The organism is Streptomyces sp. NPDC054047 (assembly GCF_055585065.1).
In genome coordinates, this window is sequence record NZ_JBVJKV010000001.1 from 166,132 (window position 1) to 222,103 (window position 55,972).

Annotated in this window: 52 protein-coding genes (2 of these 52 running past the window's edge); 20 read left to right on the forward strand and 32 right to left on the reverse strand. The window is 71.1% G+C overall.

Features of this window, described 5'->3' with window-relative positions; translation table 11 throughout:
• From pgi to ACZ6ZP_RS00885, 13 genes are all read right to left on the reverse strand, one after another.
• A protein-coding gene (pgi, locus tag ACZ6ZP_RS00825; RefSeq protein WP_469405115.1) for a glucose-6-phosphate isomerase crosses the window boundary here: on the reverse strand, positions 1-518 show its 5' portion. Its footprint begins 1,135 nt before the window's first position; only the first 518 of its 1,653 coding nucleotides appear in the window; its start codon is at positions 516-518; its stop codon lies off the left edge, out of view.
• A 206-nt stretch (positions 519-724) separates the two neighbouring features.
• On the reverse strand, positions 725-1,060 hold the full coding sequence (locus ACZ6ZP_RS00830) for an RNA polymerase-binding protein RbpA (RefSeq protein ID WP_078077905.1): 336 nt from the start codon (positions 1,058-1,060) through the stop codon (positions 725-727).
• A gap of 193 nt (positions 1,061-1,253) precedes the next feature.
• A complete protein-coding gene (gene secG / locus ACZ6ZP_RS00835; protein ID WP_135329442.1) occupies positions 1,254-1,484 on the reverse strand; it encodes a preprotein translocase subunit SecG in 231 nt (76 codons plus the stop codon).
• A 125-nt stretch (positions 1,485-1,609) separates the two neighbouring features.
• The gene (tpiA, locus tag ACZ6ZP_RS00840; RefSeq protein WP_351162041.1) at positions 1,610-2,386 is read right to left on the reverse strand and encodes a triose-phosphate isomerase; all 777 of its coding nucleotides are present in this window, start codon (positions 2,384-2,386) and stop codon (positions 1,610-1,612) included.
• Positions 2,387-2,392: 6 nt separating this feature from the next.
• Positions 2,393-3,604 (reverse strand): phosphoglycerate kinase, encoded by a 1,212-nt coding sequence (locus tag ACZ6ZP_RS00845; protein ID WP_351162043.1) that lies wholly within the window; start codon positions 3,602-3,604, stop codon positions 2,393-2,395.
• A gap of 114 nt (positions 3,605-3,718) precedes the next feature.
• On the reverse strand, positions 3,719-4,729 hold the full coding sequence (gene gap / locus ACZ6ZP_RS00850; RefSeq protein ID WP_351162045.1) for a type I glyceraldehyde-3-phosphate dehydrogenase: 1,011 nt from the start codon (positions 4,727-4,729) through the stop codon (positions 3,719-3,721).
• 189 nt (positions 4,730-4,918) lie between these two features.
• A complete protein-coding gene (locus tag ACZ6ZP_RS00855) occupies positions 4,919-7,891 on the reverse strand; it encodes a M14 family metallopeptidase (protein ID WP_383819707.1) in 2,973 nt (990 codons plus the stop codon).
• 159 nt (positions 7,892-8,050) lie between these two features.
• Positions 8,051-9,040 carry a DNA-binding protein WhiA gene (gene whiA / locus ACZ6ZP_RS00860; protein ID WP_249590613.1) on the reverse strand — a complete coding sequence of 330 codons (990 nt, stop codon included), beginning with the start codon at positions 9,038-9,040 and terminating at the stop codon, positions 8,051-8,053.
• On the reverse strand, positions 9,031-10,038 hold the full coding sequence (locus ACZ6ZP_RS00865) for a gluconeogenesis factor YvcK family protein (RefSeq protein ID WP_351162050.1): 1,008 nt from the start codon (positions 10,036-10,038) through the stop codon (positions 9,031-9,033). The genes whiA and ACZ6ZP_RS00865 overlap by 10 nt, the downstream gene beginning before the upstream one ends.
• Entirely contained in the window at positions 10,035-10,967 is a 933-nt protein-coding gene (gene rapZ, locus ACZ6ZP_RS00870; protein ID WP_351162052.1) for an RNase adapter RapZ, read from the reverse strand. The genes ACZ6ZP_RS00865 and rapZ overlap by 4 nt, the downstream gene beginning before the upstream one ends.
• Positions 10,964-13,012 carry an excinuclease ABC subunit UvrC gene (gene uvrC, locus ACZ6ZP_RS00875; RefSeq protein WP_469405116.1) on the reverse strand — a complete coding sequence of 683 codons (2,049 nt, stop codon included), beginning with the start codon at positions 13,010-13,012 and terminating at the stop codon, positions 10,964-10,966. Before uvrC ends, rapZ begins: the two co-directional genes overlap by 4 nt.
• A gap of 692 nt (positions 13,013-13,704) precedes the next feature.
• Complete coding sequence (locus tag ACZ6ZP_RS00880; RefSeq protein WP_469405764.1) at positions 13,705-14,559, reverse strand: hypothetical protein; 855 nt, start codon at positions 14,557-14,559, stop codon at positions 13,705-13,707.
• Between the two features lie 5 nt (positions 14,560-14,564).
• The gene (locus ACZ6ZP_RS00885; protein ID WP_351162055.1) at positions 14,565-15,203 is read right to left on the reverse strand and encodes a papain-like cysteine protease family protein; all 639 of its coding nucleotides are present in this window, start codon (positions 15,201-15,203) and stop codon (positions 14,565-14,567) included.
• Between the two features lie 228 nt (positions 15,204-15,431).
• On the opposite strand from ACZ6ZP_RS00885, the gene ACZ6ZP_RS00890 reads away from it, so the two are divergent.
• Positions 15,432-16,379, forward strand: coding sequence for a hypothetical protein (locus ACZ6ZP_RS00890; RefSeq protein WP_351162057.1), 948 nt, complete (start codon positions 15,432-15,434; stop codon positions 16,377-16,379).
• Between the two features lie 44 nt (positions 16,380-16,423).
• Here ACZ6ZP_RS00890 and ACZ6ZP_RS00895 read toward each other — a convergent pair whose 3' ends face one another.
• Complete coding sequence (locus tag ACZ6ZP_RS00895) at positions 16,424-16,855, reverse strand: Rieske (2Fe-2S) protein (RefSeq protein WP_351162059.1); 432 nt, start codon at positions 16,853-16,855, stop codon at positions 16,424-16,426.
• A 212-nt stretch (positions 16,856-17,067) separates the two neighbouring features.
• Between ACZ6ZP_RS00895 and ACZ6ZP_RS00900 the strand changes: the two genes are divergently transcribed.
• Complete coding sequence (locus ACZ6ZP_RS00900; RefSeq protein ID WP_469405117.1) at positions 17,068-17,997, forward strand: carbohydrate kinase family protein; 930 nt, start codon at positions 17,068-17,070, stop codon at positions 17,995-17,997.
• Positions 17,998-18,006: 9 nt separating this feature from the next.
• On the opposite strand, the gene ACZ6ZP_RS00905 is transcribed toward ACZ6ZP_RS00900, so the two are convergent.
• Positions 18,007-18,861, reverse strand: a complete 855-nt coding sequence (locus ACZ6ZP_RS00905) for a helix-turn-helix domain-containing protein (protein WP_469405118.1) — start codon at positions 18,859-18,861, stop codon at positions 18,007-18,009.
• 102 nt (positions 18,862-18,963) lie between these two features.
• Here ACZ6ZP_RS00905 and ACZ6ZP_RS00910 point away from each other — a divergent pair, with 102 nt between their 5' ends.
• Entirely contained in the window at positions 18,964-19,554 is a 591-nt protein-coding gene (locus ACZ6ZP_RS00910; protein WP_351162065.1) for a YceI family protein, read from the forward strand.
• On the opposite strand, the gene ACZ6ZP_RS00915 is transcribed toward ACZ6ZP_RS00910, so the two are convergent.
• Both ACZ6ZP_RS00915 and uvrA read right to left on the reverse strand, forming a co-directional pair.
• A complete protein-coding gene (locus ACZ6ZP_RS00915; RefSeq protein ID WP_351162067.1) occupies positions 19,551-20,342 on the reverse strand; it encodes a crotonase/enoyl-CoA hydratase family protein in 792 nt (263 codons plus the stop codon). The two genes, ACZ6ZP_RS00910 and ACZ6ZP_RS00915, sit on opposite strands and share 4 nt — an antisense overlap.
• A gap of 170 nt (positions 20,343-20,512) precedes the next feature.
• Positions 20,513-23,512 carry an excinuclease ABC subunit UvrA gene (uvrA, locus tag ACZ6ZP_RS00920; protein WP_469405119.1) on the reverse strand — a complete coding sequence of 1,000 codons (3,000 nt, stop codon included), beginning with the start codon at positions 23,510-23,512 and terminating at the stop codon, positions 20,513-20,515.
• Positions 23,513-23,735: 223 nt separating this feature from the next.
• On the opposite strand from uvrA, the gene ACZ6ZP_RS00925 reads away from it, so the two are divergent.
• Both ACZ6ZP_RS00925 and ACZ6ZP_RS00930 read left to right on the forward strand, forming a co-directional pair.
• Positions 23,736-24,419 (forward strand): maleylpyruvate isomerase family mycothiol-dependent enzyme, encoded by a 684-nt coding sequence (locus tag ACZ6ZP_RS00925; RefSeq protein WP_361463584.1) that lies wholly within the window; start codon positions 23,736-23,738, stop codon positions 24,417-24,419.
• A 10-nt stretch (positions 24,420-24,429) separates the two neighbouring features.
• On the forward strand, positions 24,430-25,086 hold the full coding sequence (locus ACZ6ZP_RS00930) for an MBL fold metallo-hydrolase (RefSeq protein ID WP_351162073.1): 657 nt from the start codon (positions 24,430-24,432) through the stop codon (positions 25,084-25,086).
• A gap of 20 nt (positions 25,087-25,106) precedes the next feature.
• Here ACZ6ZP_RS00930 and aroQ read toward each other — a convergent pair whose 3' ends face one another.
• Complete coding sequence (gene aroQ / locus ACZ6ZP_RS00935) at positions 25,107-25,568, reverse strand: type II 3-dehydroquinate dehydratase (RefSeq protein WP_190083240.1); 462 nt, start codon at positions 25,566-25,568, stop codon at positions 25,107-25,109.
• A 151-nt stretch (positions 25,569-25,719) separates the two neighbouring features.
• Here aroQ and ACZ6ZP_RS00940 point away from each other — a divergent pair, with 151 nt between their 5' ends.
• The gene (locus tag ACZ6ZP_RS00940) at positions 25,720-26,982 is read left to right on the forward strand and encodes an MFS transporter (RefSeq protein ID WP_383819952.1); all 1,263 of its coding nucleotides are present in this window, start codon (positions 25,720-25,722) and stop codon (positions 26,980-26,982) included.
• A gap of 27 nt (positions 26,983-27,009) precedes the next feature.
• On the opposite strand, the gene ACZ6ZP_RS00945 is transcribed toward ACZ6ZP_RS00940, so the two are convergent.
• From ACZ6ZP_RS00945 to ACZ6ZP_RS00970, 6 genes are all read right to left on the reverse strand, one after another.
• Complete coding sequence (locus ACZ6ZP_RS00945) at positions 27,010-28,107, reverse strand: calcium:cation antiporter (protein ID WP_351162075.1); 1,098 nt, start codon at positions 28,105-28,107, stop codon at positions 27,010-27,012.
• Positions 28,108-28,242: 135 nt separating this feature from the next.
• On the reverse strand, positions 28,243-29,253 hold the full coding sequence (locus ACZ6ZP_RS00950) for a TerC family protein (protein WP_454429272.1): 1,011 nt from the start codon (positions 29,251-29,253) through the stop codon (positions 28,243-28,245).
• Positions 29,254-29,514: 261 nt separating this feature from the next.
• Complete coding sequence (locus tag ACZ6ZP_RS00955; RefSeq protein WP_468617029.1) at positions 29,515-31,458, reverse strand: TerD family protein; 1,944 nt, start codon at positions 31,456-31,458, stop codon at positions 29,515-29,517.
• A 46-nt stretch (positions 31,459-31,504) separates the two neighbouring features.
• Entirely contained in the window at positions 31,505-32,083 is a 579-nt protein-coding gene (locus ACZ6ZP_RS00960) for a TerD family protein (protein WP_344521847.1), read from the reverse strand.
• A 134-nt stretch (positions 32,084-32,217) separates the two neighbouring features.
• The gene (gene uvrB / locus ACZ6ZP_RS00965) at positions 32,218-34,356 is read right to left on the reverse strand and encodes an excinuclease ABC subunit UvrB (protein WP_351162082.1); all 2,139 of its coding nucleotides are present in this window, start codon (positions 34,354-34,356) and stop codon (positions 32,218-32,220) included.
• Between the two features lie 40 nt (positions 34,357-34,396).
• Positions 34,397-35,263 carry an MHYT domain-containing protein gene (locus tag ACZ6ZP_RS00970; RefSeq protein WP_351162084.1) on the reverse strand — a complete coding sequence of 289 codons (867 nt, stop codon included), beginning with the start codon at positions 35,261-35,263 and terminating at the stop codon, positions 34,397-34,399.
• A gap of 249 nt (positions 35,264-35,512) precedes the next feature.
• Between ACZ6ZP_RS00970 and ACZ6ZP_RS00975 the strand changes: the two genes are divergently transcribed.
• From ACZ6ZP_RS00975 to ACZ6ZP_RS00985, 3 genes are all read left to right on the forward strand, one after another.
• Positions 35,513-36,421 (forward strand): glycerophosphodiester phosphodiesterase, encoded by a 909-nt coding sequence (locus ACZ6ZP_RS00975; RefSeq protein WP_399977931.1) that lies wholly within the window; start codon positions 35,513-35,515, stop codon positions 36,419-36,421.
• 54 nt (positions 36,422-36,475) lie between these two features.
• Complete coding sequence (locus tag ACZ6ZP_RS00980; protein WP_351162088.1) at positions 36,476-37,054, forward strand: methylated-DNA--[protein]-cysteine S-methyltransferase; 579 nt, start codon at positions 36,476-36,478, stop codon at positions 37,052-37,054.
• Between the two features lie 195 nt (positions 37,055-37,249).
• Positions 37,250-38,512, forward strand: coding sequence for an MFS transporter (locus ACZ6ZP_RS00985; protein WP_366462203.1), 1,263 nt, complete (start codon positions 37,250-37,252; stop codon positions 38,510-38,512).
• Positions 38,513-38,640: 128 nt separating this feature from the next.
• Here ACZ6ZP_RS00985 and ACZ6ZP_RS00990 read toward each other — a convergent pair whose 3' ends face one another.
• Positions 38,641-39,009, reverse strand: coding sequence for a cupin domain-containing protein (locus ACZ6ZP_RS00990; RefSeq protein WP_351162092.1), 369 nt, complete (start codon positions 39,007-39,009; stop codon positions 38,641-38,643).
• Between the two features lie 44 nt (positions 39,010-39,053).
• Entirely contained in the window at positions 39,054-39,497 is a 444-nt protein-coding gene (locus ACZ6ZP_RS00995; RefSeq protein ID WP_366462202.1) for a VOC family protein, read from the reverse strand.
• 118 nt (positions 39,498-39,615) lie between these two features.
• Here ACZ6ZP_RS00995 and ACZ6ZP_RS01000 point away from each other — a divergent pair, with 118 nt between their 5' ends.
• Both ACZ6ZP_RS01000 and ACZ6ZP_RS01005 read left to right on the forward strand, forming a co-directional pair.
• Positions 39,616-40,521 (forward strand): pseudouridine-5'-phosphate glycosidase, encoded by a 906-nt coding sequence (locus ACZ6ZP_RS01000; RefSeq protein ID WP_469405121.1) that lies wholly within the window; start codon positions 39,616-39,618, stop codon positions 40,519-40,521.
• A 38-nt stretch (positions 40,522-40,559) separates the two neighbouring features.
• Positions 40,560-41,537, forward strand: coding sequence for a carbohydrate kinase family protein (locus tag ACZ6ZP_RS01005; protein ID WP_469405123.1), 978 nt, complete (start codon positions 40,560-40,562; stop codon positions 41,535-41,537).
• A 583-nt stretch (positions 41,538-42,120) separates the two neighbouring features.
• On the opposite strand, the gene ACZ6ZP_RS01010 is transcribed toward ACZ6ZP_RS01005, so the two are convergent.
• The gene (locus tag ACZ6ZP_RS01010) at positions 42,121-42,927 is read right to left on the reverse strand and encodes a methyltransferase domain-containing protein (RefSeq protein ID WP_399977916.1); all 807 of its coding nucleotides are present in this window, start codon (positions 42,925-42,927) and stop codon (positions 42,121-42,123) included.
• A gap of 147 nt (positions 42,928-43,074) precedes the next feature.
• Here ACZ6ZP_RS01010 and corA point away from each other — a divergent pair, with 147 nt between their 5' ends.
• Positions 43,075-44,211 (forward strand): magnesium/cobalt transporter CorA, encoded by a 1,137-nt coding sequence (gene corA / locus ACZ6ZP_RS01015; RefSeq protein WP_383819676.1) that lies wholly within the window; start codon positions 43,075-43,077, stop codon positions 44,209-44,211.
• A 90-nt stretch (positions 44,212-44,301) separates the two neighbouring features.
• Here corA and ACZ6ZP_RS01020 read toward each other — a convergent pair whose 3' ends face one another.
• From ACZ6ZP_RS01020 to ACZ6ZP_RS01030, 3 genes are all read right to left on the reverse strand, one after another.
• The gene (locus tag ACZ6ZP_RS01020) at positions 44,302-44,721 is read right to left on the reverse strand and encodes a CBS domain-containing protein (protein WP_351162104.1); all 420 of its coding nucleotides are present in this window, start codon (positions 44,719-44,721) and stop codon (positions 44,302-44,304) included.
• Between the two features lie 202 nt (positions 44,722-44,923).
• Positions 44,924-45,328: a PPOX class F420-dependent oxidoreductase gene (locus tag ACZ6ZP_RS01025; RefSeq protein WP_351162106.1), complete on the reverse strand. Its 405-nt coding sequence runs from the start codon at positions 45,326-45,328 to the stop codon at positions 44,924-44,926.
• Between the two features lie 112 nt (positions 45,329-45,440).
• Entirely contained in the window at positions 45,441-46,073 is a 633-nt protein-coding gene (locus ACZ6ZP_RS01030) for a nucleoside/nucleotide kinase family protein (RefSeq protein WP_383819671.1), read from the reverse strand.
• Between the two features lie 188 nt (positions 46,074-46,261).
• Here ACZ6ZP_RS01030 and ACZ6ZP_RS01035 point away from each other — a divergent pair, with 188 nt between their 5' ends.
• The 6 genes from ACZ6ZP_RS01035 (at position 46,262) to ACZ6ZP_RS01060 (ending at position 54,041) form a co-directional block, all read left to right on the forward strand.
• Entirely contained in the window at positions 46,262-46,960 is a 699-nt protein-coding gene (locus ACZ6ZP_RS01035; RefSeq protein WP_469405124.1) for a DUF2293 domain-containing protein, read from the forward strand.
• Between the two features lie 698 nt (positions 46,961-47,658).
• On the forward strand, positions 47,659-48,138 hold the full coding sequence (locus ACZ6ZP_RS01040; protein WP_351162112.1) for an anthrone oxygenase family protein: 480 nt from the start codon (positions 47,659-47,661) through the stop codon (positions 48,136-48,138).
• A gap of 181 nt (positions 48,139-48,319) precedes the next feature.
• A complete protein-coding gene (locus ACZ6ZP_RS01045; RefSeq protein ID WP_351162114.1) occupies positions 48,320-49,810 on the forward strand; it encodes a glutamate synthase subunit beta in 1,491 nt (496 codons plus the stop codon).
• A gap of 258 nt (positions 49,811-50,068) precedes the next feature.
• A complete protein-coding gene (locus tag ACZ6ZP_RS01050; RefSeq protein ID WP_469405126.1) occupies positions 50,069-52,216 on the forward strand; it encodes a PEP/pyruvate-binding domain-containing protein in 2,148 nt (715 codons plus the stop codon).
• A complete protein-coding gene (locus tag ACZ6ZP_RS01055; RefSeq protein ID WP_361463611.1) occupies positions 52,213-53,142 on the forward strand; it encodes a hypothetical protein in 930 nt (309 codons plus the stop codon). Before ACZ6ZP_RS01050 ends, ACZ6ZP_RS01055 begins: the two co-directional genes overlap by 4 nt.
• A 164-nt stretch (positions 53,143-53,306) precedes the next feature.
• Entirely contained in the window at positions 53,307-54,041 is a 735-nt protein-coding gene (locus ACZ6ZP_RS01060) for a fused DSP-PTPase phosphatase/NAD kinase-like protein (protein ID WP_469405129.1), read from the forward strand.
• A 67-nt stretch (positions 54,042-54,108) separates the two neighbouring features.
• Here the strand turns inward: ACZ6ZP_RS01060 and ACZ6ZP_RS01065 are convergent, their stop codons facing one another.
• Positions 54,109-54,324 (reverse strand): DUF397 domain-containing protein, encoded by a 216-nt coding sequence (locus ACZ6ZP_RS01065; protein ID WP_351162510.1) that lies wholly within the window; start codon positions 54,322-54,324, stop codon positions 54,109-54,111.
• Positions 54,325-54,417: 93 nt separating this feature from the next.
• Entirely contained in the window at positions 54,418-55,278 is an 861-nt protein-coding gene (locus ACZ6ZP_RS01070) for a helix-turn-helix domain-containing protein (protein ID WP_351162122.1), read from the reverse strand.
• Positions 55,279-55,541: 263 nt separating this feature from the next.
• On the opposite strand from ACZ6ZP_RS01070, the gene ACZ6ZP_RS01075 reads away from it, so the two are divergent.
• Both ACZ6ZP_RS01075 and ACZ6ZP_RS01080 read left to right on the forward strand, forming a co-directional pair.
• The gene (locus tag ACZ6ZP_RS01075) at positions 55,542-55,910 is read left to right on the forward strand and encodes an ATP-binding protein (protein WP_351162124.1); all 369 of its coding nucleotides are present in this window, start codon (positions 55,542-55,544) and stop codon (positions 55,908-55,910) included.
• A gap of 51 nt (positions 55,911-55,961) precedes the next feature.
• On the forward strand, positions 55,962-55,972 hold the beginning of the coding sequence (locus ACZ6ZP_RS01080) for a hypothetical protein (RefSeq protein WP_351162126.1). It continues 442 nt past the right edge of the window; only the first 11 of its 453 coding nucleotides appear in the window; it begins with the start codon at positions 55,962-55,964; the stop codon falls past the right edge of the window.

Sequence of the window (55,972 nt, forward strand, 5' to 3'; positions counted from 1 at the left end):
GACCGGAGCGTCTCGTACGCCATGGCGGGGCCCAGGTCCGAGCCGCCGATGCCGACGTTCACGATGTTCTTGATGCGCTTGCCGGTGTGCCCGGTCCACTCGCCGGAGCGGACCTTGTCCGCGAAGAGGGCCATCTTGTCGAGCACGGCGTGCACGGCCGGCACCACGTTCTCGCCGTCGACCTGGACGTCCGCGTCACGCGGGGCGCGCAGCGCGGTGTGCAGGACGGCGCGGTCCTCGGTGGTGTTGATCTTCTCGCCGCGGAACATGGCGTCCCGCAGGCCGAAGACGTCGGTGGCCGCGGCAAGATCGCGCAGGAGCGTCAGGGTCTCGTCGGTGACGAGGTGCTTGGAGTAGTCGATGTGCAGGTCACCGACCTGGAGTGTGTATCCGGTGCCGCGCGCCGGATCCTTGGCGAACAGCTCACGCAGCTGCACCTCCCCCAGCTGCTCCCGGTGCTTGCTGAGCGCCGCCCATTCGGGCGTCTGGTTGAGCCTGGCGCGGCTTTCTGCGTTCATCTCGGACTTCAGCCTTCTCTCGTACCTGTGTACGTACCTTGCCCCGCTGCACGTTCCAACCTAATTGATCAGGGCCCGGTATGAGATGTCTGCAGCTGTCTGTCCGGACACGTGCCGGTAAACCTCACGTGAAAGCGTGAAAGACGAACTACTCCATGAAAAGCGCAGCGGCCGGACATCCCTGATGTCCGGCCCCATCGCAAGTCCTAGATCTCGCCCCGCAGTTTGGCGAGCGCCTCCGCGAGAATGGCCTCGCCGTCCGCGTCGCTGCGCCGTTCCCGTACGTACGCCAGGTGCGTCTTGTACGGCTCGGTGCGGGGCGGGTCCGGCGGGTTGTCCCGGTCCTGACCGGCGGGGAAGCCGCAGCGGGGGCAGTCCCAAGTATCGGGGACCTGCGCGTCGCTGGCGAAGCTGGGCACCGTCTCGTGTCCGTTGGAGCACCAGAAGGAGATGCGCAGTCGCGGCGCGGACTCACCGCGCTCGGCCTCGCCCATCGGCCCCGCCCCGACCCGACTTCCACGGATCGCGTTGCCACTTGCCACGGTCGTAACTCCCTGCGTGATGGTGCTGCTGCGGGCGCCTCAGTCTACGTAAGGCCCAACGCGCGTCCAGTGTTCGGAGTTACACCCTCACCCCGACACGCAAGCCCCATGATAATCCGCGCTTGTGAGCGCGCACCGTACATGGGGCTTTTAGCGAAGCTTTCGCAAGGTAGCAATCAAGCCGCTTTCGCGGTCAGTTGTTCACCTTCATCAACAGGCCGAGCACGACAATGCACGCGAACCAGAGAAGACCGACCACGACAGTGATGCGGTCGAGGTTGCGCTCGGCGACCGACGAGCCGCCGACGGAGGACTGCATGCCGCCACCGAACATGTCGGACAGACCGCCGCCCTTGCCCTTGTGCATCAGCACCAGCAGCATCATCAGCAGGCTGAAGACGATCAGGGCGATCGAGAACCCCATAACCACGGCTGGACCAACTTCCTCGGATCTGAATCGACTCTGTATCGACGACGGGGGCCGGATGCCTCATGATGTGAAGCCGCCCGGCCCCCGCAAGGGTACGACGTATCGGCGCTACCGCCTACTCACTGGTCGCGGAAGCGGACGATCTTGACGAACTCGTCCGTGTCCAGCGCCGCGCCGCCCACCAGGGCGCCGTCGACGTCGGGCTGCGCCATGATCGCGGCCACATTGCCGGACTTCACGGAGCCGCCGTACTGGATGCGCACCTTGTCGGCGAGCTCCTGCGAGTACAGCTCGGCGAGGCGGCCGCGGATCGCACCGCAGACCTCCTGGGCGTCCTCGGGGGTCGCGACCTTGCCGGTGCCGATGGCCCAGACGGGCTCGTACGCGATCACGATGGACTCGACCTGCTCGGCCGGCACGTCCTTGAGACCGCCGTCGAGCTGGGCAAGGGTGTACTCGATCTGCTGGCCGGCCTCGCGGATGTCCAGGCCCTCGCCGATGCAGAGGATCGGGGTCAGGCCGTGCTTGTAGGCGGCCTTCACCTTGCCGTTGCAGATCTCGTCGGTCTCGTCGTGGTACTGACGGCGCTCGGAGTGGCCCACGGCCACGTACGTGCACTTCAGCTTGGAGAGCATCGGGCCCGAGATCTCGCCGGTGTAGGCACCGGAGTCGTGCGCCGAGATGTCCTGGGCGCCGTACTTGATCTTGAGCTTGTCGCCGTCGACCAGGGTCTGCACCGAGCGCAGGTCGGTGAAGGGGGGCAGGACGGCGACCTCGACGGCCTCGTAGTCCTTGTCGGCCAGGGCGAAGGCGAGCTTCTGGACGTGGGCGATGGCCTCGAGGTGGTTGAGGTTCATCTTCCAGTTGCCCGCCATCAGCGGGGTACGGGTAGTCATCAGGTCTCAGTTCTCCAGTGCGGCGAGGCCGGGGAGCGTCTTGCCCTCGAGGTATTCGAGGGAGGCGCCGCCGCCGGTGGAAATGTGGCCGAATGCGTTCTCGTCGAAGCCCAGGATCCGGACGGCCGCGGCGGAGTCGCCACCGCCGACGACCGTGAAGGCCGGGGAGTCGAGGAGAGCCTGGGCGATTGCCTTGGTGCCCTCGGCGTAGTCGGGGTGCTCGAAGACGCCCATCGGGCCGTTCCAGAAGACGGTGCCCGCGTCGGCGAGCTTCGAGGCGTAGAGCTTACGGGTCTCGGGTCCGATGTCGAGACCCTCCTGGTCGGCCGGGATGGCGTCCGCGGCGACCGTGGTGGGGTTGGCCGGGGCCTTGGTCTTCAGGTCCGGGAACTCGGTGGAGACCAGCACGTCGACGGGGAGGACCAGCTCGACGCCGCTCTCCTTCGCACGCTTGATGTACTCCTTGACGACCGGGACCTGGTCCTCCTGGAGGAGGGAGATGCCGACCTCGTGGCCCTGGGCCTTGAGGAAGGTGTACGCCATGCCGCCGCCGATCAGGAGACGGTCGGCCTTGCCGAGCAGCTGGTCGATGACGGCCAGCTTGTCGGAGACCTTGGCGCCGCCCAGCGCGACGACGTACGGACGCTTGACGTCGTCGGTGAGCTTCTTCAGGACACCGACCTCGGTGGCGATGAGGTAGCCGGCGTAATGCGGCAGGCGCGCCGGAAGGTCGTACACGGAGGCGTGCTTGCGGTGCACCGCACCGAAACCGTCGCCTACGTAGACGTCCGCGAGGGCCGCGAGCTTGTCGGCGAACTCGCCGCGCTCGGTGTCGTCCTTGGACGTCTCGCCCGCGTTGAAGCGGAGGTTCTCGATGACGGCGACCTGGCCGGGCTCGAGGCCGTCGACCGCGTCGTGCGCGGCGGGGCCGACGGTGTCCTGGGCGAACGCCACGGGCTTGCCGAGGAGTTCACCGAGGCGCTCGGCGGCGGGCAGCAGCGAGAACACCGGGTCCGGGGCGCCCTTGGGGCGGCCGAGGTGCGAGGCGACGATCACCTTGGCGCCCGCCTCGACGAGCTTGGTGACGGTCGGCAGGACGGCGCGGATGCGGCCGTCGTCGGTGATGGTGCCGTCGGCGAGCGGCACGTTGAGGTCGGCGCGGACGAAGACCCGCTTGCCTTCGACCCCTTCGGCGAGAAGTTCACGAATCGTCTTCATGGCTGGACTCCAGGACTCCTTAAGAGGGCTGACGTGCGACAAGGCCCGGACCACGCAGTATCGCGCGGTCCGGACCCTGTGCTCACATCGAGGTGCCTGCTCTGATGCTGATGCTTAGAGCTGACCGCCGACGAAGACCGTGAGGTCGACGAGGCGGTTGGAGTAGCCCCACTCGTTGTCGTACCAGCCGAGGATCTTCACCGAGTTGCCGTCCTGGACCATGGTCAGGGACGAGTCGAAGGTGCAGGACGCCGGGTCGCTGACGATGTCCGAGGACACGATCGGGTCTTCGGTGTAGGCGAGGAAGCCCTTGAGGTCGCCGTCGTCGGCGGCCTTCTTGAACGCGGCGTTGACCTCGTCCTTGGTGACCTCGCGCTGCAGCGTGACGACGAGGTCGGTGGCGGAACCGGTCGGGACCGGGACGCGCATCGCGATGCCGTCGAGCTTGCCCTTGAGCTGCGGAAGGACCAGAGCGGTGGCCTTGGCGGCACCGGTCGTGGTCGGGATGATGTTCTCGGCGGCGGCGCGGGCGCGACGCAGGTCCGAGTGCGGGAAGTCCAGGATGCGCTGGTCGTTGGTGTACGCGTGCACCGTCGTCATCAGGCCCTTGACGATGCCGAAGTTCTCGTCGAGAACCTTCGCCATCGGCGCCACACAGTTGGTGGTGCAGGACGCGTTCGAGATGACGTGGTGGTTGGCCGCGTCGTACTTGTCCTGGTTGACGCCCATCACGATGGTGATGTCCTCGTCCTTGGCCGGAGCCGAGATGAGGACCTTCTTGGCGCCACCTGCGATGTGCTTGGCGGCATCGGCCTTCTTGGTGAAGATGCCGGTCGACTCGATCACGATGTCGACGCCGAGGTCGCCCCACGGAATGTCGGCGGGGTTGCGCTCGGACAGCACCTTGATGGTGTGGCCGTCGACCGTGATGGTGTCCTCGGTGTGCGACACCTCGGCCTTGAGACGGCCCAGGATGGTGTCGTACTTCAGGAGGTGCGCCGTAGTCGCGGTGTCACCCAGGTCGTTGACAGCCACGATCTCGATGTCCGCACCCTGCTCAAGCAGCGCCCGGAAGTAGTTGCGCCCGATGCGGCCGAAGCCGTTGATGCCTACGCGGATCGTCACGAACCGATCTCCTCGTTGGTACGCCGGTTTCAGACGCCGGCGAGTTGTATGGGATGTCCCCGACCGCCTCCGACCCTACCTCTCTGAGGGCCTTTGGGTGACATCGACAGGGGGCCCGAGCGGCACGGTGGCTCGTACCCCCCAGTAGGGAGCACGAGCCACCGGTATTCAGGTCTTGATTACGCAGCGTCAGCGGCGCAGATGTGCAAGGGATGCGCCCATAAGAGCGGCCCGTTCGGCATTTCCGGGTACGTGCTCGAACCCGAAGCCGAGCAGCACACTGTCACGCGCTGTGACGGCCGCATAGGGCTTGTAGAGCTCCCCTGTACGGGCCCAGTCACCCGTGATGTTGGGGCTGCCGGGGGGCGCCGGAGCGACCGCCCAGGTGCCCAGTGAGGACTCGAATCCCTCGGTCTGCGTGGCGTTGCCCCCTATCACGAGCTGAGCGTTGTCGGCAAACAGTCCGCGGCCCCCGCTGGAGGGGTCGGTGATGGAGCTGAGCGACACCTCGACCGTCTTGCCCGCGTAGGCGCTCAGGTCGAAGGTGACGGGCTTCCAGCCGCCGGAGGATCCGGTGAAGCTGTTCCAGGCGCCGCTGGTGCCGCTCGCCGTGCAGCCGGTCGCCGACTGCGTCAGGTAGTGGCGCAGGAACGGGTGGCCGTTGATGAAGAACCCGGCCCCGCACTCGGCGGGCACGGCCTGGGACGAGTTGCCGTTCGTGTCCGGCAGCGTGGTCCAGTCGTCGGCGCCGGTGGTGTGGGCCTCGAGGACGCCGTGGTCGTAGCCGGGCTCGAGGTTCCAGTTGAGCGCGAACCGCAGCTGCGGCTGGTCCGCGGCCGTGACCCCGGTCAGGTCGATGGTGCGGGTCAGCCGCTTCCAGTCCTGGTCGGCGTGGGTCGCCGAGGCCATGCCCTGGCCCTCGAAGGGCGCGTAGGGGTTGCTGAGGCCGGGGTAGCTGCCTGCCGCCGCGCTCCTGAACTGCGGGAACTGGTCGGCGGGCAGGCTGTCGGACGTGACGGTGTAACGGCCCGCCTTGTCCAGGGGGTTGGTGTCGGCCGCGGCCAGCGGCGTGTTCACGCCGTCGAGCGCGCCGCTGCCGGCGAAGCTGGTGGCGCCGGGCGCGGAAAGGCGTTCGTACGCCCCCAGGTAGTACTGCGCGAAGTCGTCGGAGAGCGCGTCCCCGAGGTCCACGTTGGAGCCGGTGCGCTCACCGGACTCGATCAGCTTGCCGCCCTCGTTCAGGTAGGCGCGCAGGGCGAGTTGGGTCGGCGCTCCGGGCACCGGGTCGCCGGTGTAGTGCACGACCGCGGAGAAGTGCGACAGGACGCCGAGCGGGTGCGGGGTGCCCTGCTTGGCGACGTCCCAGACCACGGCGGAACGTCCGTTGGCCTTCAGGGCGTCGACGTACTTCTGGGCCTGCGTCGCCGCGGCGCCCTCCTCGGCCACGACGAGGGTGTTCGCCTTGGCCCGCTCGGTGACGGTGTACGTGAAGTGCGGGCTCTCCGTGCGGCCCTTCTTGTTGCGGCCGGTGAACCACACCTCGACCTTGTCGCCCACGCGCGCGTCCTCGACCTCGGCGCGGTACTGGTCGAAGTGGATGTTGTCCTCGCCGCCGTAGGTCTCGCCGCCCTTCCAGGCCTTGAGGTCCTCGTCCTGCGTACGGCCGCCGTTGATGCGGTAGTTGAGCTCCTTGTCGCGCACCGACTTGCGGGCGGTGACGGCGACTTCCTGGTCACCGCCGCGGGCGTACGAGTCCTTGAAGGTGTCCGGCGTGAAGTCGGGGGCCTCGATGTCGGTGACGGAGACCGGCTGGTCGGGGTGGAGTGCGGTCTCGGCCACGGCGAGCGCGAACGGGACGTTCTTGGCGAACTCCTGCTGGATCAGCTTCTCGTCGTCCGGGAAGGTGAAGATGGAGGCGCAGTCCTCGGGCCTCCAGGGGTCGTTCGGGTCGAGGTTGGAGACCGTCTGGCAGGTGGACATCTCCGGCGTGAACATCGAGAAGCCGTTGACGTTGCCCGCGTGGCCGTCCGCCTCGCCGTTGGTGGTGTAGAGCTCGGAGGCGACCTGCGGGTGGTAGCCGGGGATCGCCGGCTTCTCCGGGGTGCCCGCGAGCGCCTTGTAGAGCACGTCGTCGGGGGTGGGGGTCGCGACCTGCCAGCCCACTCCGTAGAGGATCAGTTCGGCCGCCGAGTGGTAGTTGATCCCGTACTCGAAGCCGATGCGCTTCTGGAAGCGGTCCAGCGCCTTGGTCTCGGGCTCGGAGATGGGGCCCGTGCCGCGGTAGGTCTCCGAGGAGGGCGCCGGGGACGAACCCTCGTTGTCGTAGCCCCACTTGTAGGCGAAGTTGCGGTTGAGGTCGACGCCGTCGCCCGCCGCGATCCTGCCGTCGCCGTCGATGTCGCGGAGGTTCTTGCGCCACTGGCGGTTGCCGTCGGGGGCGTGCGTGAAGTCGTAGCCGTCGGGGTTGGCGGAGAGCACGAACCACAGCTCGGTGGAGTCCACGAGCTTGGTGATGCGCTGGTCCTTGCCATAGTTGTCGAGGTAGTGGTGCATCAGGCGGCGGGTCATCTCAGGGGTGATCCACTCGCGCGCGTGCTGGTTGGACAGGTAGAGCGTGGACGGCTTGGAGCCGTCCTTGGACTTCTTGGCACCCTTGGAGAGCTTGAGCGCGAGGATGTCCTGCCCCTTGAGCGACTTGCCGATGGAGACGACCTTGGTGAGGCCGGGGTGGGCCTGACCGGTCTTGACGATCTCCTCCTTGAGGCCGCCCTTGCCGCTGTACGGCCGGAACACGCCGTCCCCCGCGGCCTTGAGCTTCTGCTGCGTGGCGGCGGAGACCTTCTGCTCGGTGAGCTCGACGCCCTCGCGCTCGACGCCCTTGGCCTGCGCCTCGGTGAGATAGACCTCGACGCGGGCGGTGCCGCGCTCGGGCGCCTGCCCCGCGAGCTCGTGGGCGTCCTGGCCCGCGTCGATGAGGATCGGGATCTGCTTCTTGGTGACCTCGGCCTCGTAGACCTTCACGGCCGCCGGGTCGTCGGTGGCCGGGGCCTTCGGCCCGCTGTCGGCCTGGGCGTGCGGTACGGCGACGAGACCGCCGACGAGCAGCGCGCCCGCGGCGACGACCGATCTGAAACCGGCTCTGGATCTCGCTCTTCGTCTCATGAGCCCCCCTTGCGGTTGTCCGGCACATTTGTGCGCGAACGCCAGGCTCGTGACACTTCATGATCATGTCAATATGGTGTGAGGGCAGACGCGAAAAGGACGCAAAGAAGCCGCCGGGGCCTCGGCGGCCCCGGCGGCTTGCGTGCCCTACGACGGTGGTCAGACCGCCATGTTGTCGGCGAGCTCCTCGCTCAGATTGGACTCCGTACCCGGAATCCCCATGTCCTGCGCCCGCTTGTCCGCCATGGCGAGCAGCCGTCGGATACGGCCCGCGACCGCGTCCTTCGTGAGCACCGGCTCGGCGAGCGCGCCCAGCTCCTCCAGGGAGGCCTGCTTGTGCTCCATGCGCAGCCGTCCGGCCGCCGCGAGGTGCTCGGGGACCTCGTCGCCGAGGATCTCCAGGGCGCGCTGCACGCGGGCGCCGGCGGCGACGGCCGCGCGGGCCGAGCGGCGCAGGTTGGCGTCGTCGAAGTTGGCCAGGCGGTTGGCGGTGGCGCGCACCTCGCGGCGCATCCGCCGCTCCTCCCAGGCGAGCACCGACTCGTGGGCGCCGAGCCGGGTGAGCAGGGCGCCGATCGCGTCGCCGTCCCGGACGACGACGCGGTCCACGCCGCGCACCTCACGGGCCTTGGCCGCGATCTGGAGCCTGCGCGCGGCCCCGACCAGGGCGAGCGCGGCCTCCGGGCCGGGGCAGGTGACCTCCAGGGAGGACGAGCGGCCCGGCTCGGTCAGTGAGCCGTGCGCGAGGAACGCCCCGCGCCAGGCCGCCTCGGCGTCACAGGTGGCCCCCGAGACCACCTGGGGCGGCAGTCCTCTGATGGGGCGGCCGCGGCCGTCGACCAGACCCGTCTGCCGGGCCAGCTGATCGCCGCCCGCCACGACCCGTACGACATAGCGCGAGCCGCGCCGCAGCCCGCCGGGAGCCATCACGATCAGCTCCGAGCTGTGCCCGAAAATCTCAAGAATGTCCCGCTTCAGCCGCCGCGCGGCCATCGCCGTGTCCAGCTCCGCCTCGATCACGATGCGGCCACTCACCAGGTGAAGGCCGCCCGCGAAGCGCAGGATGGCCGAGACCTCTGCCTTTCTGCAGCAGGTCCGGGTGACGGGAAGCCGGGAGATTTCGTCCTTCACCGCTGCCGTCATCGCCATGGGCCGATCCTTCCATGCATCCGAAAAATACGGTCGTACGCGGTGGCCAGGAGCTCCGGATCGTGCCTCGGAGTGCCATCGTGCCTGGCCACCGGCGCCAGCTCGACCGTGGCGCCGAGCCGCTTGGCGGCATCGGTGAGTGACTCACGGTCGGGCACGGCGGCGTCGTCGGCCAGCACCACGTCCAGGGCGAGTTTAGGGGCGTGTCGGGCCAAAACCTCCAAATGACGCTGCGGAGAGAACCCATCGGTTTCTCCGGGTTGTGGCGCGAGGTTGAGCGAGAGCACCCTGCGGGCCTTCGTCTGGATGAGCGCGTCGAGCAGTTCGGGGACCAGCAGATGGGGGATCACGGAGGAGAACCAGGAGCCGGGACCGAGCACCACCCAGTCCGCGTCGAGCACCGCGGCGACCGCTTCGGGGACGGCCGGCGGGTCGTGCGGGACCAGGTGCACGGACTGCACCTCACCGGGGGTGAGTGCCACCGTGGCCTGCCCGCGCACCGTGTCCACGTCGTCCGGGCGCTCCGGGTCGTGCCCCCTGACCAGGGCCTGGAGCTCCAGCGGGACCGCGGACATGGGCAGCACGCGCCCGTGCGCGCCCAGCAGCTTGCCGACCAGGTCAAGGGCCTGGACGTGGTCGCCGAGCTGCTCCCACAGGGCGACGATCAGCAGATTGCCGACCGCGTGCTCGTGCAGGTCGCCCTTGGACTGGAAGCGGTGCTGGATCACGCGGGCCCAGGTCTGGCCCCAGTCGTCGTCCCCGCACAGGGCGGCGAGCGCCTTGCGCAGGTCGCCGGGCGGCAGGACGCCCAGCTCGTCGCGGAGCCGTCCGCTGGAGCCGCCGTCGTCGGCGACGGTGACCACGGCGGTGAGGTCACCGGTGATGCGGCGCAGCCCCGCCAGGGACGCGGACAGGCCCATCCCGCCGCCGAGCGCCACGACCTTGGGCTGTGCGCCCCGCTTGCGGCCCAGGCGGTTCAGCCGCAGGGAGGATTTCACTCTCGCCCCATGTCCCGATGGACGAGGACGGTCTCGACGCCCTCGGACACGAGGCGCGCCGCGAGCTTCTCCGACATGGCGACGGAGCGGTGCTTGCCGCCCGTACAGCCGACCGCGATCGTCACGTAACGCTTGCCCTCGCGGCGGTAGCCCGCGGCGATGAGCTGGAGCAGCTCGGCGTACCGGTCGAGGAACTCCTTGGCGCCGGGCTGGTTGAAGACGTACGCCGCCACCTCTTCGTTGAGCCCGGTGTACTGGCGCAGCTCCGGCACCCAGTGCGGGTTGGGCAGGAAGCGCATGTCCACGACGAGGTCCGCGTCGACCGGCAGGCCGTACTTGAAGCCGAAGGACATGACGGTGGCCCGCAGCTCGGGCTCCTCCTCGCCCGCGAACGAGGCGTCCATCTTGGCGCGCAGCTCGTGCACGTTCAGGCTGGAGGTGTCGATCACCAGGTCCGCGTCGCCGCGCAGCTCGCGCAGGAGCTCGCGCTCGGCCGCGATGCCGTCGACGATGCGGCCGTCGCCCTGCAGCGGGTGCGGGCGGCGGACCGACTCGAAGCGGCGCACCAGGGCGTCGTCCGAGGACTCCAGGAAGACGATCCGCCGTGTGACGTGCTTGGCCTCCAGGTCCGCGAGGGACTGGCGCAGATTGTCGAAGAAGCGGCGGCCGCGGACGTCGACGACGACCGCGATGCGGGCGACGTTCCCCTGCGAGCGGGCGCCGAGCTCCACCATGGTGGGGATCAGCGCGGGCGGCAGGTTGTCGACGACGAACCAGCCGAGGTCCTCCAGACACTTCGCCGCGGTGCTGCGTCCGGCTCCCGACATGCCGGAGATGATCACCAGCTCGGGGACCACTTCCGCGGTCTCGCCCGGCGTGATGGTCGTGCCCGTACTCACTTGCTCGCCGCCTTCGTCGTGCTCGGTCATGTCTCCTGCCCCCGTCGTTCCTCTGAGGCGCCCGCGGACACGGGCTCCTCGCCGTCGCTGGAGGATCCCGCGCGTGCGGGCTCCTCGTCTTCAATGATCTCTCCGGTCGCCGTGTTCACGGCGGGCGCCACGGGTGCCGCGGCGGCCAGGGCCGCGACGATCGCCTCGGCCGTCTTGCGGCCTATGCCCGGAACCTCGCAGATCTGGTCGATTGTCGCGGATCGCAGCTTCTTCACCGAACCGAAGTGCTTGATCAGCGTCTGCTTGCGCGCGTCGCCCAGGCCCGGCACGGCATCCAGCGGTCCGGCCTTGAAGCGCTTGGCCCGCTTGGCCCGCTGATACGTGATCGCGAAGCGGTGCGCCTCGTCGCGCACCCGCTGGAGAAGGTACAGGCCTTCGCTGGTGCGCGGCAGGATCACCGGGTCGTCGTCGCCAGGCACCCAGACCTCTTCGAGGCGCTTGGCCAGGCCGCACACCGCGATGTCGTCGATGCCGAGCTCGTCCAGGGCCCGCTGGGCGGCCGCGACCTGCGGCTGGCCGCCGTCCACGACGACGAGCTGGGGCGGGTAGGCGAAGCGCTTGGGGCGGCCGTCCTCCTCGGTCAGGCTCTCCTGCTCGCCGTCGGGGTCCCACTCCCCCGTCTTCTCCTTGTCGGAGAGATAGCGCCTGAAGCGGCGCGTGAGCACCTCGTGCATGGAGCGGACGTCGTCCTGGCCCTCGAAGCCCTTGATCTGGAAGCGCCTGTACTCGCTCTTGCGTGCGAGGCCGTCCTCGAACACGACCATCGAGGCCACGACGTCGTCACCCTGCAGATGCGAGATGTCGTAGCACTCGATGCGCAGCGGGGCGCTGTCCAGCTCGAGTGCCTCGGCGATCTCCTCCAGGGCGCGGGAGCGGGTGGTCAGGTCCGAGGCGCGCTTGGTCTTGTGCAGCACGAGCGACTGCTGGGCGTTGCGCGCCACGGTCTCCATGAGCGCCTTCTTGTCGCCGCGCTGCGGGATGCGCAGCGAGACGTTCGAACCGCGGCGCTCGGTGAGCCACTCCTGGACGGGCTCTATCGGATCGGGCAGCGCGGGGACGAGGACTTCCTTCGGTACGGAGTCGCCGCTCTCCTCTCCGTAGAGCTGCTGGAGGGCGTGCTCGACGAGGTCGCCGCTGGTGACCGCCTCGACCTTGTCGGTGACCCAGCCGCGCTGACCGCGCACCCGGCCGCCGCGGACGTGGAAGATCTGGACGGCCGCCTCCAGCTCGTCCTCGGCGAGGGCGATGAGGTCGGCGTCCGTGGCGTCGGCGAGGACGACGGCGCTCTTCTCCATGGCCTTCTTCAGGGCCCCGACGTCGTCGCGCAGGCGGGCCGCCTTCTCGTACTCCATGTCCTCGGCGGCCTCCGCCATCTGCCGCTCGATGCGGCGGATGTACGCCCCCGTGCGGCCCGTCATGAACTCGCAGAAGTCCTCGGCGAGTTCGCGGTGCTCCTGGGGCGAGACGCGCTCCACGCAGGGCGCGGCGCACTTGCCGATGTACCCGAGGAGGCAGGGGCGGCCGGTGCGCTCGGCGTTCTTGAAGACCCCGGCCGAGCAGGTGCGGACGGGGAAGACCCGCAGGAGGAGGTCGACGGTGTCGCGGATCGCCCACGCGTGGCCGTACGGACCGAAGTAGCGGACGCCCTTCTTCTTGTGGCCGCGCATCACCTGGACGCGCGGGAACTCCTCGTTCATCGTCACCGCGAGGTACGGATAGCTCTTGTCGTCGCGGTACTTGACGTTGAACCGGGGGTCGTACTCCTTGATCCAGGAGTATTCGAGCTGGAGCGCCTCGACCTCGGTGGAGACCACCGTCCACTCGACGGAGGCGGCCGTCGTCACCATCGTGGCGGTGCGCGGGTGCAGGTTCGTCAGGTCCTGGAAGTAGCTGGCCAGGCGCTGGCGCAGGCTTTTCGCCTTGCCGACGTAGATCACCCGGCGGTGTTCGTCGCGGAACCGATAGACCCCCGGCGAGTCGGGGATCTGTCCCGGCTTGGGGCGGTAGCTGGAGGGGTCTGCCATGCTCCACACCCTACTGGCGGGGGCTGACAGTCAGGGGTCGGAGGGGGCCTGCACCGCCGCCTCGGCGAGGTGCCACCCGGGACCGGCAGAGGCCTGCCCTGTGCCGCACCGGCAACCTGACGCACGCGACCGACAGGAGCCTGCACTGCCACACCGGCGACGTGGCGCCCGGGGGTCGGCAGAAGCCTGCCCTGCCGTCCGGGCGACGTGCCGCAGGGGACCGGCAGAACCGGCAGAGGCCTGCCCTGTGCCGCACCGGCGACCTGACGCAGAGGACCGCGACAGGAGCCTGCACTGCCACACCGGCGACGAGGCGCCCGGGGGTCGGCAGAAGCCTCCCCTGCCGTCCGGGCGACGTGCCGCAGGGGACCGGCAGAACCGGCAGAGGCCCGCCCTGTGCCGCACCGGCAACCTGACGCACGCGACCGACAGGAGCCTGCCCTGCCACACCGGCGACGTACCGCCCGGGACCGGCAGAAGCCTGCCCCGTGCCGCACCGGCAACCTGACGCACGCGACCGACAGGAGCCTGCCCTGCCGCACCGGCAAGCTGGCGCCTGGGACCGGCAGGAACCCGCCCTGCCGTCCGGGCGACGTGCCGCAGGGAGCCGGCGCCGCATCGCCCGCCCTTGAGCCCACCCGCCCTGAAGGGCGGGCGGGTGGGGGAAGCTCCCGGCCGCAGGCCGGGGCTGGTCAGCCGTGCCGCCGGGCGCGACGGCGCAGGACCGCGGCCCCGGAGAGGCCGAGGGCCAGCACGGCGCCCGCTCCGGCCACGGAGGAGGCGACCGTGACGGGGCCGTCAGCCGAAGCCGGGGCCGAGCCCGAGGCTGCGGCTTCGGCTGCGGGCGAATCAGCCGCCGGGGGCTCCCCGGTCCGCTCCTTCGGGGCGAAGCCCCCCGCCTTGCCGGACTTCGCGTACTCGGAGCCGGGCAGCTTGTCGGCGTACGCATCGTGCACACGCTTCTGATAGGCGGCGACCGAGGCCCCGCCCGAGCCCACGGCCCGCACCGCGTCCGCGTCCAGCGGAAGCACCCGGCCCCGCCCCTGGACGTACCAGGCGTTGATCTGCGGCTCGTGGAACACGGTGCCCCCGGGGAGCTTGTCGGCGCCCACGCGCGCGTAGTGCGTCTCGTCGTCCCCGGTGGCGATGTTCACCACCTGCCAGGAGCCGCCCTGCTTCACCGTCCACAAGGAGGCCTCCTGCCCGTCGGACGAGACCGCCTTGCTGGCGAGGAACTCCACGCGGGCGATCGGCGCGCCCTTCTCGCCCGCGACGAACTCCGGGGAGAGGTAGCGCACGGGCACGGCGTCGTCGCCCCGCACACGCGGGCCCGCCGCGGCCTTGCTGACGGCGCCCTCCCGTGCGAAGAAGCGGGAGAGCGTGTCGAGGGTCTCGGGCGCGCTCGCGGCGTCGTGGGCCGCCTCGCGGGAGGCCTCGGAGGGCCCGGAGTCCGCGGAGGCGTGCGGCGCCGCGACGCCGAGCAGCAGGGCGGCGGCCGAGCCGGCGAGCGCCGCCCTGAGGAAGTGGCGGGGAAGGTGACCGGTCATCGCGCTCACGCCCCTATCCGGTACAGCGAGTGGGTCCAGGAGAAGGTGTTGTTGTTGACGTACCAGCTGTGCGAGGCCCAGTTGTAGCGGTCGCTGGAGGGCCACGGGTCGCCCCAGTAGACCCAGCTGCTCGCGTCGTCGTACCCGTAGAGGACATGCATGTGACCGCCGCCGTTCGACCACTGGATGCGGGTCTCGACCGGGCGGCCCGCGTTGATCTCGGCCTGCACGGTCGGATAGCGCAGCCAGCCGTTGACGTACGAACCGGCGTTGATGCCCGCCCAGTCCAGGCCGTTCTGCACGTCGCCGAGCGTGGCCTGGGAGTTGGGGCACTCGGTGTTCTGGCTGCGCCCGAAGGCCGCGTTGCAGAACTGGTTCTGGCTGTACTTCTTGCCGTAGAAGGTGGCGATCGTGTTCCCGGCCGCCGCCCAGCACCAGTTGGTCTTCTGCTGAGCCTGCATCGTGATGTTCAGGCGCTTCGCGGCGAGGACGGAAGGGGTGTCGGCGCCGGGTACGGACGCGGACGGAGGGCTGTCGGGGGCGGCCGTGGCCGTGGCCGCCGGGGCGGCGACCAGGGCCGCCGCCACGAGGGCGAGCGCGGACAACCGTCTGCGTCCGCTGAACCTGCTGCTTCTATGGCGCATCGCGTTCCTCCCAAGCGGGGGGTGGGGTGGTGGAGGAGCGCGTCCGGACGCTGCGATTGAGCATCGAGTGTTGTCGGGTGCAGGTCAACAAGGTTCAATGCGGGATTACTTGGGCCGTGAACGGCGGCGTACGTATGTGAACACCCCTCGTACGTCCACCTGGTGGCCCGCCCCGACCGGCGCGTACGCCCGGGCGGCCGATGTGAATGTTCACAGAAGGGTCTTGCGATGCGGCACGGCACACAGCTCGCGGACGGCGCGCCTGCGGATCTGGAGGCCGCGCTGCGCACCGGCCCCTTCCACGTGGCGCTGCGGGCCGCGATCGCCGCACGGCGCCTTCCCCTGCAACGCGTACGGCATCATCTCGCGCGCCAGGGCGTCAACGTCGGGGTGACGAGCCTGAGTTACTGGCAGCAGGGCGCGAGGCGCCCCCAGCGCACCGAGTCGCTGCGCGCCGTGCGCGCCCTGGAGGAGATCCTCGGGCTCCCCGAGGAGTCACTGATCCGGCTCCTGGCCAAGCCCTCCGACCGCCCCGCCTGCGAACGCCCCGCCGCCCGCTCCTACCGCTCGCTCCTGGCGGCGTCCGACGTCCTCCAGGAGCTGATCACCGACCTCGGTTCGCCGCTGGACGGCGGCCTGCACACCGTGGGCCACCACGAGCGGGTGCGGATCGGCGGGCGCCGCGAGCTGCTCGGCCGCGACTCGCAGCACGTGGTGCGCGCCCACCGGGACGGCGTGGACCGCTACCTCGCGATCTACCGCGGCGACCCCGGCTGCGTGCCGGAGCGCATCGGCGTCCACGCCCTGGAGAACTGCCGCACGGGGCGCGTGCGTCTGCACCACGAGACGGGAGTGCTCGTCGCCGAGCTGCTGTTCGACGCGCGCCTGCGCGCGGGCGACACGCATCTGTTCCGCTACGGCTTCGAGGACGGCACGGCGGGTGCGGCCACCGAGTACTTCCGGGGCTTCAGCTTCGCGGGCGGGCAGTACGCGCTCCAGGTGCGGTTCGACGAGGAGGCGCTGCCCGTACGCTGCCACCGCTTCGCCCAGCATTCGGAGGCCGCGCCGCGCGGCGGGCGCCAGGAACTCACGCTGAGCGGCAGCCACCGGTCGGTGCACCTCGTGGAGCCGCAGGTGCGGGCGGGGATTCTGGGGATCGCGTGGGACTGGGAGTGAGTCGTGCACTCCCGAGTGAGTCGTGCACTCCCGGCTAGTGGGCCTTAGGCTCCGGGACCCGCGATGATCTTGCCGTCCTCCACCTTCACCGGCAGCTCCTTGAGCGGCGTGACGGCGGGGTCGTGCAGCACCTTGCCGTTCGTGGCGTCGAACTGGCTGCCGTGGCAGGGGCAGGTCAGCTTGTGCCCCTCGAGCTTGTTGATGGGGCACTTGGCGTGCGTGCAGATGGTGCTGAACGCCTTGTACTCGTCGTCCGAGATGCGGCTCACGACCACGTTCTCGTCGGTGTAGAGCTTGGAGGCCCCCACTTTCACCTCGTCGGACGCACCGAGGTCCGTCGGCGCGGTCGGCGCCGAACGGTTGGAGCCGCCGTCGCCGCCCCCGGACGAGCAGGCCGTGATCCCCAGACCGGCGGCCGGGACGAGAGCGGCGGCGCGCAGCACCGTGCGGCGGGCGGGGGGCGGCGTGCCGGGCATGGAATCTCCACAGGTCAGGCGCTTCGGTGACGGATCAGACCATACCGGTGGGGCGCCGCCTGCCCGCGTTGGGCACGGCCGTGCCCGAGTGGCGCCCGTGCCGGGCCCGGCCCGCCGGGAAGCTCTAGCCTGTGGCGGAAGCCGGGGGCACGAGCGCTGACCACGACAGCAGAGCCGCCGCGGAGCCACCGCAGAGCCGAGAGGAACCACCCGTGATCGTCGTCGCCGGAGAGGCCCTGATCGACCTCGTCCCGCAGGATTCCGCCGGCGCTTTCGGCGGTGGTGACGCCGGGCTGCCCGCGCTCGCCCCGCGGCTCGGCGGCGGTCCGTACAACACCGCGGTGGCCCTCGGCCGTCTCGGCTCCCCCGTCGCCTTCTGCTCGCGGATCTCGGCGGACGCGTTCGGCGACGCCCTGGTCGACGGGTTGCGGACCGCGGGTGTCGACGTCTCGTACGTCCAGCGGGGCGCCGAGCCGACGACGCTCGCGGTGGCCTCGATCGGCGCGGACGGCTCCGCCGGTTACTCCTTCTACGTCGAGAGCACGGCGGACCGGCTCTTCACGGCCCCGGAGCGGCTGCCCGACGCCGTGCGCGCACTCTCGTTCGGCACGTGCTCGCTCGTCCTGGAACCGGGGGCGAGCGCGTACGAGGAGCTGATGCGCCGGGAGGCGGCGCGGGGCGTCTTCACGGCCCTCGACCCCAATGTCCGGGCGGGTCTGATCCCGGACGCGGACGCCTACCGGGCCCGGTTCAAGAGTTGGCTGCCGTCGGTCTCGCTGCTCAAGCTGTCGGAGGACGACGCGAGTTGGCTGGGCGGCACGCCGCGGGAGTGGCTCGCGTCCGGGCCCGGCGCGGTGGTGGTGACGCGGGGCGGCGACGGGCTCACGGTCTTCACGCGGGACGGCGGGGAGTGGTCCGTGCCGGGTGAGCGGGTCGACGTGGTGGACACCATCGGCGCGGGCGACACGGTCAACGCGGCGCTGCTGCACGGGCTTTGCGCACGGGACGCGCTGTCGGCGGAGTCCCTCTCGGGGCTCGGCGCGGACAGCTGGGGCGAGGTCCTGCGCTTCGCGGCACGCGCGGCGGCCGTGACCGTGTCCCGCGCGGGGGCGGAGCCGCCGTACGCGCGGGAGTTGGGGTGATGCCGACGGTCAGCCCGTCACCGCGCGCAGGCCGCCCGGCTGACGGCCGTTGAGGCGGTCGAGCGCGGCCGACGAGGCCTCGTCGGCCGGCAGGTGGACGACCAGGCGCTGGCCGTCCGCGTCGGGCAGCGTCAGCGTCTCGTACGAAAGGCGCACCGCACCGACCTCCGGATGCGCCACACGTTCGATGCCACTGTGCCGGGGCAGCCGCGGCACGGCCGCCATGCGGTCCGCGAACGGGGCACCGGCGATGACGGTCAGCTCGTCGGCGAATCCCTCGGCGTGGGGGTCGCTCAGCATGGAACCGGCCCGCAACGATGCGACCTGTTCGTCGGCGACGCGGTCCCATTCGGGATAGGCGGCGCGGGCGCGCTCGTCGGTGAACAGGAACCGGACGAGGTTGGGCCGCTCGTCGTCGAGGAGACCGATGGGCCCCACGATCCGCTCATAGCCCGAGGTGTACGCGAGGACGTCGCCGAGCCGGTTGAACAGGACGGCGGGGGTGGGCTCCAGGCGGTCGATGAGCGCCCGCACGGTGGGGCGCACCGACTGGGAGGGCACGCTCGCCGTCGGGCAGCAGGGGTCGCCGCTCGTCTCCTTCTCCAGGCGGCGCAGGTGGAAGCGCTCCTCCACGGAGAGCCGCAGGGCATCCGCGAGCGCGCCCATCACCTGCGGTGACGGATGGCGGTCCCGGCCCTGTTCGAGGCGGGCGAGGTACTCGACGCTGACGCCGGCGAGCGTGGCGACCTCGGAGCGGCGCAGGCCCGGCGTGCGGCGCCGGGGGCCGGTCGGGAGGCCGACCTGGGCCGGCGTGACCGCTTCACGGCAGGTGCGCAGGAAGTTGCCCAGCTCGTTGTCGCTCACCGGCCGAACGTACCAGCCGGGAAGGGACCGGATCGTGGCCCTGTCACTACCAGTCTCGGCCCGGCCTTCCTCGGGTGCGGGCGGCCTCGCATCGTGGACGCCATGACTACTTCGGACACGCGTACTACCGCCACTGCTGCCGCCGCGACGACCGCGCTTCCCCTCCCCGCCGGGAGCTGGGAGATCGACCCCTTGCACTCCGCCGTGAACTTCACCATCCGCCACCTCGGGATCTCGAAGGTGCGGGGCCGGTTCGCGGAGGTGACCGCTGGTCTCGTCGTGGGCGAGAGCGCGGAGACCTCGTCGGTGACGGCGACCATCGAGCTGGCGTCGATCGACACCGGCAACAAGGACCGTGACGCGCACGTCCGCGCGCCGGACCTGCTGGACGTGGAGCGCCGCCCCACCATGACGTTCCGCTCGACGCGGGTCGTCGGCCAGGAGGACGAGTGGACCCTGGAGGGCGAACTGACCATCGGTGACGTGACGAAGCCGGTCGCCCTCGCCGTGGAGTTCGGCGGGCTCCAGGCCTTCCCGGGCGACGCCCGACGCCATGCGGGGTTCGAGGCGACCGGGGAGATCAGCCGCAAGGCCTACGGTCTCGACTTCGGCGCGGGGATGCTCGGTGACGTGGTGAAGATCCAGCTGGACATGCAGTTCCTGGAGCCGGCGGCCGCGCCCGCCGAAGGCTAGTCGACGGGCTGCCGGGCCTCTCCCGGGCCGTCGGTGAAGGCTCCGTGCCGCCCCGCACCCGCGGCGAACCTGGCCGCGCCGTCCGCGGCCTCGGCGAGGGACCGCAGGCCGTGGCGCAGTTCGCCCGCCATCGCGTCCTCCTCGGTCAGGCCACCCTGTTCCTGTACGGAGAGCCGGTCGTTGCGGAGGCAGGTCTGGGGGAACGCGGCGATCTCCGCGGCGAGGCGCTCGGCCGCTGCGCGGGACGTGCCCGGCGGTACGGTCCGGTTGACCAGGCCCATCGCCAGCGCCTCGGCGGCGGGGACGGGGCGGCCGGTGAGCACGAGGTCCATGGCCCGGCTCTCGCCGATGAGGCGGGGCAGCCGCACGGTCCCGCCGTCGATGAGCGGCACGCCCCAGCGACGGCAGAAGACCCCGAGCACCGCGTCCTCGTCGGCGACGCGCAGGTCGCACCAGAGCGCGAGCTCCAGACCGCCGGCGACCGCGTGCCCGGAGATGGCCGCGACGACGGGCTTGGAAAGGCGCATGCGGGTCGGCCCCATGGGCCCGTCGCCCTTCTCGGTGACCTCGTTCCCGGCCGGGGTCCCGATGGCCTTGAGGTCCGCACCGGCGCAGAAGGTGCCGCCCTCGCCCCAGAGCACGGCGACGGACGCGTCGGGGTCCGCGTCGAAGGCACGGAACGCGTCGGCGAGGGCCTGGGCGGTGGGCCCGTCGACGGCGTTGCGCACGCCGGGCCGGGACAACACGATGGTGGTGACGGGGCCTGCACGTTCGGTACGTACGGTCATGCGCCCCAGGCGACCACGAGGACGGGCCGCCGGACAAGGGGGAAACCCATTGTCCGACGGCCCGTTCACACCACCGCGGGGGCGCCCCCGAAGGGGCGCGGGGCTGTGACATGAGCGGCTCCGCCGCGGGGCGCGACCAGCCACAACAGACGCGCGGACGCGCAGCTGCATCAGGCCTTACGAGCCTTGGCCGCCTTCTTAGGGGCAGCCTTCTTGGCAGTGGCCTTCTTGGCGGTGGCCTTCTTGGCGGTGGAGGTCTTGGCGGTGGCCTTGGCCGCCGCCGGCTTCTTCACCGCGGCAGCAATCCGCTTGCGTCCCTGCGAAGGGCTCTCCGCAACAAGGATGTTCTGCAGGAACTTGCCCGTATGGCTCGTCGGAACCCCGGCGACCTCCTCGGGCGTGCCCTCGGCGACGACCAGACCGCCGCCGTTGCCGCCCTCGGGGCCCATGTCGACGACCCAGTCCGCGGTCTTGATGACGTCGAGGTTGTGCTCGATGACGATGACCGTGTTGCCCTTGTCGACCAGGCCGGACAGGACCGTGATCAGCTTGCTGATGTCCTCGAAGTGCAGACCGGTGGTCGGCTCGTCCAGGACGTAGACGGTCCGTCCCGTCGAGCGCTTCTGGAGCTCGGAGGCCAGCTTCACGCGCTGGGCCTCGCCTCCGGAGAGCGTCGGCGCGGACTGGCCGAGCCGTACGTACCCGAGACCCACGTCGTTGAGCGTGCGCAGGTGGCGGGAGATGGCCGGCACCGCCTCGAAGAAGTCGAGCGCCTCCTCGATCGGCATGTCCAGGACCTCGGCGATGGACTTGCCCTTGTAGTGGACGTCCAGCGTCTCGCGGTTGTAGCGCGCCCCGTGGCAGACCTCGCAGGGGACGTACACATCCGGCAGGAAGTTCATCTCGATCTTGATCGTGCCGTCACCGGAGCAGTTCTCGCAGCGACCGCCCTTGACGTTGAAGGAGAAGCGGCCGGGCAGATAGCCGCGGACCTTCGCCTCCATCGTCTCCGCGAACAGCCTGCGGACGTGGTCGAAGACTCCGGTGTACGTCGCCGGGTTGGACCGCGGGGTGCGGCCGATGGGCGACTGGTCGACGTGCACGACCTTGTCGACGAGGTCGTCGCCGTCCACGCGCGTGTGCCGCCCGGGGACGGAGCGTGCGCCGTTCAGCTCGCGCGCCAGGTGCGTGTAGAGGATGTCGTTCACGAGCGTCGACTTGCCGGAGCCCGAGACACCCGTGACGGCGGTGAGGACGCCGAGCGGGAAGGAGACGTCGATGTCCTGGAGGTTGTTCTCCCGGGCGCCGTGCACCGTCAGCTGACGGGAGGGGTCCGCGGGGCGGCGGATGTCCGGCACCGGGATGGACTTCTTGCCCGACAGATACTGCCCGGTCACCGAGTCCGGGTTGTCGAGCAGCTCCTTCATGGAGCCGCTGTGCACGACCTTGCCGCCGTGCTCGCCCGCGCCGGGGCCGATGTCGACGACCCAGTCGGCGACCTTGATGGTGTCCTCGTCGTGCTCGACGACGATGAGCGTGTTGCCCATGTCGCGCAGGCGCACGAGGGTCTCGATCAGGCGGTGGTTGTCGCGCTGGTGCAGGCCGATGGACGGCTCGTCCAGTACGTACAGCACGCCGACGAGGCCGGAGCCGATCTGCGTGGCCAGGCGGATGCGCTGGGCCTCGCCGCCGGAGAGGGTGCCCGCCGCGCGGTTCAGCGAGAGGTAGTCCAGGCCGACGTCGACCAGGAAGCGCAGTCGTTCGTTGACCTCCTTCAGGACGCGCTCGGCGATCTTCTTGTCGCGGGCGCCCAGCTTCAGCTCGGCGAGGAAGTCCGCGCAGTCGCTGATGGACATCGCGGCGACCTCGGCGATGGACCGGCCCTTGACCGTGACGGCAAGGACGATCGGCTTGAGCCGCGTGCCCTCACAGGTGGGGCAGGGCACCTCGCGCATGTAGCCCTCGAAGCGCTCACGGCTCGTGTCGCTCTCGGCCTCGCTGTGGCGGCGCTTGACGAAGGGGACGGCGCCTTCGAAGGCGGTGGTGTAGACCCGCTCGCGGCCGTACCGGTTCCTGTAGCGCACCTCGATCTGCGTCTTGTGGCCGTTCAGGAGGGCCTTCTTGGCGCGCTGCGGGAGTCCGGCCCACGGCATGTCCGTGGCGAAGCCGAGCGCGTCGGCGAGCGCGCCGACGAGCCGCCCGAAGTAGTCCTTGGTGTGGCCGTGCGACCAGGGGTGGATGGCGCCCTCGTCGAGCGACTTGTCCTCGTCCGGGACGATCAGCTCGGGGTCGACCTCCATGCGCGTGCCGATGCCCGAGCAGTCCGGGCAGGCGCCGAAGGGCGAGTTGAAGGAGAAGGAGCGGGGCTCAAGCTCCTCGAAGGACAGGTCGTCGTACGCGCAGTACAGGTGCTCCGAGTACATGCGCTCGCGCTCGGGGTCGTCCTCGGGAAGGTCGACGAAGTCGAGGACGACCATGCCGCCGGCGAGACCGAGCGCGGTCTCCACGGAGTCGGTCAGGCGGCGCTTGGCGGAGTCCTTCACCGTGAGGCGGTCGATGACCACCTCGATGGTGTGCTTCTCCTGCTTCTTCAGCGTGGGCGGCTCGGAGAGCTGGATCGTCGTGCCGTCGACCCGCGCGCGGCTGTACCCCTTGGTCTGGAGGTCGGCGAAGAGGTCGACGAACTCGCCCTTGCGCTCGCGGACCAGCGGCGAGAGGACCTGGAAGCGGCTGCCTTCCGGCAGCTCGAGGACCTTGTCGACGATGGCCTGCGGCGACTGCCGGGCGATGGGGCGACCGCACTCGGGGCAGTGCGGCTTGCCGATGCGCGCGAAGAGCAGGCGGAGGTAGTCGTAGACCTCCGTGATGGTGCCGACCGTGGAGCGCGGGTTGCGCGAGGTCGACTTCTGGTCGATGGAGACCGCGGGCGAGAGGCCCTCGATGAAGTCGACGTCCGGCTTGTCCATCTGACCGAGGAACTGCCGGGCGTACGAGGAGAGCGACTCCACGTACCGCCGCTGACCCTCGGCGAAGATCGTGTCGAACGCGAGCGAGGACTTGCCCGACCCGGAGAGCCCGGTGAAGACGATGAGGGAGTCGCGCGGGAGGTCGAGCGAGACGTTCTTGAGATTGTGCTCGCGCGCGCCACGGACGATGAGACGGTCGGCCACGCCGGTCCGCACCTTTCTAGAGAGAAGTGACAGGGGCGGGACCCCCGTCATTCACAGACTAGGGCGAGCCACTGACAACGCCGGGGCGGATGCCCTGGTTGATAACAAACCCGGACCACCAAGAATGCCCGATGCCGCACCCGACCATATAGCACGTGCATTCGATTTGCGGCGCTGCTCAGACACCTTCACCCGAACGTGTGGCGCGACTATCGTCGGGCGCATGATTGATCATGTGCGCGACCTGGCGTCTGTACGTGACGCGACCGACCGGCTGCTCACAGCAGCCGCGAAACTGAACAACGATTCGACCGCGGAGCCGTCACGGCTGCCGGGCTGGACCCGCGGCCATGTGCTCGCCCACATCGCCCGGAACGCGGACGCGCTCGTGAACGTCCTGGCCGGGCGGCCCATGTACGTCAGCGGCGACGCCCGGGACGCGGACATCGAGCGGGACGCGCCCAGGCCGCTGGCCGAGCAGCTGGTGGACGTACGCGAGTCCGCGGAGCGCTTCGAGGCCCAGGCCGCGGTCCCTGCCGACTGGTCCCGCACCATCGAGATGCGCAACGGAGTAACCGACTCCGCGTCGCGGGTGCCGTTCAGGCGGTGGGTCGAGGCCGAGCTGCACCATGTCGATCTGGGCATCGGGTACGAGCTGGAGGACCTGCCGGAGGAGTTCGTGCAGCGGGAGATCGCGTTCCTCGCGGCACGTTTCTCGGGGAACCCCGACGTGCCGCCGACGCGGGTGACGGACGGCACGCACGCGTGGAGAACCGGCCGGGACGGCGAGCCCGAGATCACCGTTTCCGGGCCCGCGCCCGACGTGGTCGGCTGGCTCTCCGGCCGTCGCGACGGCTCGGCGCTGACGGCCGAAGGCGGCCTCCTGCCCTCGCTGCCCCCGCTATAGGCTGAGGAACATGACGTACAGCGGAGCAGTGAAGGTCGGCGGCGGCGCGGACGTGCACGAGCTGCAGGACCTGATGATCTCGAAGGTCGCGGTCGGCCCGATGGACAACAACGCCTATCTGCTCCGCTGCCGGGCCACGGACGAGCAGCTCCTGATCGACGCGGCGAACGACGCCGAGACGCTGCTCACGCTGATCGGTGACGACGGCATCGCGTCCGTCGTCACCACCCATCAGCACGGCGACCACTGGCAGGCACTCGCCGCGGTCGTCGAGGCCACCGGCGCCCGGACCTACGCGGGCCGCGAGGACACCGTCGGCATCCCCGTGCCCACGGACGTCCCGCTCTCGGACGGCGACACCGTGAGCGTCGGGCACGTCTCCCTCACCGCGCGTCACCTGGTGGGCCACACGCCGGGCTCGATCGCCCTCGTGTACGACGACCCGCACGGCCACCCGCACGTCTTCACCGGCGACTGCCTCTTCCCGGGCGGCATCGGCAACACGCACCAGGACCCGCAGGCCTTCGCGAGCCTCCTGAACGACGTCGAGACGAAGATCTTCGGCACGCTGCCCGACGAGACCTGGGTCTACCCCGGCCACGGGAACGACACGACGCTGGGCACGGAGCGCCCGCATCTGCCGGAGTGGCGTCAGCGGGGCTGGTGACCCGCGTACGTCGGCAGGGCTCAGGCCCCGCCGACCAGCGCCGCCACCCGCTCCACCGCGAACGCGTACCCCTGCACACCGCACCCCGCGATGACACCGTCCGCGCGCTGGGAGACGTACGAATGGTGCCGGAACGCCTCGCGCTGGTGGATGTTGGAGATGTGGACCTCCAACACCGGCATTCCGTCGCAGGTGTTGAGCGCGTCCAGAATCGCGACTGACGTGTGCGAGTAGGCCGCCGGGTTGATGACGATGCCCGCGTGGTGCTCGCGTGCCTCGTGGATCCAGTCCACCAACTGACCCTCGTGGTTGCTCTGCCTCAGGTCCACGGTGCCGCCGTGCGCGGCCGCCGCCTTGGCACACAGCGCCTCGACGTCGGCGAGGGTGTCGGAGCCGTAGATCTCGGGCTGGCGCTGACCGAGCAGGTTCAGATTGGGGCCGTTCAGGATCATGATCGGGGCGTTGGCAAGAGTGCGCGTCATGCCGTCAGCGTACTGAGGACGCTCCCCACGCCTCCGCACGCCCCCGTAACCGGCCGTCACGGTGGGTAGTTGACGCGGCATGCGCAAGAGCCACTCCCCCGCCGGTACCGCTGGTGCCTCCGGCACAGCTGGTGCCTCCGGCACTCCTTCTCTGCCGCGGCTCGCGGCCGCCTCGCTCGCCGGGACCGCCATCGAGTTCTACGACTTCTTCATCTACGGGACGGCCGCGGCCCTCGTGCTCGGCCCCCTGTTCTTCCCGACGTTCTCGCCGCTCGCGGGAACTCTCGCCGCGTTCGCGACATTCGGAGTGGGCTTCGTGGCGCGGCCCCTGGGGTCCGTCCTCTTCGGGCACATCGGTGATCGGCGCGGGCGGCGTCCCGTGCTCATCGGCTCGCTGCTCCTGACGGGAGTCGCCACGGTCGCCGTCGGCTGTGTGCCCACGTACGACTCGATCGGTACGGCCGCTCCGGTGCTGCTCCTCGTGCTGCGCTTCCTTCAGGGGCTCGGGCTCGGCGGCGAGTGGGGCGGGGCGGTGCTGCTGACCGCCGAGCACGCGCCGGCCGAGCGGCGCGGGCTGTGGTCGAGCTTCCCGCAGATGGGGCCGTCGATCGGGTTCCTGCTTGCCAACGGGATCATGCTGGTGCTCTCCGCGACCCTCACCGACGCGCAGTTCACCTCCTGGGGTTGGCGGGTGCCGTTCTGGGCTGCGGGCCTGCTCGCGGTGGCCGGGCTGGCCCTGCGTACGTCCCTCCCCGAGAGCCCGAGCTTTCTGGAACTGCGGGAGCACGCGCGCGTGCCGCTCGCCGAAGTGGTGCGCGACCACTGGCGGCTCGTGCTGCTCACGGCGGGCGGCCTCGCCGTCGGGTACGCGGTCTTCTACGCCGTGACGACGTGGTCCCTGGCCTACGCGGTGGAGCGGCTCGACGTCAGCCGTACGGTGATGCTCGCCTGCATCATGGCGGCGGTCGTGGTGAAGGGCGCCATGACACCGGTGGCCGCGGTGCTCGGCGACCGGTACGGGCGGCGGCCCCTGTGCCTGCTGGGGTGTGCGCTCTCGGCGCTGTGGATGTTCCCGATGATCGCGCTGCTCGCGACCGGCGAGCCGCTGCTGATGTTCCTGGGCTTTTTGGTGGCGATGCTCGCGTTCATCACGATGTTCGCCGTGATCGCCGCGTATCTGCCCGAGCTGTACGAGCCGCGGGTGCGCTGCACGGGCGCCGCCGTGGGCTACAACCTGGGCGGGGTCCTGGGCGGCGCGCTCACACCGATCGTGGCGACGGCGGTGGCGCGGGGCGAGGGGACTCCGTGGGGTGTGGCGGCGTATCTGACGGCCGTGGCGCTGCTGAGCCTGGGCTGCTTCGCGCTGCTGCCCGAGACGCGGCCGGCCCGCGAACCGGCCCCTGTCACGGCGTGAGCGTCGGCTGACGAACGTACGCGGGGCTCACGGCGTGACCGCGAGCTCCAAGTACGCCGCGAACAGCACCAGATGGACCCCGCCCTGCAGCAGCGTGGCGCGCCCGGGCACGACCGTGAGCGTGCCGACGATCACGGTGAGCGCGAGCAGCACCATGTGGGTCGGGCCGAGCCCGAGCACCAGCGGCCCGGAGAGCCAGACCGAGGCGACCGCGACGGCCGGGATCGTCAGGCCGATGCTGGCCATCGCGGAGCCGAGGGCGAGGTTGAGGCTGGTCTGCACGCGGTCGCGGCGGGTGGCGCGCACGGCCGCGATGGTCTCCGGGAGCAGCACGAGCAGCGCGATGATGACGCCGACCACGGAGTGCGGCATGCCCGCGCTCTCCACGCCGGACTCGATGGTCGGCGAGACCCCCTTGGCGAGGCCGACCACGCCGATCAGGGCGAGGGCGAGCAGCCCCAAGCTGATCAGGGCGGTGCGGGTGGAGGGCCCCGCCGCCTCCTCGGAGTCGATCACCTCGCCCTTGCGGGTGATCGGCAGGAAGTACTCGCGGTGGCGCACGGTCTGGGTCGTCACGAAGAGGCCGTACAGGATGAGCGAGGCGACGGCGGCGAAGGTGAGCTGCGCCGTGGAGAACTCCGGGCCCGGCTTGGTCGTGGTGAAGGTCGGCAGGACCAGGCTGAGGGTGGCGAGCGTGGCGACGGTCGCGAGTGCGGCGCCGGTGCCCTCGGACTGGAAGTTGACGACGCGGTGGCGCAGGGCGCCCACCAGCAGGCAGAGGCCGATGATGCCGTTGCAGGTGATCATCACGGCGGCGAACACCGTGTCGCGGGCCAGCGTGGAACTCTTGTCGCCGCCATCGGCCATGAGCGTGACGATCAGCGCGACCTCGATGATCGTCACGGCGACCGCGAGGACGAGCGACCCGAAGGGCTCGCCGACGCGGTGCGCGATCACCTCGGCGTGGTGCACGGCGGCGAGCACGGCCCCGGCGAGCACGAGCGTCACCACGGCCACGACCGCGCCGGGCACGTCGCGTCCCCAGGTGAAGGCGAGCAGCACGACGGCGAGGACCGGCACGACCGCGGTCCACTGCGTGGCGGGCGTCCGGAGCCGAGTGATCATGCCTTCGATGCTGCACCGCCCTCAACGGGCACGCGACCGGGATGAGTACGGCGCGACGCGTACGACACAGGGAGTGGCCCGCGACGATTCGTCGCGGGCCACTCCCTGTGGTGGTGACTCCTGCATCCGCGGCCGTCAGGCCTCGATGCTGTCCTTGCTGTCCTTCGGGCTCTCGTCGGCCGCCTTCTCCGCGGCTTCCTTCTCCGCCTGCTTCTTGGAGGCGAAGAGGCTGGTGATCGTCGTGATCACCAGGACACCGCAGATGACGCCGAGCGAGACCGGGATGGAGATCTCGGGGACGTGCACCCCGTTCTCGTGCAGGGCGTGCAGCACCAGCTTCACGCCGATGAAGCCCAGGATGACCGAGAGGCCGTAGCTGAGGTGGACCAGCTTCTTGAGCAGTCCGCCGATGAGGAAGTACAGCTGGCGCAGACCCATCAGCGCGAAGGCGTTCGCCGTGAAGACGATGTACGGGTCCTGGGTGAGGCCGAAGATCGCGGGGATCGAGTCCATCGCGAACAGCACGTCGGTCGTACCGATGGCGAGCATGACGATCATGAGCGGCGTCATGATCTTCTTGCCGTTCTTCTGGATGAACAGCTTGGTGCCGTGGTACTGGTCGGCGACGCCGAACTTCTTCTCGGCGGCCTTCAGGAGGCGGTTCTCCTCCCACTCCTCTTCCTCGTCACTGGAGCGCGCCTCCTGGATGAGCTTCCAGGCGGTGTAGATGAGGAACGCGCCGAAGATGTAGAAGACCCAGGAGAAGTTGGCGATGACCGCGGCGCCGGCGGCGATGAAGATCGCTCGCAGGACGAGCGCTATCAGCACACCGAACAGCAGCACCCGCTGCTGGAGATGGCTGGGCACCGAGAACTTCGCCATGATCAGGATGAAGACGAAGAGGTTGTCCACGCTGAGCGACTTCTCGGTGATGAAGCCCGCGAAGAACTCGCCGGAGGCCTGACTGTCGCCCCAGATCAGCAGGCCCACTCCGAAGAGCGCCGCCAGCACGATCCAGACGCCCGTCCAGATTCCGGCTTCCTTGATCGACACGTCATGCGGCTTGCGGCCGATGAAGAAGTCGGCCGCGATCAGGGCACTGAGACCAAGAATGGTCAGCACCCAAAGGGTCATTGAAACGTCCACTGCGCCTCCGGCGTCGTACGGCTACTGATCAGCGTCGTCGCTGCCGGAGGTCTCTTCCACCCGAGGCGGCTCACCGCCCCGCGGGCCGACGCCCCGGGACCGATGGCGGTCCGTATTGACGGGTACGTCGCGTTCGGGAGTACTCCCCTCCGCTGGTAGAAGAGTACGCGAAACACCAAGACTTAGTAAAGGAGATGGCAAGCAATAGGCAAAAGGCCAGGTCGGAGTGGGTCGGGCTGGACCGAAAGTCGCTTTACCGTCTCAGCGTCCGCCCGTGCGCCGGGCGTGCGCGACCTGGTTCAGGACCTGCTGGAGGACCCGGCTGCCGGGCGGCGTCATCGGCGGTTCGTACGTCCACGCATGCCCCACCCAGGGGTCGGAGAGGTGGTCGTCGGCCACCGGCGTCAGGCGCAGCAGCGCGCGCCAGAGCGGGTCGAGCAGCGGACCGTACTCGGCGGCGTCCTCCCGGTCGGCGACCATCATCAGGTGCACGCCGACCGCGGGGCCCTCGTCCGCGAGGTAGCGCAGTTGGGTCACGGCGCGGTCGTCGAAGCCGTGCGGGAAGTCGTTGACGATCAGGAGCTGCTCGGCGGTGTCCAGGTCCGGCGGCAGCGCGTCGGCGGCGCCCGCGCGAATCGCCATCTGTACGAGGTCCACGCGCTGGGTGAGCTTGGCGAGCACCGCGGAGACGCCTGCCGCGCCGGAGGCCGGCGGCTCGGGGAGCACGCCCGCCGTCACCAGCGGCGAGAGCGCCCCGGCCGCGGAGCCCGCCGCGTCGATGACGTGCACCGTGAACTCGCCCGCCGGATAGACCGCGAGCAACCGCGCGGCGTGCGCGACCGCGCTGTCCATGGCGAGGCGGCGCAGCTGGTCCACGTCGGCCAGGGAGTCCGTGCCGGAGGAGCGGCCGCTGTCGATCCACAGGCCGCGCTCCAGGGGCAGCCTGACCAGCAGCGGGATGTGCAGGTCCGGACGCTCGGGCAGGTGGAGGTCGCCCAGGCGCAGCGCCATGGGGATCTCCATGGGGGTGCGGTAGGCGTGCCAGACAGGGCTGTCCCAGCCGGCGAACGCCATGGGCAGGGCGGGCTCGACGACCTCGGACTCGGCGGCGAGCTGGCCCAGGTCGCGGTCGAGGGCGGCCCGCGCCCGGTCGACGAGAAGGCCGTGCTTGGCGCGGGCGGCCTCGCGCGCGAGGTCTCCGGTGTTGCCGATGCGGCTGCGCGGGTCGGAGAGGACCTTGTCCAGCTCCTGGTCCATGCGCGACTCGGCGAAGTCGACGGCGCTTCGGTACGCGGCCGTGGTGCGGGCCAGGTCCTCGAACATGCCCCACACCTGGTTGTAGAGCCGCTCCTCCATGGACCAGCCGGTCGCGTCGCCCGCCACGGGCTGGGCGGACCTGCCCGGCTCGGCCGGGGCCGCGGTCGGCGGGGGCGGCGGCGGTGCGCTGGTCTGGCGGCCGGGGTGGCTGTAGTTGACGGGGCCGCCGGACGTGCTGCCCGCGTCGCCCGGCTGGGGCGTGGCCGGGGTGGGCTGGGGTGCGGTGGCGGTGCTGTCCGGGCCCTGCGCTCCCGGGCCCGGGGGCGTGCTCTGTCCGGTGGTGCGCACGCGGGCCTCGTCCGAGGGGCGGGGCGGCGGCGCGGCCACCGAGCGGGCGAGGCCCTGGGCCACCGCTTCGTTGATCGTGCCCGCCAGTTCGCGGGCCTGCGGCAGGCCCTGGTCGGTGAGCATGTCGGCGAGGCCGCCCGCGTACCCCTGGCCGACGGCGCGCACCTTCCACGCGTCGTGCCTGCGGTAGAGCTCCAGGGCGACGACGGCGGACTCGGCGTCCAGGTCGGTGATGGTGTAGCTGGCGACCTCGGAGCCGTCGAGTGCGGTGACGGCGACGAAGGGCGCGGCGAGGGAGCCGAAGCTGACCGGTCCCCCGACGCCCACGGGCAGCGCGAGCAGGACGTTGACCCGGTGCACCGCTTCGGGCACGGCGCCGAGGTCCACCGCGAGGCGGTGGTCGGCGGCGGCTTGCCTGGGCACCTCGAGCCCGGGCAGCGTGGGCGAGCCGGGATGGGCCACCCAGTCCGTGCCGCGCACCTTGCCCTGGTCGTCGCTGAGCGTGACCCCCGCCACGATCGGCTTGCCGACCGAGATCCGGATCTCCAGTCGGGTCTCGGGAAGCGGATGGTTCTGCCCCCGGACCAGCTCGGCCGTCATCGCCTTCGTCCCCCTCGTACCCTCTGTACTTGTCGGTGCCGCGTGCCTACAGGTGCGGCAGGATCGACGGCATCAGGTCCTGGAACGTGCGGCCGTTGGCGGGATTGCCGATGGCCGTCATCTGCCAGCCCGCGCCCGCGCGGTGGACCTTCGCCATGATCTGCGCGGTGTACTGACCGCCGCCGTCGAGTGTGTAGCGGGCCAGCTCCTGGCCGTTGGTCTCGTCCACCAGGCGGCAGAACGCGTTCTGCACCTCCTGGAACGTCTGGCCCGTGAAGGAGTTCACCGTGAAGACGATCTGGTCGATGTGGACCGGGATCCGCGCCAGGTCGACGAGGATCGCCTCGTCGTCCCCGCCCTGGCCGACACCGCCGACGAGATTGTCACCGGTGTGCCGCACGGAACCGTCGTCACTGACGAGGTGACGGAAGAACACGACGTCCACCGGCTGCTTGTCGGCGAACAGGACCGCCGACGCGTCCAGGTCGACCTCGCGCGTGCGTGTGCCGAACAGACCGCGCCTCGGGGCCGCTTGCCAGCCGAGCCCCATGCGCACCGCGGTCAGGGCACCCCCGTCGTCCTTCTGCAGGCTGATGGCCTGACCCTTGGTCATGTTGACCGTCACGCGCTGTCCCCTCTCGAACTGCCCTAGGCAACCGCCGGTCTGTGCGGTTGCCCAGCACCCTATGCAGAGGCACTGACAGTGCCGCAGTGCGGGCAGCACTTTGTGTCGGTCTTGCAACACACCAGGCAGTACGCCTACGCCTGTCCTGCCTCCCTCATCTGCCTGAGCTCCTTCTTCATCTCCGACACCTCGTCACGCAGCCGTGCGGCGATCTCGAACTGCAGGTCGGCGGCGGCCGCGCGCATCCGCGCGGTCATCTCCTCGATCTGTTCGGCCAGTTCGGCCGCGGGCCGGTCGGTGGGCACCTTCTCGGCGGCCTTGCCCTTGGCCGCCTTGCCCGCCTTGCCGCCGAGCGCGGGCACGGGCGCCTTGGCTGCCGCCTTCGCGTCGGCGCCCTTCGCCTTGCGGTAGTCCGTGCCGAGCAGCTGCTCCGTGTCGACCTCCTCGCGCGCGATCGCCGACACGATGTCGTTGATCTTCTTGCGCAGCGGCTGGGGGTCGATCCCCTTCTCCTTGTTGTACGCGATCTGCTTCTCGCGCCTGCGGTTGGTCTCGTCGATGGCCTGCTCCATCGCCGGGGTGACCTTGTCCGCGTACATATGGACCTGACCGGAGACGTTGCGCGCCGCGCGGCCGATGGTCTGGATCAGCGAGGTGCCGGAGCGCAGGAAGCCCTGCTTGTCGGCGTCGAGGATCGACACCAGGGAGACCTCGGGCAGGTCGAGGCCCTCACGCAGGAGGTTGATGCCGACCAGGACGTCGTACTCACCGGCGCGCAGTTCGCGCAGGAGCTCGACGCGGCGCAGGGTGTCGACGTCGCTGTGCAGATAGCGGACCTGGATGCCCAGCTCGAGGAAGTAGTCGGTGAGGTCCTCGGCCATCTTCTTGGTGAGCGTGGTGACCAGGACGCGCTCGTCCTTCTCGGTGCGCGTGCGGATCTCGTGCACCAGGTCGTCGATCTGCCCCTCGGTGGGCTTGACCACGACCTCCGGGTCGATGAGGCCGGTGGGGCGGATGATCTGCTCGACGAAGCCGTCGCCGCGCGAGAGTTCGTACTTGCCCGGGGTCGCCGAGAGGTAGACCGTCTGGCCGATGCGGCCGAGGAATTCCTCCCACTTCAGCGGGCGGTTGTCCAGCGCGGACGGCAGCCGGAAGCCGTGGTCCACCAGGGTGCGCTTGCGGGAGGCGTCGCCTTCGTACATCGCGCCGATCTGCGGGACCGTGACGTGCGACTCGTCGATGACGAGGAGGAAGTCCTCGGGGAAGTAGTCGATGAGGGTGTTCGGCGCGGAGCCGGGATCGCGGTCGTCGAAGTGCATCGAGTAGTTCTCGATGCCGGAGCAGGAGCCGATCTGGCGGAGCATCTCCAGGTCGTACGTCGTGCGCATGCGAAGGCGCTGGGCCTCCAGCATCTTGCCCTGCTTCTCCAGCTCGGCGAGGCGCTCGGCGAGCTCCTTCTCGATGCCGGTGACCGCCTTCTCCATGCGCTCCGGTCCCGCCACGTAGTGCGAGGCCGGGAAGACGTACAGGTGGTCGTCGTCGCTGATGACCTCGCCGGTGAGGGGGTGCAGCGTGGAGAGCGCCTCGATCTCGTCGCCGAACATCTCGATGCGGACGGCCAGCTCTTCGTAGACCGGGAAGATCTCGATGGTGTCGCCGCGGACCCTGAAGGTGCCGCGGGCGAAGGCCACGTCGTTGCGCGTGTACTGGATGTCGACGAAGCGGCGCAGGAGCTGGTCGCGGTCGATCTCCTCGCCGACCTTGAGCGAGACCATCCTGTCGACGTACTCCTGCGGGGTGCCGAGGCCGTAGATGCAGGAGACGGATGCGACCACGATCACGTCACGCCGGGTCAGCAGCGAGTTCGTGGCGGAGTGGCGCAGGCGCTCGACCTCCTCGTTGATCGAGGAGTCCTTCTCGATGTACGTGTCCGACTGCGGGACGTACGCCTCGGGCTGGTAGTAGTCGTAGTACGAGACGAAGTACTCCACCGCGTTGTTCGGCAGGAGCTCTCGGAACTCGTTGGCCAGCTGGGCGGCCAGCGTCTTGTTCGGCGCCATCACGAGGGTGGGGCGCTGGAGCTTCTCGATCATCCACGCGGTGGTGGCCGACTTGCCGGTGCCGGTCGCGCCGAGCAGGACGACGTCCTTCTCACCTGCGCGAATGCGCCGCTCCAGGTCGGCGATGGCCGCCGGCTGGTCGCCGCTTGGCGTGTAGTTGCTGACGACCTCGAAAGGCGCCACCGTGCGTTCGATCTTGGATACGGGCCGCATGGAACCCACCGTACGACCCCGCACTGACAACGGGGTCGGATCACCAGCTCTGCGGGGTCCTGGGGCCGGGGCGCTGCGGGGGCCTGCGGCCCGCCCGCGGGTCGTGCCGGTCGCCCGAGCGCGGCACGGGGTAGGGGGCGCGCTGCCCCTGTGCGGCGTTCTGGAGGTCGGCCTTGCCCATGACCATCAGCGGGTCGAACATGACGATCACGCCCGCGAGGAGCAGGAAGGCGAGCGGGCCGATCATCATCGGCGCGAGCAGCTCGGCGGGCGAGTCACCGGCCACCGGGGCCGCGGACGAGCCGTGCAGATGGACCCGGAGTGCGGCCATTCCGGTGTAGTGCATGCCACTGACGGCCAGGCCCATGACGAGGCTCGCGCCCAGGCTCCAGAGGAAACCCCTGACCTGCGCGGCCGCCCACAGGGCGGCGCTGGCGGCGACGACGGCGATCACGACGGAGGCGGAAACGGTGAAGGTGTTGTACTCCAGCGTCCCGCGCAGACGCATACCGGCCATTCCCAGATAGTGCATCGAGGCGACGCCCAGACCGGTGATCGTTCCGCCGGTGAACAGGGCCGTCCCGGTCGCGCCGCGGTAGCCCACGATGAAGATCCCGATGCCGACCATGACGATGGCGACGGCGAGACTCGCGAAGGTCAGCGCCTTGTCGTAGTGGATCGGGGCTTCCTCGACGGTGAAGCCCATCATCGCGATGAAGTGCATCGTCCAGATGCCGGAACCGATCGCCGCCGACCCGAGTGCGAGCCAACCGGGCCTCCAGGAGTGGGCCACGAGGAGCGATCTGGTGGTGCACCGCAGGCCGAGCGCTCCACCGAGACACGCCATGAGGTACGCCGCCACCGGTGTGACAAGTCCATAACTGAAACCGTCGACCGTGCCCTGCATGCGCGGTAGCCCTTCCGCCTGTTGTGTCCAAATGCCCGGGAATGCCCCCAAGTGGCCCCAGCCGACCGTCCACTGACAGGCCATGGGCTGACGCAGAGAGTAAAGCTCACTCCGGAACTTGCGAACGATTTTCCGGGAAAGAATCCCGGTTGTCTCCGTTCAACCTGTGGCCATCCTGCACCTGTCTCGCGTTGGCCGTGGACTGTCACTCTCATCCGGTCCGTGCCCAAACATCGCGAGGAGTCACCGTTGTACGCACGCGCTGCCGCTGCCACCACCGCCGCTCTGCTCGGAGCCGGTGCACTCGCCCTCCCCTCCACCACCGTTCACGCCGCCGACCGGCCGTCGGCGCAGACGTCCGCGCAGACGTCCGTCTCGCACGACAAGCCGCTGGTCGTCGCGCACCGGGGCGCTTCCGCCTATGCCCCGGAGAACACTTTCTCAGCCATCGACAAGGCGGCTGACATGGGGTTCCGCTGGGTCGAGAACGACGTCCAGCGCACCAAGGACGGCGAGCTGGTGATCATGCACGACGACACCCTGAAGCGGACGACGAACGTCGAGGAGCTCTACCCCGACCGCGCGCCGTGGAAGGTCGCGGACTTCACGGCGAAGGAGATCTCCCGGCTGGACGCGGGCAGCTGGTTCAGCCCGAAGTACGCCGGACAGCGCGTGCCGACGCTGAAGCAGTACATGAACCGGGTCTCGCGCAACCACCAGAGCCTCGTCTTCGAGTTCAAGAAGCCCGAGCTCTACCCGGGCATCGAGAAGCAGGGCCTCGCCGTCCTGCGCAAGACCGGCTGGCTCGACCGCCACCACGTCAAGAACAAGCTCGTCATCCAGAGCTTCAGCGCCGACAGCGTCAAGACGGTGCACAAGCTGCGGCCCGACATCAAGACCGGCTTCCTCGGTACGCCCGCGGTCGCCGATCTGCCCGCGTACGCCAAGTTCTCCGACCAGATCAACTCGACGCACACCTCCATCTCCAAGGAGTACGTCGCCGCGATCCACGCGCTCAAGGGGCCGCACCGCAAGCGCCTGGAGATCTTCACCTGGACCGTGAACAACGCGGCCGCGGCGAAGCGGGTGGCGGACTTCGGGGTGGACGGCATCATCACGAACACACCCGACGTCGTGCGCGAGGCCATCTCCGAGTAGCGCCGGCGGGCTCGCGGGACGGCGTTGTCAGTGCCCGGTCGTACGGTGGTCCACATGAACGCCAAGGGGCAGCACGGGCAGGGCCGTCCGGAGCAGGACGACTCACGGCAGGTGGTGTGGGCCGTCGTCGCGAGCGACATCGGCCCACTGCTGCTGGCCGCGACCGACGACGGTCTGGTCAGCGTCGTCTTCCACGCCTCGGACGCGGTGCGCGACAAGGCACTGGAGCGGCTCGGCTCCCGACTGGGGGCCGAGCCGGTCGAAGCACCGGACTCTCCGCTCCTCACCGAGTCCATACGCCAGCTCGCGGACTACTTCGCGGGCGAGCGCCACGACTTCGAGCTGCCGCTCGACTGGTCGCTGATCTCCGGGTTCAACCGCCAGGTCCTGCGCGAACTGACCACCGTCCCGTACGGCGCCGTGGTGGGGTACGGAGACCTGGCACGCCGCGTCGGCCAGCCCGGCGCGGCCCAGGCGGTCGGCATGGCGATGGGCGCCAATCCGCTGCCGGTCGTCGTGCCGTGCCACCGCGTGGTCGAGAGCGACGGCGGCATCGGCGGCTTCGGCGGCGGCGTCGAGACCAAGCGACAGCTGCTCGCCCTGGAAGGGGTCCTGCCGCAGCCGTTGTTCTGACACTCCGGTGCGCTGGTGGGTGGGTCTGGCATGCGGTGGATCTCACGCTCCGGCGCGCGGTGGGCAGGTCCGGCCTGCGGTGGATCTCACGCTCCGGCGCGCGGTGGGCAGGTCCGGCCTGCGGTGGATCTCACGCTCCGGCGCGCGGTGGACGAGTCTGTTTCGCGCGCACGGGCGTCCTGGCACACTGCGTCAGTGACTTCGACCCTCGACGCTCCTGACATACCCGCGCCAGAGGCACTGCCCGCCCTGCGCCGCCGCACCACCGCGGTGCTGGTCGCCAGCCAGATACTGGGCGGGCTCGGAGTACCGATCGGCATCGCCCTGGCCCCGATGCTCGCCACCGAGGTGAGCGGGACGGAGGCGCTGTCCGGCCTCGCGCCCACCGCGTCCGTGGCCGGCACGGCCCTGCTCTCGCTGCCGCTCGCCGCGCTGATGACCTCGCGCGGACGGCGGCCGGGACTCGTCCTCGCCTATCTGATCGGCGCGCTGGGGGCCGGGCTCGTGGTGCTCGCCGCCGTCGTCGAGAGCTTCCCCCTGCTGCTCCTCGGCATGGCGGGCTTCGGGGCGGGCTCGTCGGCGAATCTGCAGGCCCGCTTCGCGGCGGCCGACCTCGCCGAACCCGACCGGCGCGGACGTGCCATCTCCCTCGTCATCTGGGCCACCACCATCGGCTCGGTCCTCGGTCCGAACATCGCCGCACCCACGAGCCGTGCCTTCTCCGGCACCTCCATACCCGAGGCGGCAGGCCCCTTCCTCTTCGCCGCCGGGATCTTCGCCGTAGCCGGTCTCGTGGTGGCGGTCCTGCTGCGCCCGGACCCGCTGCTCACCGCCCGGGCGCTGGCCCCGCAGGAGAACCAGTCCGCGCGGAGCCGTTCGCTGCGGGCCGGTGTCGCCGCGGTGGCCGCGTCGCCGATGGCCCGGCTCGCGCTGGTGACGGTGGCCGCTTCGCACACGGTGATGGTCTCGATCATGGTCATGACCCCGGTCGACCTGGGGCACCACGGGGCGAGCCTGCAACTGGTCGGTCTGGTCATCAGCGGCCACATCGCGGGCATGTACGCGCTCTCGCCGGTGATGGGCTGGCTCTCCGACCGGTTCGGGCGGCTCGCCGTGATCGGCCTCGCGGTCGGGCTGCTGTGCTGCGCCGCGCTCCTCGCCGGCACGGCGGGGCCGAGCCACGGCCAGACCGCCGCCGGTCTATTCGTGCTCGGCCTCGGCTGGTCCGCGGGGCTGGTCTCCGGTTCCGCGCTGCTCACCGACTCGGTGCCGCAGCCCGCCCGGGCCGCCGTGCAGGGCCTCTCGGACCTGACCATGAACACGGCGGCGGGCATCGGCGGCGCGGCGGCCGGGCTGATCGTCGCGCGGGCGAGCTACGGCTGGCTCAACCTCATCGGCGTCTGCGTGCTGCTGCCGATGGCGGCGCTGGCGCTGCGTCGGGCGGTCAAGAAGGCCTGAGGTGCCTGGCCTCAGGTGCCTGAGGTGCTGAGGCGCCTGAGGTGGTGCTGAGGCGCCTGAGGTGCTGAGGTGCCTGAGGTCAGAAGGCCGAGGTCAAGATGGCCTGACCTCGGATCCTGACCCCGCGGTCAGGCGAGCGTGATGTGGTACGCCTTGCGCAGCGTCTCGTGCACGGTCCACGTCGTACGGTCGCCCTCGCGCAGGACCGCCGCGTCGCCCGGGCCGACCTCGATCACGTCGCCGCCCTCGACCTCGATCGTGGCGCGGCCACTGACGACCACGAAGAGTTCGTTGGCCTCCGTGTCGGTGACCACGCCGGGCGTGATCTGCCAGATGCCGCGCAGCTGCTTGCCGTCGGCCGACTCCCACAGGACCTTGCCGGTGACCTCCGGGGTGCCGGAGACGATCTGCCCGGGGTCGAGCGGCTCGGCCTCCAGGTCGACATCCGGGATGTGCACGGCAAAGGACGGCGTGACGGCTTGATCATTCGTGGTCATGGCCGGTCACCCTAGCCGGGAGCCGCGCGGCCCTCCGTCACGGGTCAGCTTGCCCCGTCTTCTCCGTAGTGCCGCGCTTCGATGACGTTGCCGTCCGGGTCGCGGAAGTAGAAGCTGCGGCGGGCCCTGCCGCGGGCGCCGAACGCGTTCTGCGAGATGTCCGACACCGGCGTACCGCGCTCCTCCAGACGGGCGCGCAGCGCATCGAAGTCGGGCTCCGACAGGGCGAGGCAGACGTGGTTGACCGGGTGGCCCGCGCTCTTGGCCGCGTCCGGCACGACGTCCATGCGCTCGGCGAGTGTGAGCGGGGCGAGGTCGAAGATGGTCTCCTCGTTGAGCCGCACGGACGGGAAGGATGCCTTGCCCGCCGTGAACTCGGCGACGTGCAGGGGTTCGAGGCCCAGCACCTTCTCGTAGAAGTCGGCTGCCGCCGCGGGGTCGCGCACCCACAGGACGACGTGGTCGAGACGTGTCGTGTTGTCCGTCATGCCCCTCAGGCTGCAGCCCCCTCCCCCGCGCCGCAAGGGTTTGGCGGGGCGCGCCGCCCGCCAGGGATGACAGGGATGACAGGGATGAGGAGAGACCCGACAGGCAGGAGGCAGGCCCGTGTTGGTGGTGTCCGACGAGGTACAGGCGGCTGTGGCGGACCGGCGGCCCGTCGTCGCCCTGGAGTCCACGATCATCGCGCACGGGCTGCCGCGCCCGCGCAATCTCCAGGTGGCGCGTGAGCTCGAAGAGGTCGTACGCGAGGAGGGCGCCGTCCCCGCGACGATCGCCGTACTGGACGGGCGCCCCCATGTCGGCCTGGACAAGCAGCAGTTGGAGCGGGTCGCGAACGAGGACGGCATCCGCAAGCTGGGCCACCGCGATCTGGCGCTCGCGGTCGCGGCGGGGGCGAGCGGGGCGACGACCGTGTCCGCGACGGCGCTGCTCGCCGCGCGGGCGGGCGTGCGGGTGTTCGCCACGGGCGGGCTCGGCGGGGTGCACCGGGAGTGGACGGTGACGCAGGACGAGTCCGCCGACCTGGGGCTGCTCGCCCGGACGCGCGTCACGGTCGTCTGCGCGGGCGTGAAGTCGATCCTGGACGTGCCGGCGACGCTGCAGCGCCTGGAGACGCTGGGCGTCGCGGTGGCGGGGTACGGGACGGACCGCTTCCCCGGCTTCTACCTCACCGACTCCGGGCATCCGGTGGACTGGACGCTGCGTACGCCCGGGGAGGTCGCGGCGGTGATGCGGGCCCAGGACGCGGTCGGCGGTCCGGAGTCCGCGCTGCTCGTGGCGAACCCCGTCCCGGAGGCCGAGCAGCTCGATCCCGCGCTGCACGCGCGCGTGCTCGCCGAGGCGTTGGAGGCGTGCGCCGAGCGGGGCATCACCAGGCAGGCGGTCACGCCGTTCCTCCTGGACCAGCTGGTGCGACGCACCGACGGTGCGTCGCTGAGCGCCAATCTCGCGGCGGTGCGGGGCAATGTGCGGCTCGCGGGGCGGATCGCGGCGGCCTGGGCGGGGCGGTGAGCTCTGGGGGTGGGGCGGTTGGCTCGCGGGGCGAGGCGGTGAGCTCACGGGGTCGGGCGGTGAGCTCGCGGGGCGGGGCCCTGTTGGTGGTCGGCGACGTCGTCACGGACATCGTCGCGCGGCACCGTACGCCGCCGGTTCCCGGCACGGACACGGCGGCGGCGATCCGTACGGTGCCGGGTGGTGCGGGCGCCAACGTGGCCTGCTGGGCGGCTTCTTGGGGGTGCCGCGACGTACGGCTCCTGGGGCGGGTCGGTGCGGATTCGGCGACGTGGCACGAGGAGGCGCTCACGCGCGCGGGGGTGCGTTCGCGTTTGATCGTCGACTCCGAGGCGCCTACGGGCACCGTGATCTGTCTGGTCGACGGGGGTGTCGGGGGCGGGGCCGAGCGGACGTTCCTGACGGACAGCGGCGCGTCGCTGCGCCTGTCGGGCGCGGACTGGTCGTCCGCGCCCGACCTTCTGGACGGGGTGGGATGGCTGCACCTGTCGGGCTACTTGTTCTTCGCGGAGCCGAGCCGGGAGGCGGCCGAGGCGGCGTTGGCCACGGCACGCGCGCGTGGCGTGCCGGTGAGTGTGGACCCGGCGTCGGCGGGGTTCCTGGCGGAGCTGGGGGCGGAGCGGTTCCTGGCGGCGACGGAGGGGGTGGATGTGCTGCTGCCGAGTGAGGGTGAGGCGCGGTTGCTGGCGGGGGCGCCTGGGGCGGGGCCTGGGGCGGGGGCGGGACGCGAGGTGGGGCTGGGGGTTACGGATGCGGCGGCCGGCCTGAGCCGGCGGTACCCGGTGGTGGTGGTCAAGCAGGGTGCCGCGGGTGCGCTGGTCGCCAGGGGCGGCGAGGTGCGGGCGAAGATCCCCGCGCTGCCCGCGACCGCACGCGACTCGACGGGGGCGGGCGACGCGTTCACGGGCGCGTTCCTTGCGGCGCGCTTGGACGGGGCGGGGCTTTACGAGGCTTCGGCGGAGGGCTGCAGGGCGGGGGCCCGCGCCGTCGAACTGGTGGGCGGGAGGCCGGGGTAGGGGCGGGTTTCCCGTGCGGGGGGGGGCCGTTTCGGGTGTGGGCCGCACTGCCGACTGCGGGTGCGTTGGGGTGAGCGCCGCTGTCCGTCTTGGGGGCGGGGCCGCGCCGGTACGTCCCTCCTCGCTAACACGGCCCGAGCGCCCGCACGCTTCGGCTGGCGAGTCCAGCACACCGTGCTCCGGGCAGACATACCGGCACACCCCCTGACGTGCCTAGCGCGCTGCGGGTGCACAGGGGCTAGCGTCACTGTCCGCCTCAGGGGCGGCGCCGCGCCGGTATGTCCCTCCTCGCTAACACGGCCCGAGCGCCTGCATGCTTCGGCCGACGAGTCCAGCGCACCGTGCTCCGGACGGACATACCGGCACGCCCCCTGGCCTGCGTAGCGCGCTGCGGGTGCGTTGGGGACCGATCTGCGCATCCGGCCGCGCTGCATCTCGCCACGTCGCGGATGGCCCACCCGCCCCTACCGCAGGGCAATCGGGCGGGTGGGCGGGAAAGGCTTGTTCGGGCAGGGGGCGTGCGGGGTGATCTGGTGGGGGGGGTGGGAGAGGTTCGTTCCGTAAGGGGGTGTTGCGGGGGAGGTTAGGGCTTGCGGCCCCAGGCTGAGATCAAGGGGGGTGTCGCCAGGTCCATCGGCTCTGCGGCGATGTTCGCGAGGTGGTCGGTGATGTCGTCCTCCGTGGCCAGGCCCGCGGATGTCAGGGCCGTGCGGGACTGCTGGATCGTGGCCGTCTCCAGGGCCGTGCAGGCGGGGGAGGTCAGGGGGAAGTACGCGTCGGCCTCCACCTGGCGCAGGCCCGCCGCCCGAAGCAGCCGGGGCAGGGCACGCCCGTACGCGAGGTCGGCGCCGCGCTCGGTGAGCAGCGCGTGCCGCAGCCGGTTCGCCAGCTGCTGCGCAGGCCCGTACTCGTCCGGGCACGGCAGGGGCTGCAGGGCCGGGTCGGGCTCCTCGATCAGCAGGCGCCCTCCGGGCCGCAGAGCCCGGATCATCGCCCGCAGGGCCAGCTCCCGGTCCGGCACCCGGGCGAGGACGAGCCGCGCGTGGACGAGATCGAAGCCCTCGGCGGGCGGCGCGTCCACCCCCACGTCATGCATGCGCACCTCCACCGGCGGCCGGGCGGCCGACGTCTGCCAGGAGATGTCCGCGTCGGTCGCCAGGACCCGCCCGGTGGGGCCGACCCGCTTGGCGAGCCAGGAGACGACGGAGGTGCCGCCCGCGCCGACCTCCCAGCAGCGCCACCCCGGCCCGATGCCGAGCCGCTCGATGTGCCGGAAGGTCGTGGGGTCGAAGAGCGCGGAGAAGGCTTCGGAGCGCTGCCCCGCACCCGCGCCCGCCCCCTCGGCGTGCCGATTCCGATTGCCGGTCAGATAGCCGTCGATGAGCGTCATGCCGTAATTATCCCAATTACCCGGCTTGCTCCGGGGAGGCGGCTCCGCACGCCCGGAGCGGAGTCTTCCGTTCCCCCAGGCTCCGGCCGCGCCGTCAGGACGTACTGGCAGACTGGCACGTCACGTCACCAGAACGAGGAGCCACGCATGTCGATGGCAGGCAACCTGCGAAAGGTAGGGAACCTCCGCAAGGTAGGCGGCCTACGGAAAGTCGCGCGGGTCGCCCAGTTCGTGCGCAAGCACAGCCGTGTGGACCTGAGCCACCCCGCCCGCTCCCCCCTGGGCTCGGCGGTGGTCAAGTGCGTGACGTACCGGAAAGGCGTGCGCCAGGAAGGCGGCCGCGATCTCGTCGAGGAGGTCGAGCGCGTCCGCAAGAGCGGTGACGGATTCGTCTGGCTCGGGCTGCACGAGCCGACGGAGGAGGAGTTCGCGGGCATCGCCGAGCTCTTCGACCTGCATCCGCTCGCCGTGGAGGACGCGGTCCACGCCCACCAGCGGCCGAAGGTGGAGCGGTACGACGAGACGCTGTTCTCCGTGTTCAAGACCGTCTGTTACGTGGAGCATGCCGAACTCACCGCGACCAGCGAGGTGGTGGACACCGGCGAGATCATGGTCTTCGTCGGCAAGGAGTTCGTGATCACCGTGCGGCACGGCCGCCACGGTTCGCTCGGCCCGCTGCGCGAGGAGCTCGAGTCTGCGCCCGAGCAGCTGGCCAAGGGCCCGGCAGCGGTCCTGCACGCGCTGGCCGACCACGTCGTGGACGACTACCTGGTCGTGACGGACGCGGTACAGGCCGACATCGACCAGGTGGAGATGGACGTCTTCTCCAAGGACGGCGAGCGCACCGACCCGGGCCGCATCTACCAGCTCAAGCGCGAACTCCTCGAACTGAAGCGGGCCGTGGTGCCGCTCGGCCGCCCCCTGCAGACCCTCTCCACCCAGCCGATGCAGGCGATCGCCCCGGAGATACAGGCCTACTTCCGGGACGTGGACGACCACCTCAAGCGCGTCACGGAGCAGATCGCCTCCTTCGACGAACTCCTGAACTCCATCCTCCAGGCCCACCTCGCCCAGGTGACGGTCGCGCAGAACGAGGACATGCGGAAGATCACCGCCTGGGCCGCCGTGATCGCCGTACCGACGATGGTCTGCGGTGTGTACGGAATGAACTTCGACCACATGCCCGAACTGCACTGGAAGTACGGCTACGGCCTGGTGATCGGCGTGATCGTCACCACCTGTTGCGCGCTCTACCGCGGCTTCCGGCGCAACGGCTGGCTCTAGGAGACATCGCGCATCGCGCATCGCGCGTACCGCGGATCTCCGGCGAGCCGTCCGTTGCCCGGCGGGGCGAGGCGACTTGTGGTGCGGTGGTCAGCTCTTCGCGTAGACGCTCTCGACCCAGCCCGCGAGTTGCTCCTCGGTGAGATGGGTGGCGAGGTCGGCCTCGCTGATCATGCCGACCAGGCGTTTGTTCTCGATGACCGGGAGCCTGCGGATCTGGTTGCCCTGCATCTCCTGGAGGACCTCGTCGACGTCCGCGCCCGAGTCGATCCAGCGTGGCGTGCCCTTGGCCATGTCGCCCGCGGTCACCCTGGACGGGTCGTGCCCCATCGCCACGCAGCCGACCACGATGTCGCGGTCGGTGAGGATGCCGCAGAGCCGCTCGTTCTCGTCGCTGATGGGCAGTGCGCCCACGTCCAGCTGACGCATCAGCTGGGCGGCGCGGTCCAGGGTCTCGTGTGCGGGGATCCACTGGGCACCGCGGTGCATGATGTCTCCGGCGGTGGTCATGAGGTACCTCCCGGGGCCGGACGGCCGGCGCGGCGCGGAGGCACCGCTAGTCCCGGCGCCCCTCATTCTCGCCGGGCCCCCGGAGGTCCGCACGCCGAGACTCCGGCCGCCGGGCCATGGACGGCCGCCGGACCGCGGACAACCGCCGGGCCACGGACGACCGCCGGGCCACGAGCGGGAACGGCCTCAGACGGGCACGGCCTCAGGCGGAGAAGCCGACGACCTTCTCCGGGGTCACCCTGATGATCACCCGGGCCTCCTCGTCCTTCTCGCCGGGCGGGTCGATGCCCAGGTACTTGTGCGCGAGCTCGTACGGAAGCCGCTTCTCCGGATCGGGGAGGATCTCGGCGACGCCGCGGATCTCGGTCGACGTGTACGGGTTGGCCAGGTCGAAGACCGAGATGCTGATGCGCGGGTCGCGTTCGAGGTTGCGGACCTTCTGACGCCGCGCCGTGGAGGAGAACAGCACGGTGTCGCCCTCCCGTTTGATCCACACCACCGAGTTCTGGGGTGCGCCACCGGGGCCGAGGGTGGCGACACTGGCGAAGTTCTTGCCGTCGAGGAGGGTGCGGACCGATTCGCTGAAGTGGAGCGCTGTCGTTGCCATGCCCAGACTCTAACTACATGCACGTGCATATAAAAGGGGTTCGCTCAATCTCCTTCGTCGCGCCGCCGGCCGCCTGCGCCGGGTGGCATCAGCCGCTCCACTCCGGATGCCGTCAGCCGCTCCACGCCGGGTGCCGTGGATCGTCCGCGCGTACGACCACGTCGGCCGTCGAACCGGGGTCCGTCTCCGCCTCGTACCGCTCGAAGGCGGGCAGCGTCCAGCGCTCGCTCTCCGCCGTACGTCGCCGCAGGGCGCCCGGCGAGAGGCTCGTATGGACGGTCAGGTCGAAGGGGAACCAGTGGCCCAGGAGCAACGGGCCGTGCAGCAACAGCAGCGCGCCGGGCTGGAGTTGAACGTACGGGCTGCGCGTCGCGCGGTCCGCGGCCGGGTCCCACAGGTCGGGCAGCACCCGTCCGGTGCCACCCGGATCGAGCGGGCCGAAGACCTCGCGCCAGAGCGCGCCGGTGTCGAACCAGCCGCTGTAGTACGCCTCCACGTCCTCGTGCCCGTATTCGAGGCGCAGCGAGGCGGGGCGGAGGAAGTCTTCCGTGCCGACGACGAGCGCGGACCGCCCACGCACCCGCAGCGCGTCGGCCACGCTCCGGGCCAGCTCGCCGGGCTCACCCGCCGGGGCTCCGTCGAAGGCGACGCGGGGCCAGGGGCCCGCGTCGGCCGTCTTCAGGTCGAGCAGGCGGTCGGCGAGGGCGTCCGTGAGCCGGTCCCAGGTGATCGCTTCGAGTCGCACGTGTCCCATGATGCAGGGCGCTCCCGCTGCGGGTTCGGGGAGTCGCACCATGGGAGTCGAACCATGGGAGTCGCATCACGGCCCCGGGGCTCCTGCCCACTCCCCCGCTTCGGGCGCACCATGACCCGGGGGCTCCTGCCCCCTCCCCCGCGGCGGTACGCGTCCTCCGGCCGGGGAATGAACCCCTTATGGCAGCACCAACTCCCCTCGCCCGAGGCCGACTTCTCGCCATCCAGCCCCTGAAGCGCCGCCATTGCGTGGAGTGCCGCGGTGGGCCGCTCGCCCTCCTGGTCGTCGAGGACGCCGGGCCGCACTGCCTGGACTGCGCCGACCTGGGCCATCTCGTCTTCCTGCCACGCGGCGACACCGCGCTGACGCGTCGGGCCCGCGAGGGGAGCGGGCTCTCTGCGGTGGTCGTCCGCTTCAACCGGCGCCAGGGCCGGTACGAACGCGAGGGCGTACTCGTCGAGGAGGCGGCGCTCGCACGGGCCGAGGAGCGCTGCCTCGCGGACGCGGAGGCGCGGGCGCGCCGCCGGGCGCGGGACGCCGTGCGGCGGGCCGCGCAGGACGTCCGCTTCACCGCGGCCTTCGCGGACGAGATACGCCGTCTCTTTCCCGGGTGCCCCGAGGAGCGGTCCCGCGCGATCGCCGCGCACGCGTCCGTGCGGGGCAGCGGGCGGGTGGGGCGCAGCGCGGCGGGGCGCGCCTTGTCCGCCACCGCGGTGACGGCGGCGGTGGTGGCCGCCGTCCGGCACACGGATACGCCGTACGACCGGCTCCTCATGAGCGGAGTCCCGCGCGGCGAGGCGCGCCGCCGGATCGCCCCGGCGGTGGAGTCGGTGCTGCGGGGCTGGCGGGGGCCTGGGCGGGAGGGGGTTGCGGGCTGAGGGTTCTGGCCGGGGCCTGCGGGGCGACTGGGGCGGCTGGTGCGGTTGGTGCGGCTGGTGCGCCCACCTCACCGGGGTCTTGCCTCGCCCCCGCCTCTCCTTGCTCCGTGGTCTGCGCCTGGGTCGCGGCTTCACCTTGCGTCGACGGCAACCTGTCCCGGCGCTTCGCGCCGGATACTTCCCGCCCACCCACTCGATTACCCCGCAGCCCAAACGGGTGGGCGGGCGGAGACAACCCGCTGCGAAGCACCGGGCCAGAGGCAACCGCCCCGACCAGCCGCGCGAAGCGGCGGGAAGCGGCGGGAAGCGGCGGGAAGCGGCGGGACAGAGCCAACAGGCAACACCGCCAGCGAACACCCCTGCCAGGCAGGGGCGCCCCGCCCGCTCGCGCACGCCTCGACACAGGGCAATCGGGCGGGTGGGCGGGGAGCGCATCCGTCGCGAAGCGGCGGGACGGGTGCGGCGCCCGACGGCGGAAAGCGGAGGAACCCGCCCACGCAGAGCCAGGCCACCGGCCGCGGAAAGCGGAAGGGTTCGCCCCGGGCAGAGGCGGGACAGACTCCCGCGTATGCGCCCGCGCGCCCCACGCATGGCCCCCCACCCGGTAAGGGCAATTCACTTGTGGTGCAGGGCCGCGCCATGGAGGATCACTGCGGCTCACTCACCTGACGGCTGCCTTACCCAACGCGGGAGTTGCCATGATCGAGGGACCATACTTCGTGCTCGTCGTACTCGGCGCGCTCGCCACCGGCATGGTCGCCGGAGCGTTCGTCGCGTTCTCGACGTTCGTGATGCCCGCCTTGGCCGCGCTGCCCCCCGCGCAAGGCATCGCAGCCATGCAGTCGATCAACGTCAAGGCGCTCACCGCCGGGTTCATGGCCGTGTTCATGGGCGCCGCCGGCCTCAGTGCCGTCGTCGCCGTCGTCACCTTCGTGCTCTGGCCCGAGGACGGCACCGTCGAGCTGCTGCTGGGCTGCGCGCTGTATCTGTTCGGCTCGTTCGGGGTGACCATCGTCGCGAACGTCCCGCGCAACGACGCCCTCGCCAAGCTCGACGCGCAGGCGCCGGAGAACGCGGACCGCTGGCGTACGTACGTCGGCGAATGGACCATGTGGAACCACGTCCGGGTCGGAGCCTCACTGGCCGCCTCGGCCTCCTTCATCCTCGCCCTGACCTGACCTGACCTGACCTGACCTGGCCTGACCTGGCCGAACCCCGCCCCCGACGTAATCCCCCCTCCCGGCACCCCCGCGCCCCCGCGCCGCCCCACCCCAAGCCCACGTGCCGCCCCCGCCCACCCGTCGTACAGTGGGCCGAAAGCCCGCGAAGCACGCGAGAAGGCACGCGAGGGAGACGGCCATGGCCGACCCCAGAGGCTTCCTCACCACCAGCCGCCAGGAATGGCCGCGCCGGTCCGTCGGCGACCGGATCAAGGACTGGGACGAGGTGTACGTCCCCGGCGCGCTGCTGCCCATCGTCGAGCGGCAGGCCGACCGCTGCATGGACTGCGGCATCCCCTTCTGCCACGACGCCTGCCCGCTCGGCAATCTGATCCCCGAGTGGAACGAACTCGTCTCGCGCGCCGACTGGCGCGCCGCGGCCGAACGGCTGCACGCCACGAACAACTTCCCCGAGTTCACCGGCCGCCTCTGCCCCGCCCCCTGCGAGGCAGGCTGCGTCCTCGCGATCAACCAGCCCGCGGTGACCATCAAGAACGTCGAGGTGGCCATCGCCGACCGTTCCTGGGCGGACGGCCTCAACCCGCCCCGCGCCCCGGACCGGCACTCCGGGAAGACCGTCGCCGTCGTCGGCTCCGGACCGGCCGGACTCGCCGCCGCGCAGCAGCTGACGCGCGCCGGGCACACCGTCGTCGTGTACGAGCGCGACGACCGCGCGGGCGGGCTCCTGCGCTACGGAATCCCCGCGTTCAAGATGGAGAAGCACCACCTGGAGCGGCGGCTCGCGCAGATGCGGGACGAGGGCACGGTCTTCCGGACGTCCGTGGCGATCGGCAGTGACATCGGCGCCCTGGAGCTGCGGGCCCGGCACGACGCGGTGGTGCTCGCCGTCGGCGCCACCGCCTGGCGCGAACTCGACGTACCAGGGCGGGAGTTGAGCGGCATCCAGCAGGCCATGGAGTATCTCCCGCTGGCCAACCGCGTGTGCGAGGGCGACCTCGGCACCTCCCCCCTGTCCGCCGCGGGCAAGCACGTCGTGATCGTCGGCGGCGGGGACACCGGAGCGGACTGCCTGGGCACGGCGGTGCGCGAAGGGGCCACATCCGTCACGCAGTTGGACATATACGAGCGGCCGGGCGACGTACGCGACGAGCTGGCCGAGCCCTGGCCGACGTATCCGAAGGTCTACCGCCTCTCCGTCGCGCACGAGGAGGCCGGCGAGCTGCGCACCGCTCCCGCCGCGGACGCCGACGCGCGTCTGTTCGCCGCGTCCACCCTCCGCTTCACCGGCGATTCGGCGGGCCGGGTGCGCGCCCTGCAGCTGACCGAGGTCGACGCCGACCGCCGACCGCGCCCCGGCACCGCACGCGAGCTCCCCGCCGACCTCGTCCTCCTCGCGCTCGGCTTCTCCGGTCCGGACCGTACGCCGGGCGGCCTGATCGACCAGCTCGGCCTGGACGTCGAGGACCGCGGCACCCTCGCCCGCGACGCGGACTTCGCGACGAACGTGCCGGGCGTGTTCGCCGCGGGCGACGCGGCGCGCGGCCAGTCACTGATCGTGTGGGCCATCGCCGAGGGCCGCGCGGCCGCCGCCGCGGTGGACCGCCGGCTGACGGGCGCGACCCAGCTGGCGGCGCCGATCGGCCCGTACGACCGGCCGATGACGGTGTGAGGCGACCGTGTGACTTGACCGTGTGAGCCCGCCCGACCGGCACGACGCGTCCGGCCATGGTCAGCATCTGTCGCCAACGCCGTTACGGGCTCGGGGAATTGGCCCCTCAATGGGTACGTTGGACCACAAAGGCACGGCGTTGCCGGGGCACTGATCCGGCCCCGTACGCCGCCCTGGCTCGATCCTTCGTTCCGCCGTCAGGCGCAGGGCCACCTCCGCGCGTCCCCCCTGTTGGCGGCCGGTCCTGGAGGGTGCTTGATGACGACACTCAATGAACGCCCCGCATTCGACGACTTCGACGGCTTCGACGGTTGCGACGGTTTCGGCACCACGAACGGCGGCAGGCACGGCGGCACGGGCCTCCCGCTCGTTCCCCTGGACGACCCGCGTGCCGCGCTCCCCCGCCTCACCGGCTCCAAGGCCGCGCATCTCGCGCGCGCCGCCCGCGCCGGGCTTCCCGTACTGCCCGGCTTCGTCGTCCCGCACGACACGGACGGCTCCTACGGCTCCCCCGACGATCCCGGTTCCGTCGACGCCCTGCGCCGCGCCTGGCGCGATCTCTCGGCGGACGGCTCGGCACCTCTCGTCGTCCGCTCCTCATCGCCCCAGGAGGACACCGAAGAGTCCTCCCTGGCCGGGCAGTTCACCTCCGTTCTCGATGTGCGCGGGTGGGACGAATTCCGTACGGCGGTCTCCGCCGTCCTGCGGTCGGCACACCGGCCCTCCGACGGGACCACCGCCGCCATGGCCGTCCTCGTCCAGCCGATGCTCGCCGCGCGCGTCGGCGGTGTGCTGTTCGGCGCCGACCCCGTCGAGGGGCGGCTCGACCGGATGCTCGTGAGCGCGGTGCGGGGCGGGCCCGACACCCTCGTCAGCGGCACGCAGCCGGGCACGAACTACGTCCTGAACCGGCGCGGACGTCTCTTGCACACCGAGCCCTCGCCTGAAGAGCGGCTGTTGGGGCCCGGCGAACTGCGCCGCCTCGCCCACCTCGCCCGACGCGCCCGGAAGGTGTTCGGCGGGCCGCAGGACATCGAGTTCGGCTTCGACGGCGACGGTCGCCTCTGGCTCTTCCAGAGCCGGCCGATCACGGCGATGGCCGCCCGGCCACGACGCGGCGCCCGGCTGCTCGGGCCGGGGCCGGTCGCGGAGACACTGCCAGGTCAACTCCTGCCGCTGGAAGAGGACTTGTGGGTCGCCCCGATGGCGCGCGGGCTCGCCGCCGCTCTGGACATCGGCGCGGGAGCGGCACGCCGTACGCTGCGCACGACCCCCGTCGTCACGGTGGTCGGCGGGCGCGCGGCGGCGGACCTGCGTCTCCTCGGCGCCGTCCCGCCCCGGCACCCCTGGCTGGCGCTGCTCAACCCGGCACCCGGCGCACGCCGCCTCGCCGCGGCCTGGCGGCTCGGCCGGCTGACCACGGCACTCCCCGGCCTCGCCCTGGACCTCACCGCGGACATCGACCGCCGCCTGGCCGGTACGGCGCCGCCCGCCGAGCTCCCGCCCGCCGCCCTCACCGCCACGCTCCGCTGGACCCGCGCCGCCCTCGTCTCCCTGCACGCCCAGGAGGCCCTGTGCGGCGCCCTGCTCCCCGAGCCGCGTACGGCCACGGCGGCGGGCGCCGCGCTGACCGAGCTCGCCGATGGGCGGGCCCGCGGGCTTACGGACGACCGCGTGGTGACGGCGCACCCGGCGGTGCTCGCGCTGGTCCCGCCGCGCCTGGAGGGGCGGATCCAACTGCCCGCCCGCACATCGGCACCGGACCCGGCCTCGGCGACCACCCGCTCCGGCGCATCCGGCCTCCCGCCACGGGAAGCCCTGCGGCTGCGCATCCGCTGGGTGCAGGAGTTGCAGGTGCGCCTGGTGCGGGACGCGGCGCGGCGGCTCCGGGTGCGGGGCGAGCTCGGCGCGGCCGGGCGGGTCGGGCTGCTGCGGTGGCCGGAGCTGATGGACGCGCTCGCGGGCGGACGGCTGCCCGGAGACGTCGGGGAGCGGCTGCCACGAGCGGTGTCCGCCCAGCTGCCCGACGCGTTCCGGCTCGCGGAGGGCGGTGTGGTCGTCGCGGAACGGCACGCCCGGCGCGCCGCGGACGGTGGCCACGGGGTGTCCGGCGGGCGGGCCGCCGGAACGGTGTGGGACGGCACGGGGGCACGGCCGCCCGAAGCGGTGCTCGTGGTGCGCACCCTCGACCCCACGCTCGCGCCCCTGCTGCCCGGACTCACGGGGCTAATCGCCCAGACCGGCAGCCCGCTCTCCCATCTGGCCGTGCTGGCACGGGAGTTCGGCCTGCCCACGGTCGTCGGCGCCGCGGACGCGGTACGGCGCTTCCCGACTGGGTCCCGCCTCATGCTCGACGGCACGACCGGCGACGTACATCCAGAAGCCCCGTCCGAGGTGCCGCGATGAAGCGTCTGGCGTACGTGTTCGGCGGAGCCGCCGCCGCGGGCGCCGCCGTCTATCTGGTCGTCTACCTCTACCGGTGGCAGTGGCAACGGGCCATCCTCTGCGGGGTGCTGCTCCTGGTCGTCGAGATCCTGCTGCTCGGCGGCGCGCTCCTCGGCCGCATCGCCCGCGTCGAGGAACGGCTGCGGGACGCCGACCGGCGCCAGGAGGACGTCCTGGCGCGGCTGCGCCAGGACGCGTACGCGACGCCCGAGAAACCCGGACGGCCGGCACCCATCACGGGAGCAGCCCGTTTCCGCTGGCTGGACGACGACCCCGCCGGACACACGTACGTCTTCGTGCCCGTCCTCATGGTGACCGGCGTGCTCCTCTCCGGCCTCGCCTGGCTGGTCCAGCGCGTCGCGTCCGCCACCGCGCGCCCCGCCGCCGAACAGCGGCTCGCCGGGCGCCTCGCCGTTCTCGCGGCGCCGCCGCCGGACACCGACCTGGAGGACCTGCCCCCGGTGGCCGCCCGGCGCGACCTGCGCGGGACGGGGCGGGCCGTGGCCGCGGGGGCCGTCGGCGCCGCCCTGCTCGCCGCTGTGGTCGTCGGTCTGGCCGAGCTCACCCAGACCCGCGAGGACCACGAGAACGACGCGGCTGCCACCTCCGTGCTCCTGCGCATCGACATGCGCGGCCAGGACGCCACACCGGAGCGCCGCTCCCTGGCGGCCCGTCAACTCTGGGAAGGCTGCCGCGACTCCACCTCCGTCCCGCTGCGTCACGCCGCGCTCGGGCCGCTGGGCGACGACATGTACGCGGGGGTCGTCCGCCCCGCCCTCACCGACCACGACCGCATGCGGCTGCGCGGCTGCCTGGAGGACACGGGTCTGGACAAGGCCCATCTGACGGTGATGGGCATCGGCGACACGGACCCGGACGACGACTGAGTGGTACGGGCGCGCCGCGCCGGGTACACCCGAGTAGACGGGTATCGAGCAACGAGCAGACCCGTAGCGACTAGACCCGAGTAAGCCCGGATGGATCTCAACTCGCCTTTACCCACGGCGCGTTACTCTTCCGGATACGCCATGTCCCCGACCCTTGGTCCCCCATGACGGCTCCCCTGACCGCACCGTCACCGACTGACTCCCCCACAGCATCCGCTCCCCCGCCGCTCTCCCGCGGCCGTCGCCTGCGCCGCGTCTGCCTGCGTGTCCTCGCGGGCTGCCTGCTCGGCTATCTCGCGCTCTGGGCGACCGGCACCTTCGGCATCCTCGCGCTCTCCGGCTGGGCACGGAGCACCACCAGCGCCCCCACGAGCGCCGTCGACGCTCCCGGCATCCACCACTTCCGCCCCGTGGACACCACGGGTCAGGTGTGGCGGGGCGCCGCACCCTCGCCGGAGGGCTATCGCCGCCTGGCGGAGCTGGACTTCGCCACCGTGGTCGATCTGCGCGCCGAGCGTCTGAGCGCGTCCCAGCTCGGCCATCCGCACCGCGCCGGACTCGACGTCGTACGGATGCCGATCCGCGACGGGCAGACGCCGACGCCCTCCCAGGTGCGCCGCTTCCTGTCCGTGGTGCGCGCCGCGCCGGGCCCGGTGTTCGTGCACTGCGGCGCGGGTGTGGGACGTACGGGCGCGATGGCGGCCGCGTATCTCGTGCACACCGGCCAGGGGTCGTCGCAGTCGGCGGTCCGGCGCAATCTCGCGGTCGGGCCGCCCTCGGTCGAGCAGATCTACTACGCGCTGCGCCTGGGGCGCGACCGGGCGCAGCAGCCGCCGATGCCCGTCGTCGCGGTCAGCCGTCTGGTGGACGCGCCGCGCAGGATGTGGTCGTGGCTGTGAGCCCCTGCCCACACGGACAGCGGCTCACAAAGGACGCTCACAAAGGGCGCACGAAGTCGCCGGGGCCTCACGACAGCAGGAAGTCGGCTTCCCCCGCCTTCGCTCCCTGGATGAACGCGGTGATCTCGCCGTGCGTGTAGATCAGCGCCGGGCCGTCCGGATCCGCCGACTGGCGGACCGCGACCCGGCCGTCGGCCAGCTTCATGGCCTCCAGGCAGTTGCCGCCGTTGCCGCCGCTCCACGGCTTGTGCCAGCCCTCGCTGCCGAGTTCACGGGCGGGCATGCCGTTGTATATCCGGGAGTCGTCCCGGGACTCGGGGCGGGACCCGGCTCCGGGCTTTGACCCGGGTCGCGTACCGGCTCGGTGTCGATCCATTCACAGCTCCTTGCGGAGGTCCCGGAGGATCTCCTTTGTGCGATGTGCCGTCGCGGCCTGGGCCGCCATGCGGTCCATGACCTCGAGGTGGGTTGCCACCTCGGTGCGCGCGTCCAGGTAGACGGCGCCGGTCAGGTACTCGCTGTAGACCATGTCCGGCAGCTCCGCCATGGCGAAGCGGAAGAGCACGAACGGTCCGTACGTGCCCGGGTGCGGACCCGCCGCGAACGGCGCGACCTGCAACGTCACATGGGGAAGTTCGACGGCTTCGAGCAGCTTGTCGATCTGCTCGCGCATCACGTCGGGACCGCCCACGGGCCTGCGCAGGGCGGTCTCGTCCATCACGACCCAGAGCCGTGGCGCGTCCTCGCGGGTGAGCAGCGACTGACGCTCCATCCGCAGCGCCACGTACCGCTCGATGTCCTCGGGACGGGTCTGGCCGATCGCGCCGGAGCGCATCACGCCGCGTGCGTACTCCTCGGTCTGCAGCAGACCGGGGACGAAGTGCGGCTCGTAGGACCTGATGAGGCTCGCGGCGCCCTCCAGGCTGACGTACATGCTGAACCAGCCCGGCAGGATGTCGTGGAACCGCTGCCACCAGCCCGGCTTGTTCGCCTCCTCGGCGAGGGTCACGAAGGCGTCGGCCTCGTCGTCGGCGACGCCGTAGGACTTCAGGAGGAGCTGGAGATACGGGATCTTGAGCGCGACCTCTGCCATCTCCATGCGGCGGACCGTGGCGGGGGCGACGCGAAGAATCCGCGCCGCCTCCTCTCGTTTGAGGCCGGCGCGCTCACGCAGGTCCTGCAAACGACGGCCTAGGACGACCTGGCCGACGGTCGGCGCGGACCGCGGTTCGCTCACGTCCTACCTCCACGTACTCCATGTAATGCCAATTCACTCCGCACCTGGAGCCGTTGCGAGCAGTGTGCCATGTGCCGTCTCGAAGGAACACGCCACTGTGCACTTTTCAGAGTGGGTCTTGCCAAGGTGTTCCCGGCGGGGCGATAGTGGATGGCGTGACTCCGCCCGCGCCGTTACACACAGCTGCCGCCGAAGCCTCTGTTGGCGTTACCGCCGACCTGTGGGCCGATGGCGGTTCAGAGCTCTGCGTCAGCTTCGCGCTGGTGCCACGGCCGGGCTCCGCCGCGCAGGCGAGACGGCTGGCCAAGGCCCAGCTGCTGGGCTGGGACATCGGCGAGGACGCCCGCGATGCCGCGGCCCTCGTGGTGTCCGAGCTGGTCACGAACGCGATCGTGCACACCGCGAGCCACCGGATCGTCTGCGAACTCTGCACCCGGCCCGGGACGCTGCGCATAGCTGTGCGTGACGACGGATATGGATCAGGTGTCCCGCGGCCCGCCCAGGAGGGGCCAGACGCAGACGATGAGCACGGGAGGGGATTGCTTCTCGTCGAGGCGGTGAGCAACGCGTGGGGTGTGCGGGACGAGGGTCCCGGGGTCGGCCTCACCGTATGGGCGGAACTGCGGGCGTGATGTGACCGAGGGTGCGGGTGCGGGCGTGGGAACGACGTGGGCAGGGGGCGTGTGAGCGCGGT

Excerpts from the sequence above, each read along its gene's own strand:
- secG (WP_135329442.1), bottom strand. The coding sequence starts at position 1,484 with ATGGGGTTCTCGATCGCCCTGATCGTCTTCAGCCTGCTGATGATGCTG.
- tpiA (WP_351162041.1), bottom strand. The coding sequence starts at position 2,386 with ATGACTACCCGTACCCCGCTGATGGCGGGCAACTGGAAGATGAACCTC.
- ACZ6ZP_RS00845 (WP_351162043.1), bottom strand. The coding sequence starts at position 3,604 with ATGAAGACGATTCGTGAACTTCTCGCCGAAGGGGTCGAAGGCAAGCGG.
- ACZ6ZP_RS00855 (WP_383819707.1), bottom strand. The coding sequence starts at position 7,891 with ATGAGACGAAGAGCGAGATCCAGAGCCGGTTTCAGATCGGTCGTCGCC.
- whiA (WP_249590613.1), bottom strand. The coding sequence starts at position 9,040 with ATGGCGATGACGGCAGCGGTGAAGGACGAAATCTCCCGGCTTCCCGTC.
- rapZ (WP_351162052.1), bottom strand. The coding sequence starts at position 10,967 with ATGACCGAGCACGACGAAGGCGGCGAGCAAGTGAGTACGGGCACGACC.
- uvrC (WP_469405116.1), bottom strand. The coding sequence starts at position 13,012 with ATGGCAGACCCCTCCAGCTACCGCCCCAAGCCGGGACAGATCCCCGAC.
- ACZ6ZP_RS00880 (WP_469405764.1), bottom strand. The coding sequence starts at position 14,559 with ATGACCGGTCACCTTCCCCGCCACTTCCTCAGGGCGGCGCTCGCCGGC.
- ACZ6ZP_RS00885 (WP_351162055.1), bottom strand. The coding sequence starts at position 15,203 with ATGCGCCATAGAAGCAGCAGGTTCAGCGGACGCAGACGGTTGTCCGCG.
- ACZ6ZP_RS00890 (WP_351162057.1), top strand. The coding sequence starts at position 15,432 with ATGCGGCACGGCACACAGCTCGCGGACGGCGCGCCTGCGGATCTGGAG.
- ACZ6ZP_RS00895 (WP_351162059.1), bottom strand. The coding sequence starts at position 16,855 with ATGCCCGGCACGCCGCCCCCCGCCCGCCGCACGGTGCTGCGCGCCGCC.
- ACZ6ZP_RS00910 (WP_351162065.1), top strand. The coding sequence starts at position 18,964 with ATGACTACTTCGGACACGCGTACTACCGCCACTGCTGCCGCCGCGACG.
- ACZ6ZP_RS00915 (WP_351162067.1), bottom strand. The coding sequence starts at position 20,342 with ATGACCGTACGTACCGAACGTGCAGGCCCCGTCACCACCATCGTGTTG.
- ACZ6ZP_RS00925 (WP_361463584.1), top strand. The coding sequence starts at position 23,736 with ATGATTGATCATGTGCGCGACCTGGCGTCTGTACGTGACGCGACCGAC.
- ACZ6ZP_RS00930 (WP_351162073.1), top strand. The coding sequence starts at position 24,430 with ATGACGTACAGCGGAGCAGTGAAGGTCGGCGGCGGCGCGGACGTGCAC.
- aroQ (WP_190083240.1), bottom strand. The coding sequence starts at position 25,568 with ATGACGCGCACTCTTGCCAACGCCCCGATCATGATCCTGAACGGCCCC.
- ACZ6ZP_RS00945 (WP_351162075.1), bottom strand. The coding sequence starts at position 28,107 with ATGATCACTCGGCTCCGGACGCCCGCCACGCAGTGGACCGCGGTCGTG.
- ACZ6ZP_RS00955 (WP_468617029.1), bottom strand. The coding sequence starts at position 31,458 with ATGACGGCCGAGCTGGTCCGGGGGCAGAACCATCCGCTTCCCGAGACC.
- uvrB (WP_351162082.1), bottom strand. The coding sequence starts at position 34,356 with ATGCGGCCCGTATCCAAGATCGAACGCACGGTGGCGCCTTTCGAGGTC.
- ACZ6ZP_RS00970 (WP_351162084.1), bottom strand. The coding sequence starts at position 35,263 with ATGCAGGGCACGGTCGACGGTTTCAGTTATGGACTTGTCACACCGGTG.
- ACZ6ZP_RS00980 (WP_351162088.1), top strand. The coding sequence starts at position 36,476 with ATGAACGCCAAGGGGCAGCACGGGCAGGGCCGTCCGGAGCAGGACGAC.
- ACZ6ZP_RS00990 (WP_351162092.1), bottom strand. The coding sequence starts at position 39,009 with ATGACCACGAATGATCAAGCCGTCACGCCGTCCTTTGCCGTGCACATC.
- ACZ6ZP_RS00995 (WP_366462202.1), bottom strand. The coding sequence starts at position 39,497 with ATGACGGACAACACGACACGTCTCGACCACGTCGTCCTGTGGGTGCGC.
- ACZ6ZP_RS01010 (WP_399977916.1), bottom strand. The coding sequence starts at position 42,927 with ATGACGCTCATCGACGGCTATCTGACCGGCAATCGGAATCGGCACGCC.
- corA (WP_383819676.1), top strand. The coding sequence starts at position 43,075 with ATGTCGATGGCAGGCAACCTGCGAAAGGTAGGGAACCTCCGCAAGGTA.
- ACZ6ZP_RS01020 (WP_351162104.1), bottom strand. The coding sequence starts at position 44,721 with ATGACCACCGCCGGAGACATCATGCACCGCGGTGCCCAGTGGATCCCC.
- ACZ6ZP_RS01025 (WP_351162106.1), bottom strand. The coding sequence starts at position 45,328 with ATGGCAACGACAGCGCTCCACTTCAGCGAATCGGTCCGCACCCTCCTC.
- ACZ6ZP_RS01035 (WP_469405124.1), top strand. The coding sequence starts at position 46,262 with ATGGCAGCACCAACTCCCCTCGCCCGAGGCCGACTTCTCGCCATCCAG.
- ACZ6ZP_RS01040 (WP_351162112.1), top strand. The coding sequence starts at position 47,659 with ATGATCGAGGGACCATACTTCGTGCTCGTCGTACTCGGCGCGCTCGCC.
- ACZ6ZP_RS01045 (WP_351162114.1), top strand. The coding sequence starts at position 48,320 with ATGGCCGACCCCAGAGGCTTCCTCACCACCAGCCGCCAGGAATGGCCG.
- ACZ6ZP_RS01050 (WP_469405126.1), top strand. The coding sequence starts at position 50,069 with ATGACGACACTCAATGAACGCCCCGCATTCGACGACTTCGACGGCTTC.
- ACZ6ZP_RS01055 (WP_361463611.1), top strand. The coding sequence starts at position 52,213 with ATGAAGCGTCTGGCGTACGTGTTCGGCGGAGCCGCCGCCGCGGGCGCC.
- ACZ6ZP_RS01060 (WP_469405129.1), top strand. The coding sequence starts at position 53,307 with ATGACGGCTCCCCTGACCGCACCGTCACCGACTGACTCCCCCACAGCA.
- ACZ6ZP_RS01065 (WP_351162510.1), bottom strand. The coding sequence starts at position 54,324 with ATGCCCGCCCGTGAACTCGGCAGCGAGGGCTGGCACAAGCCGTGGAGC.